The 53,845-nt window shown below is 68.3% G+C and carries 56 protein-coding genes, 1 tRNA gene and 1 pseudogene (2 of these 58 cut by a window edge); 31 read left to right on the top strand and 27 right to left on the bottom strand.

The window, feature by feature from the left end; all coding sequences use genetic code 11:
* From OMP43_RS18585 to OMP43_RS18575, 3 genes are all read right to left on the bottom strand, one after another.
* Positions 1-85, bottom strand: the 5' portion of a protein-coding gene (locus OMP43_RS18585; RefSeq protein WP_280281026.1) for a hypothetical protein. It extends 926 nt beyond the left edge of the window; the window shows 85 of its 1,011 coding nt (coding positions 1-85); it begins with the start codon at positions 83-85; its stop codon lies beyond the left edge, outside the window.
* Positions 82-1,188, bottom strand: a complete 1,107-nt coding sequence (locus OMP43_RS18580) for a hypothetical protein (protein WP_280281025.1) — start codon at positions 1,186-1,188, stop codon at positions 82-84. The genes OMP43_RS18585 and OMP43_RS18580 overlap by 4 nt, the downstream gene beginning before the upstream one ends.
* A gap of 308 nt (positions 1,189-1,496) precedes the next feature.
* The gene (locus tag OMP43_RS18575) at positions 1,497-2,420 is read right to left on the bottom strand and encodes a hypothetical protein (protein ID WP_280281024.1); all 924 of its coding nucleotides are present in this window, start codon (positions 2,418-2,420) and stop codon (positions 1,497-1,499) included.
* Between the two features lie 215 nt (positions 2,421-2,635).
* Here OMP43_RS18575 and OMP43_RS18570 point away from each other — a divergent pair, with 215 nt between their 5' ends.
* The 4 genes from OMP43_RS18570 to OMP43_RS18555 all read left to right on the top strand — a co-directional run bounded on the left by OMP43_RS18570 (position 2,636) and on the right by OMP43_RS18555 (position 5,978).
* On the top strand, positions 2,636-3,664 hold the full coding sequence (locus tag OMP43_RS18570; protein WP_280281023.1) for a hypothetical protein: 1,029 nt from the start codon (positions 2,636-2,638) through the stop codon (positions 3,662-3,664).
* Positions 3,665-3,729: 65 nt separating this feature from the next.
* Positions 3,730-4,254, top strand: coding sequence for a superoxide dismutase family protein (locus tag OMP43_RS18565; protein WP_280281022.1), 525 nt, complete (start codon positions 3,730-3,732; stop codon positions 4,252-4,254).
* 25 nt (positions 4,255-4,279) lie between these two features.
* Complete coding sequence (locus OMP43_RS18560; RefSeq protein ID WP_280281021.1) at positions 4,280-4,744, top strand: low molecular weight protein-tyrosine-phosphatase; 465 nt, start codon at positions 4,280-4,282, stop codon at positions 4,742-4,744.
* 628 nt (positions 4,745-5,372) lie between these two features.
* Positions 5,373-5,978: a hypothetical protein gene (locus OMP43_RS18555; protein WP_280281020.1), complete on the top strand. Its 606-nt coding sequence runs from the start codon at positions 5,373-5,375 to the stop codon at positions 5,976-5,978.
* 63 nt (positions 5,979-6,041) lie between these two features.
* Here the strand turns inward: OMP43_RS18555 and OMP43_RS18550 are convergent, their stop codons facing one another.
* A complete protein-coding gene (locus OMP43_RS18550) occupies positions 6,042-6,932 on the bottom strand; it encodes an alpha/beta hydrolase (RefSeq protein WP_280281019.1) in 891 nt (296 codons plus the stop codon).
* Positions 6,933-7,075: 143 nt separating this feature from the next.
* On the opposite strand from OMP43_RS18550, the gene OMP43_RS18545 reads away from it, so the two are divergent.
* Positions 7,076-7,225 carry a hypothetical protein gene (locus OMP43_RS18545; RefSeq protein WP_280281018.1) on the top strand — a complete coding sequence of 50 codons (150 nt, stop codon included), beginning with the start codon at positions 7,076-7,078 and terminating at the stop codon, positions 7,223-7,225.
* Positions 7,226-7,357: 132 nt separating this feature from the next.
* Positions 7,358-9,664 carry an ATP-binding protein gene (locus OMP43_RS18540; RefSeq protein ID WP_280281017.1) on the top strand — a complete coding sequence of 769 codons (2,307 nt, stop codon included), beginning with the start codon at positions 7,358-7,360 and terminating at the stop codon, positions 9,662-9,664.
* Positions 9,665-9,699: 35 nt separating this feature from the next.
* On the opposite strand, the gene thpR is transcribed toward OMP43_RS18540, so the two are convergent.
* A complete protein-coding gene (gene thpR, locus OMP43_RS18535) occupies positions 9,700-10,236 on the bottom strand; it encodes an RNA 2',3'-cyclic phosphodiesterase (protein ID WP_280281040.1) in 537 nt (178 codons plus the stop codon).
* Positions 10,237-10,332: 96 nt separating this feature from the next.
* On the opposite strand from thpR, the gene OMP43_RS18530 reads away from it, so the two are divergent.
* From OMP43_RS18530 to OMP43_RS18520, 3 genes are all read left to right on the top strand, one after another.
* The gene (locus tag OMP43_RS18530; protein ID WP_280281015.1) at positions 10,333-11,085 is read left to right on the top strand and encodes a Bax inhibitor-1/YccA family protein; all 753 of its coding nucleotides are present in this window, start codon (positions 10,333-10,335) and stop codon (positions 11,083-11,085) included.
* 162 nt (positions 11,086-11,247) lie between these two features.
* Positions 11,248-11,595: a hypothetical protein gene (locus OMP43_RS18525; protein WP_280281014.1), complete on the top strand. Its 348-nt coding sequence runs from the start codon at positions 11,248-11,250 to the stop codon at positions 11,593-11,595.
* An 8-nt stretch (positions 11,596-11,603) separates the two neighbouring features.
* Positions 11,604-12,563: a cation diffusion facilitator family transporter gene (locus tag OMP43_RS18520; RefSeq protein ID WP_280281013.1), complete on the top strand. Its 960-nt coding sequence runs from the start codon at positions 11,604-11,606 to the stop codon at positions 12,561-12,563.
* A 167-nt stretch (positions 12,564-12,730) separates the two neighbouring features.
* On the opposite strand, the gene OMP43_RS18515 is transcribed toward OMP43_RS18520, so the two are convergent.
* From OMP43_RS18515 to OMP43_RS18495, 5 genes are all read right to left on the bottom strand, one after another.
* Positions 12,731-13,891 (bottom strand): lipase family protein, encoded by a 1,161-nt coding sequence (locus OMP43_RS18515; protein ID WP_280281012.1) that lies wholly within the window; start codon positions 13,889-13,891, stop codon positions 12,731-12,733.
* Positions 13,892-13,961: 70 nt separating this feature from the next.
* Positions 13,962-14,837 (bottom strand): LysR family transcriptional regulator, encoded by an 876-nt coding sequence (locus OMP43_RS18510; protein WP_280281011.1) that lies wholly within the window; start codon positions 14,835-14,837, stop codon positions 13,962-13,964.
* A 50-nt stretch (positions 14,838-14,887) separates the two neighbouring features.
* Positions 14,888-15,331, bottom strand: a complete 444-nt coding sequence (locus tag OMP43_RS18505; protein ID WP_280281010.1) for a GFA family protein — start codon at positions 15,329-15,331, stop codon at positions 14,888-14,890.
* A 25-nt stretch (positions 15,332-15,356) separates the two neighbouring features.
* Positions 15,357-15,821, bottom strand: a complete 465-nt coding sequence (locus OMP43_RS18500; RefSeq protein WP_280281009.1) for an SRPBCC domain-containing protein — start codon at positions 15,819-15,821, stop codon at positions 15,357-15,359.
* Positions 15,818-16,147 carry a metalloregulator ArsR/SmtB family transcription factor gene (locus tag OMP43_RS18495; RefSeq protein ID WP_280281008.1) on the bottom strand — a complete coding sequence of 110 codons (330 nt, stop codon included), beginning with the start codon at positions 16,145-16,147 and terminating at the stop codon, positions 15,818-15,820. Before OMP43_RS18495 ends, OMP43_RS18500 begins: the two co-directional genes overlap by 4 nt.
* Before the next feature lie 202 nt (positions 16,148-16,349).
* On the opposite strand from OMP43_RS18495, the gene OMP43_RS18490 reads away from it, so the two are divergent.
* From OMP43_RS18490 to dmeF, 5 genes are all read left to right on the top strand, one after another.
* Complete coding sequence (locus OMP43_RS18490; protein ID WP_280281007.1) at positions 16,350-16,643, top strand: antitoxin Xre/MbcA/ParS toxin-binding domain-containing protein; 294 nt, start codon at positions 16,350-16,352, stop codon at positions 16,641-16,643.
* On the top strand, positions 16,640-17,209 hold the full coding sequence (locus OMP43_RS18485; protein ID WP_280281006.1) for a hypothetical protein: 570 nt from the start codon (positions 16,640-16,642) through the stop codon (positions 17,207-17,209). Before OMP43_RS18490 ends, OMP43_RS18485 begins: the two co-directional genes overlap by 4 nt.
* Complete coding sequence (locus OMP43_RS18480; RefSeq protein ID WP_280281005.1) at positions 17,206-17,625, top strand: thioesterase family protein; 420 nt, start codon at positions 17,206-17,208, stop codon at positions 17,623-17,625. The genes OMP43_RS18485 and OMP43_RS18480 overlap by 4 nt, the downstream gene beginning before the upstream one ends.
* Positions 17,626-17,793: 168 nt before the next feature.
* Positions 17,794-18,069 (top strand): metal/formaldehyde-sensitive transcriptional repressor, encoded by a 276-nt coding sequence (locus OMP43_RS18475; RefSeq protein ID WP_280281004.1) that lies wholly within the window; start codon positions 17,794-17,796, stop codon positions 18,067-18,069.
* An 8-nt stretch (positions 18,070-18,077) separates the two neighbouring features.
* Positions 18,078-19,022, top strand: a complete 945-nt coding sequence (gene dmeF, locus OMP43_RS18470) for a CDF family Co(II)/Ni(II) efflux transporter DmeF (RefSeq protein WP_280281003.1) — start codon at positions 18,078-18,080, stop codon at positions 19,020-19,022.
* Positions 19,023-19,061: 39 nt separating this feature from the next.
* Here dmeF and arr read toward each other — a convergent pair whose 3' ends face one another.
* From arr to OMP43_RS18455, 3 genes are all read right to left on the bottom strand, one after another.
* A complete protein-coding gene (gene arr / locus OMP43_RS18465; protein WP_280281002.1) occupies positions 19,062-19,448 on the bottom strand; it encodes an NAD(+)--rifampin ADP-ribosyltransferase in 387 nt (128 codons plus the stop codon).
* Between the two features lie 80 nt (positions 19,449-19,528).
* Complete coding sequence (locus OMP43_RS18460; protein ID WP_280281001.1) at positions 19,529-20,050, bottom strand: hypothetical protein; 522 nt, start codon at positions 20,048-20,050, stop codon at positions 19,529-19,531.
* A gap of 14 nt (positions 20,051-20,064) precedes the next feature.
* Entirely contained in the window at positions 20,065-21,342 is a 1,278-nt protein-coding gene (locus OMP43_RS18455; protein WP_280281000.1) for an amidohydrolase, read from the bottom strand.
* Positions 21,343-21,399: 57 nt separating this feature from the next.
* Here OMP43_RS18455 and OMP43_RS18450 point away from each other — a divergent pair, with 57 nt between their 5' ends.
* Entirely contained in the window at positions 21,400-21,996 is a 597-nt protein-coding gene (locus tag OMP43_RS18450; protein ID WP_280280999.1) for a hypothetical protein, read from the top strand.
* Positions 21,997-22,196: 200 nt separating this feature from the next.
* Complete coding sequence (locus OMP43_RS18445; protein WP_280280998.1) at positions 22,197-22,553, top strand: endonuclease domain-containing protein; 357 nt, start codon at positions 22,197-22,199, stop codon at positions 22,551-22,553.
* Positions 22,554-22,583: 30 nt separating this feature from the next.
* Here the strand turns inward: OMP43_RS18445 and OMP43_RS18440 are convergent, their stop codons facing one another.
* The 3 genes from OMP43_RS18440 to OMP43_RS18430 are packed head-to-tail and all read right to left on the bottom strand — an operon-like array spanning position 22,584 to position 25,159.
* On the bottom strand, positions 22,584-23,207 hold the full coding sequence (locus tag OMP43_RS18440) for a DUF4893 domain-containing protein (RefSeq protein WP_280280997.1): 624 nt from the start codon (positions 23,205-23,207) through the stop codon (positions 22,584-22,586).
* 17 nt (positions 23,208-23,224) lie between these two features.
* A complete protein-coding gene (locus OMP43_RS18435; RefSeq protein ID WP_280280996.1) occupies positions 23,225-24,010 on the bottom strand; it encodes a 3-hydroxybutyrate dehydrogenase in 786 nt (261 codons plus the stop codon).
* A 9-nt stretch (positions 24,011-24,019) separates the two neighbouring features.
* Positions 24,020-25,159 carry a patatin-like phospholipase family protein gene (locus OMP43_RS18430; RefSeq protein WP_280280995.1) on the bottom strand — a complete coding sequence of 380 codons (1,140 nt, stop codon included), beginning with the start codon at positions 25,157-25,159 and terminating at the stop codon, positions 24,020-24,022.
* 116 nt (positions 25,160-25,275) lie between these two features.
* Here OMP43_RS18430 and OMP43_RS18425 point away from each other — a divergent pair, with 116 nt between their 5' ends.
* From OMP43_RS18425 to OMP43_RS18390, 8 genes and pseudogenes are all read left to right on the top strand, one after another.
* A complete protein-coding gene (locus OMP43_RS18425) occupies positions 25,276-26,178 on the top strand; it encodes a neutral zinc metallopeptidase (RefSeq protein ID WP_280280994.1) in 903 nt (300 codons plus the stop codon).
* A gap of 116 nt (positions 26,179-26,294) precedes the next feature.
* Positions 26,295-27,050, top strand: coding sequence for an alpha/beta hydrolase (locus tag OMP43_RS18420; RefSeq protein ID WP_280280993.1), 756 nt, complete (start codon positions 26,295-26,297; stop codon positions 27,048-27,050).
* Positions 27,035-27,817: a tetratricopeptide repeat protein gene (locus tag OMP43_RS18415; protein WP_280280992.1), complete on the top strand. Its 783-nt coding sequence runs from the start codon at positions 27,035-27,037 to the stop codon at positions 27,815-27,817. The genes OMP43_RS18420 and OMP43_RS18415 overlap by 16 nt, the downstream gene beginning before the upstream one ends.
* Before the next feature lie 16 nt (positions 27,818-27,833).
* Positions 27,834-28,326: pseudogene (locus OMP43_RS18410) on the top strand (VOC family protein).
* Complete coding sequence (locus OMP43_RS18405) at positions 28,320-29,354, top strand: nitronate monooxygenase (protein WP_280280991.1); 1,035 nt, start codon at positions 28,320-28,322, stop codon at positions 29,352-29,354. Before OMP43_RS18410 ends, OMP43_RS18405 begins: the two are co-directional and overlap by 7 nt.
* 9 nt (positions 29,355-29,363) lie before the next feature.
* Entirely contained in the window at positions 29,364-30,086 is a 723-nt protein-coding gene (gloB, locus tag OMP43_RS18400) for a hydroxyacylglutathione hydrolase (RefSeq protein WP_280280990.1), read from the top strand.
* Between the two features lie 48 nt (positions 30,087-30,134).
* Positions 30,135-30,533 carry a hypothetical protein gene (locus OMP43_RS18395; protein WP_280280989.1) on the top strand — a complete coding sequence of 133 codons (399 nt, stop codon included), beginning with the start codon at positions 30,135-30,137 and terminating at the stop codon, positions 30,531-30,533.
* 11 nt (positions 30,534-30,544) lie between these two features.
* Positions 30,545-30,946, top strand: coding sequence for a DUF6491 family protein (locus OMP43_RS18390; RefSeq protein ID WP_280280988.1), 402 nt, complete (start codon positions 30,545-30,547; stop codon positions 30,944-30,946).
* A gap of 30 nt (positions 30,947-30,976) precedes the next feature.
* Here the strand turns inward: OMP43_RS18390 and OMP43_RS18385 are convergent, their stop codons facing one another.
* The 5 genes from OMP43_RS18385 to hslV all read right to left on the bottom strand — a co-directional run bounded on the left by OMP43_RS18385 (position 30,977) and on the right by hslV (position 36,749).
* The gene (locus OMP43_RS18385; RefSeq protein WP_280280987.1) at positions 30,977-33,109 is read right to left on the bottom strand and encodes a S9 family peptidase; all 2,133 of its coding nucleotides are present in this window, start codon (positions 33,107-33,109) and stop codon (positions 30,977-30,979) included.
* A gap of 101 nt (positions 33,110-33,210) precedes the next feature.
* Positions 33,211-34,503 carry an ATP-dependent protease ATPase subunit HslU gene (gene hslU, locus OMP43_RS18380; protein WP_280280986.1) on the bottom strand — a complete coding sequence of 431 codons (1,293 nt, stop codon included), beginning with the start codon at positions 34,501-34,503 and terminating at the stop codon, positions 33,211-33,213.
* Between the two features lie 61 nt (positions 34,504-34,564).
* Positions 34,565-35,683 (bottom strand): FAD-dependent oxidoreductase, encoded by a 1,119-nt coding sequence (locus OMP43_RS18375; RefSeq protein ID WP_280280985.1) that lies wholly within the window; start codon positions 35,681-35,683, stop codon positions 34,565-34,567.
* A 126-nt stretch (positions 35,684-35,809) separates the two neighbouring features.
* The gene (locus tag OMP43_RS18370) at positions 35,810-36,208 is read right to left on the bottom strand and encodes a hypothetical protein (RefSeq protein ID WP_280280984.1); all 399 of its coding nucleotides are present in this window, start codon (positions 36,206-36,208) and stop codon (positions 35,810-35,812) included.
* Positions 36,198-36,749: an ATP-dependent protease subunit HslV gene (gene hslV / locus OMP43_RS18365; protein ID WP_280280983.1), complete on the bottom strand. Its 552-nt coding sequence runs from the start codon at positions 36,747-36,749 to the stop codon at positions 36,198-36,200. The genes OMP43_RS18370 and hslV overlap by 11 nt, the downstream gene beginning before the upstream one ends.
* A gap of 256 nt (positions 36,750-37,005) precedes the next feature.
* Between hslV and OMP43_RS18360 the strand changes: the two genes are divergently transcribed.
* Both OMP43_RS18360 and OMP43_RS18355 read left to right on the top strand, forming a co-directional pair.
* Positions 37,006-39,930 (top strand): TonB-dependent receptor, encoded by a 2,925-nt coding sequence (locus OMP43_RS18360; RefSeq protein ID WP_280280982.1) that lies wholly within the window; start codon positions 37,006-37,008, stop codon positions 39,928-39,930.
* Between the two features lie 78 nt (positions 39,931-40,008).
* The gene (locus OMP43_RS18355; protein WP_280280981.1) at positions 40,009-41,814 is read left to right on the top strand and encodes a family 43 glycosylhydrolase; all 1,806 of its coding nucleotides are present in this window, start codon (positions 40,009-40,011) and stop codon (positions 41,812-41,814) included.
* Between the two features lie 38 nt (positions 41,815-41,852).
* Here OMP43_RS18355 and OMP43_RS18350 read toward each other — a convergent pair whose 3' ends face one another.
* From OMP43_RS18350 to OMP43_RS18335, 4 genes are all read right to left on the bottom strand, one after another.
* Complete coding sequence (locus OMP43_RS18350; protein ID WP_280280980.1) at positions 41,853-42,320, bottom strand: hypothetical protein; 468 nt, start codon at positions 42,318-42,320, stop codon at positions 41,853-41,855.
* A gap of 7 nt (positions 42,321-42,327) precedes the next feature.
* Positions 42,328-42,756, bottom strand: a complete 429-nt coding sequence (locus tag OMP43_RS18345) for a type II toxin-antitoxin system antitoxin SocA domain-containing protein (RefSeq protein WP_280280978.1) — start codon at positions 42,754-42,756, stop codon at positions 42,328-42,330.
* Positions 42,757-42,888: 132 nt separating this feature from the next.
* The gene (locus OMP43_RS18340; RefSeq protein ID WP_280280977.1) at positions 42,889-44,322 is read right to left on the bottom strand and encodes a glucoamylase family protein; all 1,434 of its coding nucleotides are present in this window, start codon (positions 44,320-44,322) and stop codon (positions 42,889-42,891) included.
* Between the two features lie 158 nt (positions 44,323-44,480).
* Positions 44,481-45,497 carry a LacI family DNA-binding transcriptional regulator gene (locus OMP43_RS18335; RefSeq protein WP_280280976.1) on the bottom strand — a complete coding sequence of 339 codons (1,017 nt, stop codon included), beginning with the start codon at positions 45,495-45,497 and terminating at the stop codon, positions 44,481-44,483.
* Between the two features lie 191 nt (positions 45,498-45,688).
* Here OMP43_RS18335 and OMP43_RS18330 point away from each other — a divergent pair, with 191 nt between their 5' ends.
* Positions 45,689-47,974 (top strand): glycoside hydrolase family 3 N-terminal domain-containing protein, encoded by a 2,286-nt coding sequence (locus OMP43_RS18330; RefSeq protein ID WP_280280975.1) that lies wholly within the window; start codon positions 45,689-45,691, stop codon positions 47,972-47,974.
* A gap of 36 nt (positions 47,975-48,010) precedes the next feature.
* Here OMP43_RS18330 and OMP43_RS18325 read toward each other — a convergent pair whose 3' ends face one another.
* On the bottom strand, positions 48,011-49,360 hold the full coding sequence (locus OMP43_RS18325) for a glycoside-pentoside-hexuronide (GPH):cation symporter (RefSeq protein ID WP_280280974.1): 1,350 nt from the start codon (positions 49,358-49,360) through the stop codon (positions 48,011-48,013).
* 379 nt (positions 49,361-49,739) lie between these two features.
* Between OMP43_RS18325 and OMP43_RS18320 the strand changes: the two genes are divergently transcribed.
* Complete coding sequence (locus OMP43_RS18320; protein ID WP_280280973.1) at positions 49,740-50,912, top strand: acyltransferase; 1,173 nt, start codon at positions 49,740-49,742, stop codon at positions 50,910-50,912.
* An 87-nt stretch (positions 50,913-50,999) separates the two neighbouring features.
* Here the strand turns inward: OMP43_RS18320 and OMP43_RS18315 are convergent.
* Positions 51,000-51,076 (bottom strand) — tRNA-Pro (locus OMP43_RS18315).
* A 143-nt stretch (positions 51,077-51,219) separates the two neighbouring features.
* Between OMP43_RS18315 and yajC the strand changes: the two genes are divergently transcribed.
* The 3 genes in view from yajC to secF are tightly spaced (at most 14 nt apart) and all read left to right on the top strand, a layout consistent with a single transcriptional unit that may run on beyond the window.
* Positions 51,220-51,561, top strand: a complete 342-nt coding sequence (gene yajC, locus OMP43_RS18310) for a preprotein translocase subunit YajC (protein WP_086130725.1) — start codon at positions 51,220-51,222, stop codon at positions 51,559-51,561.
* Positions 51,561-53,153 (top strand): protein translocase subunit SecD, encoded by a 1,593-nt coding sequence (gene secD, locus OMP43_RS18305; protein ID WP_280280972.1) that lies wholly within the window; start codon positions 51,561-51,563, stop codon positions 53,151-53,153. Before yajC ends, secD begins: the two co-directional genes overlap by 1 nt.
* A gap of 14 nt (positions 53,154-53,167) precedes the next feature.
* Positions 53,168-53,845 carry the 5' portion of a protein translocase subunit SecF gene (secF, locus tag OMP43_RS18300; protein ID WP_280280971.1) on the top strand. It continues 276 nt past the right edge of the window, so the window shows 678 of its 954 coding nt (coding positions 1-678); it begins with the start codon at positions 53,168-53,170; its stop codon lies off the right edge, out of view.

Below are 53,845 nucleotides of genomic sequence, written 5' to 3'. Positions count from 1 at the left end.
GCAGCCCCTGCGGCGGCGCCACCGGGGTGAGGCCGCCGTCCTGGGCGAGGAGCAGCAGCGCGGCGGGAAGGGCGAGGATCTTCATTGCGCGCGCGGTGCTCCCGGGCTGTTCAGCCGGTCGACGAGGGGGCGCCAGTCCGGCAGGAAGCTGGCGGCGATCAGCCGGCCATAGATCGTGTCGGGCGAAAGCGAGCCCTGATGCGCGAGGCGCGCCTCGATCGGGCTGCTGGCACCGGGCTCGACGGTGAGGATCTGGATGTCGGTCTTCGGCCGGGCGGGATCGAAGAAGCGGGGGTTCTCCACTTGCTTGCCGCCGCCGCCGCGGAATTCCGAGACATGGGTCGGCCGGTCCCCGGCGACGACCAGCGCCGCGAAATCGGGCAGGAACGCCACTTGCGTGCCGTGGTAGCGGCCCCAGGCCGGCCCGCCGCGCAACGGAATGTTGGAGGTGATGGCGATGCCTGCATTGTGCCCCTGTTCCGGCACGTGCCAGCGGCCGTCGCTGCCCTGCTTCGCCCCGGGGGTGGCGAGGTGCAGGGCGGGTGCCCCGATCACCAGGCGGAAGCTGTAGACCTCGACGCCGGCAATGTCCTTGCGACGCGTCATCCACACCGAGCCGCGCAGCGCCATGCCCTGGGCGCGCTGGAGCGCGGGCATCTTGAGCACCGCCTGGTACAGGGCATCGGCCTGGGCAAACAGCGTGTCGACCGCCGCCTTGGGCAGGCCGGGATCCGCGAACACCGCCGCGCGGGAGAGCCGCTGTGCCACCGCTCCCGCCGCGGTGCGGGATTCGCCCGCCGCGCCGCGCACCTTCGCCTGCGGCCAGGCGCGCCAGAAATCGATGAGATAGTGATAGGCGAATCGGAGATTGGTGCCGGGCAGATAGGGGCTCTTGGGGCCGGCCCCGGCGGGCAGGTTGCTGCCCTTGATGATCGGTAGCAGCCGCGATTCGACGGCGGGCGAATCATAGTCGCCCTTTTCGTAGAAGGGCGTGCCGTCCTCCACTCGAAGCAGGCGCGTGGTCTCGACCGGCCGGTCCTCCGGCGCCCGCAGCTCCCAGCGGCCATAGGGATCATAGGTGGCACCGGACTGTGGCCGGTCGGGGATCGTCGCGGGAATCTGGGCGCGGACCTGAGGCACCCATCCCGTTGCCGTCGCCAGTATTGCCGCTGCCACGACAAGACGCATGCATCCCTCCATCGGGTGATGCGGAAAGACCGGAGCGGCGAGACGGGCAATCGGGGTGCGACGGACCTTGCGCAGGGCGCGACCGGGCCGGCCGGTTAGGGCGCGGGCCGAAGCCCGCGCCCACCGATGGAGACCGCCGGTGGGCGCCGGCAGCCCGCCAGGCTCCCGCGTTGCCACGAGCGCCGTGCGACGTGAGGGGGGCCGGTGCCGCGGCCGCCCAAGTCCCTTGATCCGCCCCGGCTATTGGCCGGCCGGCCGCCGGCCTCAAGCGGCACGTTGCTCATTTTGGCGGAACCGCGGGCCGAGGCTCAGTCGAACGCCACCGGCGCGGGGCGGCCGGCGAGATAGGCGCGGGCGGGATCGTGGAGCGGGAAACCGTTTACACCCAGGCGCGCGAGCAGGAGCCGGACAGTGGAGAAGCTCCGGACGCTGGTCGCGATCGATTCGGGGCGGTTGAGCCAGGCTTCGGAGACGAGGAGCTTCTTCTTGCCCACCCGCTCGACGCGGCCATCCTCGAGCAAATGGGTGAGGCGGCGGCGCACCGTCGCCTCGGGCAGGCCGAGCGCGCGGGCCACCGCGCTGGTGCGCACCGGCATGCGCAGCGACGGCGGCGGTTCCTTGCGGCCATCGGCATAGTGCCAGGAAAGCTCGCGATCGGCGTTGAGGAGGCGCGAATTGGCGGCGTAGATGGTCGAGAACAGCACCAGTTCCAGCCAGTCGCGATGCGTCCGCCGGTTGGTGTCGACCACCGCGAGCATCAGGTCGATCGCGGCCTGGACCCCGGCGGCGTGGTGATAGGGGCGGACGGTGCCCACTTCGGGCATCGGCACGCCGGCGCGCGCCATGTCGGCGACGAAGCGGACGGCGGCGTCATGGACGAGCGTGAGGAATTCGGTGAGCGCCGGCGAGCGCAGCTCGGCGGGGCTGGCGAGGACGCCGTCCGCCCGGCGCTCGCACCAGCCGGCATCGACCAGCGCGTGCACGTGCCGGCGCACCGTCTCATAGGGGCGGGACAGCGACATGGCGAGCGAATGGGCGGAGACGGTGGGGGCGAGCCCCTCCCGCGTGCCGAAGGGATAGGTGTCGCGCGTGATCACCGCGAAGATCGTCACCCGGTCGAGATCGCCGTCGAACAGGCGGATCGCGCGCGCCAGCACCGTCGTCTGCAGCTCGGCGAGCAAGCGGGTCATGAGCCGGATCGGCGGGGGATCGGGAGGCAGGCGGATCGACATGCTCTGCGCCGATACTCGCCGCTGCGGGCGCCGGCAGCTAGCCCGGCAAGGCCGTATTTCGCCAATTTGAGTAGCAGGAAACCGCAGATTCCCGAGGAAAATCAGCCGAAACCGTCCAATCGGGTAACCATGTTCGGCCCGGCACGGCTCGAGCCGGCCCTTGCCCGCGCGGGCGCGGCGCGAGACAAGCGCGGCAAAGAAGGAGGGGGAGCCGCATGAAATCCTGGATCGCCGCGACGCTGCTCGCGCTCGGCATGGCCGCCCGGCCGGCCGCTGCGCAGACCGCGCCGGTGCCGCCCGAACGGCCGGCCTGCCGCGAAGTGGGTGACCTGCCTTTCCTCGTCATCGATGCCGGCAGCACGGCGCGGCTGGGCGCGATCGGGCTCGACCGGGCGGCGATCTTCGCTCAGATGCGCGAGACCTCGATCCCCGAGACGATGGGCTGCTGGGCGATGCCGGTGGGCAATTTCGACAGCCAGCTCGTCTCGGTCGGCATGGCGCAGTGGAATTTCGGGACGGGCAGCCTGCAGCCCCTGCTCCAGGCGTGGAAGCGGGCGCAGGGCGGCGGGTTCCGCCGCGCGCGCAGGGCGCTGATGCCGCTCCATGGCAAGACGATCTTCTCGCATGCCTGCCTGGCGGTGCCGGTGAAGCCCCGGTGCCGCGACAAGATCCTGGCGGCGCACGGGCCGGACGGGAAGCTCGATCCCGTCCTGTGGGGCGAGTTCAACGCGCTGTTCGAGAGCGACGCGATGCTGCAGGTGCAGCTCGACACCTATCTCGCGCTGCTCGAAGCGGTGCGGCAGGACCTGTTGCGCGTGTTTCCCGAGGGGCCGATCACGCTGCGCAAGGTGCGCTGGGCAGTGGACACCAAGGTGCAGCAGGGCGGCTTCCCGCTCGACGAGGACCTGGCGCGGCTGCGGCGCAAGCTGGCGGCGATGCCCGAGGGCGAGCGCTGGGAGCGGCTCGGCGCGATCTTCGCCTGGTACGGGGCGCTGTCGCGCTCGATCGACCAGGACGGCGTGCAGCGCGACTGGGCCTGGAATCTCGATCGCTGGGGCTGCCTGCTCGACCGGCGGCGGATCGATCCGGAGCAATATGAGATGCTCCATTTGACCTTCCTGCGCAGCCGCACCGCGATCGGCAATTCGGGGCGCTGGCAGGCGTTGACCTTCGAACGGCGGGCCAAGATCATCCTCGGGGTGGGCAGCGTCTCGGGCAAGGCGGACGGAGAATGTTTGCGCTGACCCCTTGGAACCGGCGGCGCGGCCATCCATTACGTGACGGGAACATTTATCCGGAGTGCAGGGCGATGCGTGGTTTGCTGGTGACGGCGGGATTGTTGGCGGTGGCGGGCTGTGCGAGCCCGCAGAAGGACGCGCGCTACATGGCCGGCCATGCCCGCGCCCAGGCGGACCTCAAGATGGCCGACGGCACCGATGTCGGCAAGGCGATCGCCGAGGAAGTCGACGGCTCGATCCGCGTGATGGTGGAAGTGCACGGCCTGACCAAGGGCGTGCACGGCACGCACGTCCACACCGTGGGCAAGTGCGAGGGCCCCGACTTCGCCAGCGCCGGCGGCCATTGGAACCCGACCGCGCACCAGCATGGCAAGGACAATCCGATGGGTCCGCATGCCGGCGACATGCCCAATCTCTCGGTGGGCGAGGACGGCCGCGACCGCACGATCTTCGTGCTGCCCGGCGGCACCTATGCGGGGCTGATGGACGAGGACGGCGCGGCGCTCGTCGTCCATGCCAATGCCGACGACTACAAGACCGATCCCTCGGGCAATTCGGGCGGGCGCATCGCCTGCGGCGTCTTCCACGCGATGTAGGGCGGGGCGCGGTGGGGAGGGTTCCGTGACGTCGGTGCTGTTCGTGTGCCTGGGCAATATCTGCCGTTCCCCGCTTGCCGAAGGCGCGCTGCGGGCGGCTGCGGAACGCGCTGGGCTGGACATCGCAGTGGATTCGGCGGGGACCGGCGACTGGCATGTCGGCGCGCCGCCCGATCGCCGCGCCCAGGCGGCGGCCCGGCGCCACGGAGTCGACATCTCCGGCCTGAGGGCGCGGCAGGTGCGGCCGGAGGACTTTTACCGCTTCGACCATGTGCTGGCGCTCGACGACCGGAATCTGCGCGACCTCGCGGCGATCGCCCCGGCGGATGCGACCGCCGAGTTGAGGCTGCTGATGGATATCGTGCCCGGGCGCGAGGGCAGCTCGGTCGCCGATCCCTATTTCGGGACGGACCGCGACTTCGACACGACCTGGGCGGAGGTGAGCGCCGCCGCCGATGCGCTGGTGGCGCGGCTGGGGCGGGCGGGGTAGGGCACCTCGCCGGCGGACATTTGCTCGCCGGACCTCATGCGCTATCGTCAAGGGATCATGCGGCGTGCAGCGGACCCGGGAACCGGCATCTGGAACTATCGAGATCCCGTTTGGGCATGCTGCCCAACCTGCAGCGGACCAGCGCGTGCCACCACGGAAGGCGAGGGATATCGGCTAAGCTGCATCCAATGTGGGTTGAATCGCGCGATCCGCGATCCGCTTGGTCATGCGCGAGCTGGAGGTGGCGAGGATGGCCGGTTTGGGCTGCGGCTCTATTTGAGCGTGCAGATAGGCAGGCGTCATCTCTGGGCCTATAACGCCGCGCACATTGATGCGCTGATGGACTATCTATCGGCATCGTTGCGGGAGCGGCCCATAGGCACTTCGCTTCGAAACCAGACAATGATGTCTCGCATTCCACTATGGATGAAGAGTGCTTCGGCTCGGCCACGTATCCTGAGAGCGCTTCGCAAATTGCGCGACGAAGCTGCCCGCAAGGGACTCTCCTGAAGACGGCGACGCCATGCGTTCGAAATGCGTTTGCGGCGGCTGTCACCCGGCTCTTCGAGCGCCCGAAAACGGGCTGACGGCAACCGCCCCGATGATGGCAATTCCACGCGATCGTCGCATGATCTATGCGCCTTCATGTATCGTCTGTTTGGGCGCGACCCAGCAGCCGGCATTGGGAGGGTCGACAATCGGAATGGCTAAGCCGTCACTGCTGCCGGGAGAGCGGATCGCTTGGGAAGGAAAACCATATTCCGGTCCGATATTTCGTCCGGTTGAGGTGTTCCTGATTCCGTTCAGCCTCGTCTGGGGTGGATTTGCGGCATTCTGGAACGCGAGCGTTTGGACGGCGAACGCGGATTTGTCCTTCAAGATCTTTGGCCTCCCGTTCCTTGCCATTGGCCTCTATTTCACCTTTGGCAGATTCTTGCTCGACGCCAGTCTTCGGAAGAAGATGACCTACTTCGTTACGAACAAGCGCATCCTCATCGACAAGCGCGGTCGCGGATCGAGTACCAAATCGCTGGACATCAACCGTCTTCCCGCTCTCGAATTCGACGAACGATCGGACGGATCCGGCACAATACGCTTCGGTGCGTCCGGCGGATGGTTCATGAGTAACAATTTGGGTATTTGGCAGCCGACGTTCGATCCAACGCCACAGTTCATGAGGATCCCGAACGTCCGCTCCGTATATGAACTCATCCAGAAGCAGTCGGGCGCCTAGCCACCCATTGCCGGGTCGAAGACGAAAGCTGCGTGATTGTCTGGCCGCGGGCCGGCCGGCCGATCAGCGGGCTGGCCGGCCCCGAACCGCCGCGACGCCCTGCAGGATGTTATCGACCACGAATTGCGGCGCTTCGTGCGGCAGGCCGTGGCCCGCGCGTTCGGCAATGTTCTGATGCGCGTTGGTCGACAGGGACAGATACTCGCGCTGCATCCGCTGGGTGGCGTCCTCCAATTTGACGGCGATCGGTTCCGACAAGCCCGGGACCATGCGGAAGCGCGGGCTGTGGGTCGCGACGATCACCGGCTTGCTCCCCAGCGATGTGAGCAGATGCGCCTGCGCGGCGCTGGCGCGCATGTCGAGCCGCTCGTCGTTCCTGGCCGGATCCGCCTGCACGCTCAGAAGGAAGGCACGCGCATCGGTCACGGCCTTTTCCTCGCCCGGTGCCGGTGCGGGCAGCTGCGCCAGCCATTTCGAGAACTGGTCGGGATGCGTCGTCGACACCAGCACCAGCCCCGCCGTGTCGGCCGGATATTGCGCCGCGAACACCTGGGAATGGAGCCCGCCGATCGAGTGGCCGACGAGCAGATAAGGTCCCTTCTCGCCCGCCGCCGACAATGCGGCATGCAGATCGCGGGCGGCGTCCCGGCTGGTGCGCGGCCCTGCGGGTGCCGGGTCGCTCCCGCCAAGCCCGGCGCGATCGTACAGGCAGGTACGCGCGACCGCCGCCACCTGGTCCGCGATGCCTCGCCAGCCCGGATCCTCGACCGGCGCGGTTCCCATGCCGGCGTCGATCACCACCGTCGGCCCGCCGCTGCCCGTGCAGGACAGGCGGATCGACCGCCCGCCGACATCGAAGCGGCCATCGACCGGCTTCTCCTGGCCCGCCGCGATCGTGGCGGAAGCGAGGATGGCCGCGCAGGACAAGAGCTTGGCAATGAGCATGGTGTGCATATGCGCCTCCCGTTCGAAGGCGAGGATCTAAGCATGGATCGCGCACCGCTCACAATGCCGGCCGTCCGGACGCGTTGACCCGAGCCGGGGCATGACCCTAGGGATGGCATCCCCCGATGCGGACGGATGGCGAGAGGCGCGTGATGCAAAGGACTGCCATAGGATTTCCCCTCGGCATCGCGATCGGCGTGATAGTCGGGGCGCTGATCGGCAACATGGCGATCGGCATTTTGCTCGGCCTCGCCCTGGGCTTCGGGATCGTGAAACTGCCGGGGAAGCGCAGCGGGTCCTAGATCGAGGACCCGATCGGGGTTCCGGCTTCCCGCGTCCTCGCGGCGATCGGCGCGATATCGGCGGCGGCGTCTTTTCCCGGCGGACGCAGCATGTATAAACCACGGCCGGGGCGGGGCGCATGGGGAGCATGGATGGCTGAAGCCGATGCCGCCTGGCCCAGCCACGGCGGAGAAACAGGGGAGAGGCTGCGGGCACCGGACTTGGCGGTGCCGGAGCTCGGCCCGATCGCGGGCTGGCCGCGCGAACTGAAGGTCGCGATCGACCTGATGCTCGCTTCGCCGCAACGGACCTTCATCACCTGGGGCCCGGATTATCTGTTCTTCTACAACGACCGCATCCTCGACGCCTATCGCGACGAGGATCGCCGGATCTTCGGCCGCTCCTATCGCAAGAGCTGGCCGGCGGTGTGGGAAGAGGTGGGCACCCATTTCGAGCGGGCGTTCGCCGGCGAGCCGGTGCTCCGCCCCGGCCTGCACGTGCAGACCATACGCGGCGGCGGCGAGAAGATCGACATCCATGTCGACCTGGCGCTGACGCCGATCCGCGATGCGGCGGGCAAGGTGGTGGGCATCTTCGGCACCAGCGCCGATCGGACCGAGCATTTCCACATGGCGGCGCGTGAGCGCGACGTGCGCGAGGCGCTGGAGGAGAAATCACGCACGCTGGAAGTGGTCAACCAGGCGGGCACCGCGATCACCGGCGAGCGCGACAGCGCGCGCGTGGCGCAGACCGCGGTGGATGCGGGCGTGGCGCTGATCGGCGCGCAGTTCGGCGCCTTCTTCTACAACAGCACCGACGAGACCGAGGGCGAGCGCTACATGCTCTACGCGCTGTCCGGAGCGCCGCGCTCGGTGTTCGACAAATTCCCGATGCCGCGGATCACCCGGTTGTTCGAGCCGACCTTTGCCGGGACGGGCATCATCCGCGTCGACGACGTCACCGCGGATCCCCGCTATGGCCGGAACGCGCCGTTCAAGGGCATGCCCGAGGGGCATCTGCCGGTGCGCTCCTATCTGGCCGTGCCGGTGCGCACCCCGGCGGGGGACGTGATCGGCGGCCTGCTCTACGGCCATCCCGAGCCCGGCCGGTTCAGCGCCGCCGCCGAGGCGAGCCTGGTGAGCCTGGCCGGCCAGGCGGCACTGGCGATGGACAATGCCCGGCTGTTCGAGGCTGTGGCGCGCGAGCTGGCGCGTCGCGCCGTTGCCGAGGAGGAGCTGCGCGTGCTGAACGAGCGGCTGGAGACGCGCGTCGCCGAGGCGGTGACCGAGCGCGAGACGGTGTTCGCCGCGCTCCAGCAGGCACAGAAGATGGAGACGATCGGCAAGCTCACCGGCGGCGTGGCGCATGACTTCAACAATCTGCTCCAGGTGATCTCGGGCAATCTCCAGCTTCTCGCGCGCGACGTGCAGGGCAATGACAAGGCCGAGCGGCGGGTGGCGAACGCGCTGGCGGGGGTGCAGCGCGGATCGAAGCTGGCCAGCCAGCTGCTCGCCTTTGGCCGGCGCCAGCCGCTCGAGCCGCGCGTGCTCAACATCGGCCGGTTCCTGGGCGGCATGGAGGACATGCTGCGCCGCGCGCTGGGCGAGGCGATCGCGATCGAGGTGATCACCTCCGGAGGGCTGTGGAACTGCCAGGCCGATCCGACCCAGCTGGAGAATGCGATCCTCAACCTCGCGATCAACGCGCGCGACGCGATGGCGGGCACGGGCAAGCTGACGATCGAGGCGGCGAACGCCTCGCTCGACGATGCCTATACCAGCGGGCTGGATGACGTGCCGCCGGGCCAATATGTGATGCTGGCGGTGACCGACACGGGCACCGGCATCGATCCGAAGCTGATCGAGCAGGTGTTCGAGCCCTTCTTCTCCACCAAGCCCGAGGGGCAGGGATCGGGGCTGGGGCTCTCGATGGTCTATGGCTTCGTCAAGCAGTCCGGCGGCCATGTGAAGATCTATTCCGAGCTCGGCCACGGCACCACGCTGAAGCTCTATCTGCCACGCGTGCGCGGGCGCGAGGAATTGGTGGCCGCCTCGCCCGAGACCGTGACGATGCGCGGCGGCAACGAGACGATCCTGGTGGCCGAGGACGATCCGGACGTGCAGGCGACGGTGGTCGAGCTGCTGACCGACCTGGGCTATATCGTGCTGCGCGCCAACGACGCGCAGAGCGCGCTGAGCGTGATCGAGAGCGGCGTGGCGATCGACCTGCTGTTCACCGACGTGGTGATGCCGGGCGCGCTGAAGAGCCCGGAGCTGGCGCGGCTGGCGCGGGCGCGGCTACCCGAGCTCATGGTGCTCTTCACCTCGGGCTATACCGAGAACGCCATCGTGCACGACGGGCGGCTGGACGTGGGCGTGGAGCTGCTCTCCAAACCCTATACCCGCGAGCAGCTGGCGCGAAAGGTGCGCGCGGTGCTGGAGGGGAAGAAGCGGGGTTAGGACCCATATTCTCCCCTTCCTGGAAGGGAGGGAAGTCAGGCCTGGAGCGGATAGCGTTCCACTGCCTCGTAGCGCGCGCCTTCATGGCCGAGATGGCTTTCGAACAGGTAGAAATGGTCGAGCGCGAAGGATGGGCTGGCGAGGCCGGCATGCGCCTCGACGAAGCGCTCGGCGGCTTCGGCGGGAGCGTTCATCCGCGCCAGGGTAATGTGGGGGAGATAGGCCCGGCGCTCCGGCGGCTGGCCGGCGCGGACCAGCGCCTGGTCGATCTTGCGGTGGAGCCCGGCGAGCCCTTCGCGCGGGCGGATGCCGGCCCAGAGCGCGTTGATCCGGCCGCGGCTGTCGAACGTGCCGACACCCTCCAGCGCGACCGCGAGCGGCGGCCAGCGCACCGAGGAAAGCGCAAGCGCAGCGTCCTCGGCGGCGCGCTCGTCGACTTCGCCGATGAAGCGCAGGGTGATGTGGAGCTGGCCGTCGTCCTGCCAGCGTGCGCCGGGAATGCCGCCCATCAGCGCGCGCAACTGGGCGCGGATCGGGGCGGGTGGACGCAGGCCGACGAACAGGCGAAGCATGGCCATGGCACTAGCGCGCCCGGTTTTGCTTGAAAACACCCGGCGCGGGGGCGATATTCACGGATACCGGCAGGTGCCGGGCAAAGGAGTTTTGAAATGGCTGACTGGTCGGATCCCCGGACGGGCGCGCCCTATGTGACCGCCGGCGCGGGCGCGGATGCGCGCGACGCGGGGCTCAGGTCGTACATGCTGTCCGTCTACAACTACATGGCTTCGGGCGTGCTGCTGACCGGCATCGTCGCGCTGCTCTTCGCCAAGAGCGGGGCGATCGCGGTGCTGTTCACCGAGCAGGCGAACGGCGCTGTCTCCCCCTCGCTGCTCGGCTGGATCGTGATGCTCGCGCCGCTCGGCATCGTGCTGGTGATGAGCTTCGGCCAGATGCGCCTCTCCACCCCGGCGATGCAGGCGCTGTACTGGGTCTATGCCACGGTGATGGGCCTCTCGCTCTCGACGATCTTCCTGCGCTACACCGATACCTCGATCGCGCAGGTGTTCTTCGCGACGGCGGCCGGCTTTGCGGGGCTCAGCCTGTGGGGCTACACCACGAAGCGTGACCTGTCGGGCATGGGCACCTTCCTGATCATGGGCCTGGTCGGCCTGATCGTCGCTTCGATCATCAACCTGTTCCTGCAGTCGGGGCCGCTGAGCCTGGCGCTCAGCGTGATCGGCGTGCTGCTGTTCGCGGGCCTCACCGCCTATGACACGCAGAAGATCAAGAGCATGTATTTCTACGTCCAGGGCAGCGACATGCGCGGCAAGGCCGTGGTGCTGGGCGCGCTGACGCTCTACCTCGACTTCATCAACATGTTCCTGTTCCTGCTGCGCCTGTTCGGCAGCCAGCGGAACTGATCCGGGGCGCCGCGCCGAGTGCGGCATCGCGAGATCCCGGGAAATGCGGCCCGGCGGGGAAACTCGCCGGGCCGTTTTCTTTTGCGCCTGGGCGAAGGCGGGTGCGGGAACGCGAATCGCCGGGCGTTCGTTACAGCCCGGCAACGCTCAGGAGAGTGAGTCATGGACGCGAACCCGATCGACCCGGCGCTGGACCCCCTGTCGGCGGTACCGGGCCCGGATGAGGAAACCAAGCGCACGGCCGCCCGATCGGCCGATGCCGGCACCGACGAATCGATTGCCGAGCGGCTGGCGCGCAACCCGGAAAGCAAGGAAGCGCGGCTCGACCGGGCGCTCGACGAGTCGATGGATGCGTCGGATCCGCCCGCTTCGACCCAGCCGGTGCATAGCCATCGCGGCGGCGATCTTCCCGAAAGCTCGGGCTATGATCCCAGGAAGGAAGCCCGGCTGGCCCAGGGTGACGGCAAGGGCGTGATCGGCCGGATCCTGTCGAAGATCGGCCTCGGCTGAGGCCGGCAATGGCGGCCGCGCCCGCCATGCCCGCGACAGGCTGGCGCGCCAACCTCGTCATCTATGCGGCGCTCGCCGCCAATCTCGGAATCGCGGCCGCCAAGTTCGTGGCGGCCGCGATCACCGCATCCTCCTCGATGCTCACCGAGGGCGTGCACAGCCTGGTCGACACGGGCAACCAGGCGCTGCTGCTCTATGGCCAGTATCGGGCGAAGCGCCTGCCCGACCGGGATCATCCTTTCGGCTATGGTCGCGAGCTCTATTTCTGGGCATTCATCGTCGCCATCCTGATCTTCGGGCTGGGCGCCGGCGTCTCGATCTACGAAGGCTGGAGGCACATCGCCGCGCCCGAGCCGCTGCGCGATCCCCTGGTCAATTATGTCGTGCTCGCCATCGCCTGCGTGCTGGAAGGGGCGAGCTGGTGGGTCGCGATGCGCGCGTTTGCGGCGCGCAAGGGCGATCTCGGCTGGTGGCGGGCGATCCGGGAATCGAAGGACCCTTCCGGCTTCATCGTGCTGTTCGAGGATTCGGCGGCGCTGGCCGGACTGGCCGTGGCGGCAGCCGGCGTGTGGGCGAGCCATCACTGGGGCGATCCGCGGATCGACGGCTGGGCCTCGATCGCGATCGGCGTGATCCTGGCCGTGGTGGCGATGCTGCTGGCGCGCGAATCCAAGGGGCTGCTGATCGGCGAGCGTGCCAATCTCGACATGGTGGCGCGGATCCGCGCGCTGCTCGAAGCGGAGCCGTGCATCACTCATGTCAACCATGTCCGCACCATCCACACCGCGCCCGACCGCATCTTCGTGGCGATCAGCGCCGATTTCGCCGACGCGCTGCCGATGGGCGAGGCGGAGACGCTGATCGAGCGGCTCGAGCAGCGGCTAAAGGCGCAGGAGCCGAAGCTAAGCTCGATCTATATCCGGCCCGAGAAGCGCGAGGACGCGGTGGATGCGCTGGCGATGGGATGAGCCCGGGCTTGCTTCGTCACCCCGCTCTCGCGGGGATGGCGAGAGAGGGAATATTTGAGCCCTCGGCTTGGGCCGTATCGGCATTTGGAACGAAGCAGCCGAGCTCGTCGCGTTGCTCGCCACCCCGGCCTTGTGCCTGGGAGACGGATATGGGCGAAGCAGACACTCTAGATCCGCCCGCAATCGTTCGGCGGCCTTGCTCCGGCGAAGCGCGCGTCGATCCAGTCGAGCGTGGTCCTGGCGGCGCCGGCGTCGCGTGCGGCGGCGCCATGGTCGCCGCCGGGCAGCGAGATGTAGCGCAGCGGCGCGCCGGCGCGGCAGCGCTGGCGGGCAAAGGCGAGCGTCACGGCCGGCGCGACCACGGTGTCGGCGCTACCTTGCGCGATCAGCAGGGGGCCGGGCACCGCGCCGGGCGCGACGCTGTTGGCGCGGGCGATGCCGGCCCAGGGCGGGGTGCTGCCCATGTCCTTGCTGCGCAGCGCGCCCCGGATCGCCGCGATGCCGAGGATCGTGCCGAGCCGCGGCTTCTTGCCGAGCTCGACGCAATTGTTGCGCGCCAGGCGGGTGGCGACCCCGGCATTGGTCTTGTTGAACAGGCTGGAGAGCGGATGGCCGAAATGCCGCGACCAGCTATAGGCCGCATAGGCCGCCAACATCGCGCGGACATTGGCATCGCTGCCCGAGCGGAGATTGGCGGCGAGATCGGTGGGCGGCGCGGCGGCGGCGGTGCCGAGCAGGCGCAGCTCGGGCGCATAGCGCGCGGCCTCCGCCCCGGTCCACAGCGCCGCGTGCCCGCCCTGCGATTCGCCCCAGACCGCGAAATCGGCGCCGGCCCGGGCCTCGCGCAGCGACCGGGCGGCGCGCACCGCATCGAGCACCGCGCGCGCGGTGTCGATGCCGATCAGATAGGGATGGGCCATGGGCGAGCCGAGCCCCGGATAATCGGGCGCGACCACCAGATAGCCGCGCGCGATCATCTCGGCGAGCGCGGGTGTCGCCTGCCAGAAATCGGGGCTCAGCGACGGCGCGCATCGCTCGACCACGCCCCAGGTGCCGTGGGTCCAGGCGATCACCCGGCGCGGCGCGGGCGAGGGCACGCGATCGCGCGGGGCGACGATCATGCCGGTGACGCGGATCGCGCGGCCCTGCGCGTCGCTGGTCCAATAAGCGATGCGCCAGCTGCGCATCGCGTCCGTCCCGCCGGAGACCGGCTCGGCGGAGATCAGCGTGCCGGGAGACTCCGCTTGCCTTTGGGCAGGCCTCTGGGCGAGCGCCGTGGCGGGCAGGGCGATGAGGAGCAGGATGGCGGACAAGAGGGTGCGTAGCATGACGAGCCTCCTTCGACGCGCCGCTTATCCCAGATTGCGGGCTTGGCCTCAACCGGTGCCGGCCGGGCGGTCAGGCGCGCATGCCCGCTTCCGTCACGATCCATTCCCGGAACGCGAGCATCGCCGGGCCGGGCGTGCGCGACTGGAGCCAGGTGAGCCAGTAGCGGCCGGTCGAGACTTCGAGCGCGAAGGGGCGGACGAGCCGGCCTTCGCCCAGATGGCGGGAAAGCATCGCCGGCGGGGCGAGCGCGACGCCCATCCCCTGGATAGCCGCCTCGGCCATCGCCAGCGAGCTGTCGAACACCGGGCCGCGCAGCGGCGGCGGCGCGATGCCGGCCTGGGCGAGCCAGCGCGGCCATTCATCGGCGCGGTAGGAACGCAGCAACGGCAGGCCGAGCAGGTCCGTAGGCGTGGCGAGGCGCGCGGCGAGCGCGGGCGTGCAGAGCGGCGTGAGCGGCGTCTCGACCAGCGGCACCGCCTCGGTGCCGTGCCAGGCGCCGGCGCCGAAGCGGATGGCATAGTCGAGCCCTTCGCCGGCCAGGTCGACGCGGTTGTTGTTGGTGAACAGGCGCAGGTCGATGCGCGGATGCGCGGCATGGAAGGCGGGAAGGCGGGGAAGCAGCCAGCCGGTGGCGAAGGTGCCCACTGCGGCGACCGAGAGCAGCTGCGCGGCGGTGCCGCTGGCGATGCTCTCGACCAGTTCGGCGATGCGATCGAAGCTGTCCCCCAGCGCCGGGAGCAGCGCCAGCCCCTCGTCGGTGAGCGCGAGCCCGCGCGGCAGGCGGCGGAAGAGCTGGGTGCCGAGGCGCTGCTCCAGCCCCTTCACCTGATGGCTGATCGCGGCTTGCGTGACGCACAGCTCGACCGCGGCGCGAGTGAAGCTCAGATGCCGGGCCGATGCCTCGAAGGCGCGCAGGGCATTGAGGGGCAGGTGAGGACGGACCATCGGGCACGGAGCATAAGTTCAGCTAATGCAGGGCGCCAGATGGCGCGGCGCTATTCCCAGCCTTGCTCGGTCCGGGCCGCGGCCGGGAGCTTCTCGAAGCGTTGCAGCGCGGGATCGAGATAGTCCCAGGGCTGCGCCGCCGCCGTCCACAGCGCGACGCGGGGCGCGAAGCGTTCGGGCGCGTCGAGCGTGGCGGGGCTGACGATGAACAGCTCGGGAATGTCGGGGAAGGTCATATAGACCGGCGCCCCGCAGGTGCCGCAAAAGGCCCGGCTCTTGCGTGTGCCCTGTTCGCCGGTCGTCTCCCAGCGGCTGGGCGTGCCGGTGGTGCGGACATCGGCGCCGAAGAAAGTGAGGTGCGAGCTGTGGCCGGTGCCGCTGGCGAGCTGGCACTGGCGGCACTGGCAATGGTTCATGTCGACCGGCTCGCCGACGACTGCATAGCCGATCGCGCCGCACGCGCAGCGGCCGGTATAGGGCGGGCTTCCGGACATGGTCGGCTCCTTTCTCGATCGCGGCTCAGCCGACCTCGGCCTCGGCCGCGACCGTGCCGACCTGCTTCACCACCTTTTCCCAGCCATGGCGCATGTTGGTGAACGCGGTCTCGTTGCGTGGCAGCTCGAAGCCGGAATGGGTGAGGCGCAGCAGCGTGCCGCCCGCCACCGCCGCGAGATCGAAGGTGACCACCGTGTCGAGCCGCGAACCATAGCCCTGGTTCGCGGCATGGCCGCCGGCCCAGCTATAGGCGAACCGGGAATTGGGGACGATGGTGAGCACCTCGCACTGGATCGTGCCGTCCCATTCGCCCGCGGGGCTGGTCTGATAGGTGAAGCGATTGCCCACCACCGGCTCGAAGCCCCTCGGCTCCATCAGCCAGCGCCCCATCAGTGCGCCGCTGGTCAGCGCTTTCCAGATCACTTCCGGCGCGTGGGGAAGCAGTTCCTCGACGAGGATCTGCCGGGTGACGGTATCGGCTTCGGTCATGGGTCGATTTCCTTGAGCAGGCTGCGGAGGTCGGAGAAGCGATCGCGCCAGAACAGGTCATAGTGCCGCATCCAGTCGAACAGCGGATCGAGGCCGTCGGGCCGCGCGCTGTAGAAGACCTGGCGCCCCTGCGGCCGCTCGGCGACCAGCCCGGCCTGTTTCAGCGATTTCAGATGCTGCGAGATCGCCCCCTGGGTGACGCCGCTGCCGCGCGTGAGCTCGGCCACGCTGATCTGGTCGCTGCGCACGATCCGCTCGAACACCGATCGCCGGGTGGGATCGGCGAGCGCGCGCATCACGGTATCGAGGGGGGGCGCCTGGAGCATGTCGAATCAATTAGTAATCGCTAATGCATTAGTCAATGCTAATTTATTGGCGCCGTGGCGGACCCGTGCGGTCGATGCGTCATCGCGGGTGGCTTTCATGGCGGCGACCCGCTAGGCTGCGGCCATCGCTGGCAGTTGCGTTCGTAGGCGCCAGCGGCTGAGAGACCTCCGTGCTCCCGCTTACGCAAGGGGGAGCAGCGCATTGGGCCTCGACACGCCGCCGAAGGATCCGGCCGGAGAAGATGCCGCCAAGCCGGTGCGCACCACCGGCTTCCGGCGCAAGTTCACCGAAGCGCGGCTCTCGCCCGATGGGATGGAGCGGCAGGGCCGCGTCGTCCGGATCGCGTTCGAGGCACTGGGGCGCGAGGGCGCCACTGCCTTTCTCAATGGACCAGACGATGCGTTGGGCGGCCGCCCCCTCGACCTTGCCATAGCAAGCGCCGACGGATTGGCGGCCGTCGAGCAGGCGATCGCCGCCCGCCGCGAGACGCGGTGAGGCGCGGCGCGGCGCGCGGTGCCGTCACCGTCGTCAGCCCCGAACTGATCCGTGCGCATGCGACGCTGCAACGGGGCTCGCATTTTCTGGGGCTCGGCCTGGGCGGGCCCGGCGCGGCGCCGCGCGCGATCGAGGGGCGCTATCGGGCGAAAGTGATCGGCAATGGACTGCGTGAGCTCGATCGCTTCCTCAATCTGCTGGTGGGCGAAACGGCGCGCTGCCGCGGCATCACCCTGCCCGGAGGCGAGCGCAATACCGCGAACAAGCTCGCCCGGCTGCGCCATGCGCTTCGCGTGCCCGATCCGGACCATGCCCGGCTCGTGGCGCTGGGGCGTTCGCGCAACTGCCTGTTCCACTGCGCGGGCACGGTACGGCGCGGCGACGGCGACGGCGAAGCGGTGATGACCACGGGCTGGCACGGCGAGGGCGGGGGGCTGCGGCGCGTCCCCGTCGGCGCGGAGCTTGTCCTGTCCCCCGCCGAGCTTTCCGAAATCTGCCTTTTCTATCGCGACATCGCCGATCGCCTGCTCGCCGAGGCGCGCGGCCCAACGAATGGAACTCCATGAACCCGAGCAACCCGCATCATTATGCCATCCGCATCGAAGCGGCCGACATCGACGCGCTGGGGCATGTGAACAACGCGATCTACCTGCGCTGGGTGCAGGCTGCGGTGGTCGACCATTGGGAGCGGCTGGCCCCGCCCGAGGCGGTGGCGGCGCATCGCTGGGTCGCCGTGCGGCACGACATCACCTATCGCAAGCCCGCCTTCCTCGCCGACGCGCTGATCGCCACGGTGGTGCTGGAGTGCGTGCGGCGTGAGAGCGCCTTCTACGGCACGGTGATCCGTCGCGGCACCGAGACGCTGGCCGAAGTGAAGTCGCGCTGGTGCTGCCTCGACGCCGCCACGCTTCAGCCCGCGCGGCTGGCGGCGAGCACGGTGGCCTGTTTCCTGCCGCCGGCCGAGATGGCCATCGCTCCCTAGGGCCAGGCCTTGGCCGGCAAACCCGTCATCCTCGCGCAGGCGGGGATGGCAGGTGGGGATAACGGTGGAGGGAATATGAGGCCCCAGCCCCGGTTTGGTGGCCCGCCTTTGCCTCCCCCGCGCCGGGTGTTTTGACTTCAGGTTGTTATACCTATAGGGGGTATAGGTATGGCTCACCTCTCTCATGGTAACGACGCGCTGCTGGCGCGGGTTCGCCGGATCGGCGGGCAGGTTGGCGCAGTCGAGCGGGCGATGCAGGGCGGCGCGGACTGTGCCGAGATCCTGCAGCTCGTCGCGGCGGTGCGCGGGGCAGTCAACGGACTGCTCGACGAGATCATCGCCGACCATCTCCAGGCGCATGTCGCGCATCCCGATCTCAGCGACGCCGAGCGCGCGCGGGGCGCCGAGGACCTGCTGGCGGTGATCCGCCGTTACTCCAAATAGGATTCCCCATGGCGACCCTGCCCGAAATCGATGCGCTGGCGCACGATCACGTCTTCCTCGGCGCCGCGCACGACGCGAATGCGCGGCGGACCCTGTGGGTGGTCTGGCTCACCGCGGTGATGATGGTGGGCGAGATCGCCGCCGGCTATTGGACCGGATCGATGGCGCTGCTCGCCGATGGTTTCCACATGGCGACGCATGCCGGCGCGCTGGCCGTCGCGGCGGCTGCCTATGCCTATGCGCGGCGGCACGCGCACAGCGCCGCCTACAGCTTCGGGACGGGCAAGGTGGGCGACCTGGCCGGCTTTGCCTCGGCGATGGTGCTCGGGCTGATCGCGCTGGGGATCGGCGTGGAATCGGTGCTGCGGCTGTTCGAGCCGATCAAGGTGGCGTTCGGTGAGGCGACGATCGTCGCGGTGCTGGGGCTGGCGGTGAACCTGGCCAGCGCGGCGCTGCTCTCCGGCGGGCACCATCACGGCCATGCGCATCATCATGACCATCACCACGATCATGGCCATCACCACGACCATGGCCATCACCATCACCGCGGCCACGATAACAATCTGCGCTCGGCCTATATGCACGTCCTGGCCGATGCGCTGACTTCGGTGCTGGCGATCGCGGCGCTGCTGGCCGGTCGCTATCTCGGCTGGGCCTGGATGGACCCGGCGATGGGGATCGTCGGCGCGGTGGTGATCGCGCGCTGGTCATGGACGCTGATGCGCGATACCGCCGCGGTGCTGCTCGACCGGACCGACGATCCCGTCGCCGCGGAGGTGCGCGCGCTGGTGGAGGCCGGGGGCGATGCCCGGATCACCGACCTGCACGTGTGGCGCGTGGGGCCCGAGGCGCGCGCGGCGATCGTGAGCGTGGTGGGCGCCGATGCGGAAACGGTCCGCGCCTGGCTGGCGCCGGTGCACGAACTGGCGCACCTCACCGTGGAATGCCGCTGACGCCGCGCCCGGCGCAAGGCCGGGCGCGGCGCGTGGCGTTCAGTCGATGGCCTCGATGCCCTGGGCCTGGAGGCGCTCGATCGCCGCTTTCATGTGCTTCAACTGCTCGGGCGAATGGCCCTGCCACTCGGCGACTTCACCGACCACGCGGAGCGGCGCGCGCGAGCGGTAGGACAGGGTGGGGTTGCCGGGGAATTTCTGGTCGGTGAGGTTGGGATCGTCGACGATCCCGCCGGTCGGCTCGACGATGTAGATCCGTTCGCGCCCCGGGCCCCGGGCCAGCTCGGCGCCCCAGGTCGCCGCCTCGAGCGTGCCGGTCAGATAGACCCAGGACGCATTCTTCCGCGCGCCATAGTTGGAGGCATGGCCGGCGGCGATCAGGTCGCCGGGGCGCAGGTCCGCGCGGGTGCCGTGATAATAGGTCATGTGGTGCTGCTCCCTCGTCTGCGAATCGAGGGCAGCCTCATGGCGCAGGGACCCCGGCTTGCCGCAAGTCCGGTTCCGGGTTAGACAATGATAGTGGGAAGAGGCCGTGGCGAATCGCTGGCATCCCCCAGCTCCCTCCATCGCGCAGGCGATCGATCACGGCGGTTGAACCACCACCAGGCGATGCCCGCCGGCACGCCGTAGCAGAGGCCGGGATCGGCGCGCTCGATCGCCCAGGGCCGATAGGTGCCGAAGAACAGCAGGCGATCGATCGCATGATAGGCGAGCTTGCCGGCCAGGCCGCCGCATACCGCCGCGACCAGCCCCATCCAGGGGCGGTCGCGCCAGCGGTGGAGCAGGCGCGCGGCGGGAATGCCGAAGACCGCCAGGCCGAGCGCGACGAAGGGGAGCGCGATCAGCCCATAGACCGCGAGGAGCAGGGCTATCGCCCCGGCATCCGGCCAGCCGAAGCGGTCCGGTTCCAGCGACCAGGCGAGCCCGCCCTGCAGCGTGATGCCACCATAGGCGCCGGCCAGCACGGCGCTCAGGAATGCGGGCAGGCGGCGCGGGTGCGCCGGGCTGTGTGCGTTCGGATCGGTCATGCCGGCGCGGAGGCCTATTTCTTGAGGACATCCAGTGCCGCCGCGGTCATCGCCTCGGTGGCGGTGCCGATCACGGCTTCGGCGTCGGGCGCCCAATAGGGGCTGTGGAGCGAGGGGAGGGGCTTCCTGCCATTGTCGGACGCCGCCCATTTGTCCGCCGGGACGCCGCCCACCCAGAAGATCAGGCTCTGGATCGACTGGTCGGCCAGCCAGTAGCGGCTGAAATCCTCGCCGCCCATCACGGCCTTGGTTTCCACCACCCGGTCCTTGCCGAAGCGCGCCGTCCACAGCGCCTTCATCTGGTCCGACAGCGGCTGGGTGTTGAAGGTGGCGGGTGTGAAATTGTCGCGGACCTTGACCTCGGGCATGCGGTCCTCGGGGACCCCCGCGGCAATTGCCTCGCCCTTCGCGATCCGGGCGATGCCGTCGAGCAGCAGCTTGCGGACCTCCGGCTTGAAGCTGCGCACAGTGAGCAGCATCGTGACGTCGCTGCCGATGATGTTGTGCGTGGAGCCGCCCTTGATCATCCCGACGGTGACGACGGCGGCCTCCTGCGGATCGACTTCGCGGCTGACCAGCGTCTGGAGCGACGTGACGATGCGCGCGGCGAGCACGATCGGATCGCGGGTGGTCTGCGGATAGGCGCCATGGCCGCCGACGCCCTTTACCAGCACGTCGACCGAATCCACATTCGCCAGGGCATAGCCCGGCGTCACCCCGATCTGGCCGGCGGGCTGGCTGGCGCTGTCGTGGAAGGCGAGCGCGACCTGCGGCTTGGGGAAGCGGGTGAACAGTCCGTCCTCGATCATCGCCCGGGCGCCCATGCCGCGCTCCTCGGCGGGCTGGGCGATCATGACGACGGTGCCGTGCCATTTCGCCTTCATCGCGGCCAGGTTGCGCAGCGTGCCGATCCAGCTCGCCATATGCGTGTCATGGCCGCAGGCGTGCATCACGCCGGTCTCGATCCCCTCGTCATTGGTGGCGCGCACCGTGGAGGCGAAGGGCAGGCCGGTGGCCTCGGTGACCGGCAGGCCGTCCATGTCGGCGCGGATCAGCACGACCGGGCCGGGGCCGTTCTCGAGCACCGCGACCACCCCGGTGCCGCCCACTTTCTCGGTGACCTTGAAGCCGGCCTTGCGCGCTTCCTCGGCGAGCTTGGCGGCGGTCTTCACTTCGTGGAGGCTGAGTTCGGGGTTGGCGTGGAAGTCGCGATAGAATTCCATGAGCTGGGGCAGCGCGGCCCTGGTCGCGTCGTGCACCGGATCGGCGGCGGAGGGCGTGGAAAAGCTCATCGCTGTTGCGAGAAGGAGGTATCGAAGCATAAAGTTCCCCGCTGCATGGAGGCGCGAATGTTGCGTGGGGATGCCGGGCTGTCAAACCTCTCGCGCCGGGCGCTGCTCGCCGGCGCCGCGCTGCTGGCGCTGCCGGCCCGGGCCCGGGCGGCCGAGGATTTCGCGATCGACTGGCAGGGCGGCGAGCAAACGCCGGCGATCGCCGCATCGCTCGCCGCGCAGATCGCGCTGGTGAAGGCGCTGCGGGTGTCGGACGCGGCGCGGGATTTCTTTGCGGCGCAGGTGATCACGGTGGACCTCCAGCCGGGCACTAGGACGCGGGCGGGGCCGCGCGGCGTGTTCTTCGCGCGCGAGACGCAGCCGGCGGAGAATCCGGTGCTGCTCCATGAGCTGATCCATCGCTGGCAGCTGCTCCGGATGCCGGGCGGGCAGCAGAATCCGGATGTGCTGCGCTTCTATCGCGAGGCCCAGGCGAGCGGGCGCTGGCAGGCCCAGGCCTATATGCTGACCAACCCGTTCGAATTCTTCGCAATGATGGCGAGCGTGGTCCTCCACGGCACCGCCGCGCGCCCGCCCTTCCGGCGCGAGAATGTGAAGGCGAAAGCGCCGGAACCCTACGCGTTCATCGTGAAGGAGTTCGGGCTGGCGGTTTAGGGGAAGCGGGGGCGAATCTTTGGATAGTCGCTTGCGGCCAGGCCCCCTCCACCACGCGCTGCGCGCGCGGTCCCCCTCCCCCGCTTCGCGAGGGAGGAATTGAAGGGGGGCGGTATCGAGTTGTATCCAAATTCCTCCCTCGCTCGCAGAGCGGGGGAGGGGGACCGCCGGCGTAGCCGGTGGTGGAGGGGGAAGCACCGATGGAGCTGAAGGGAGGCCCTGGCGGCAAGCGCGGTGCGCGCAAGCGGCGCCGCGAGATGAGCTTTCCGGAGGTCCTGCTCTGGCAGGAACTGCGCAAGGAGCCCGGCGGCTGGTATTTTCGCCGGGAGCACCCTGCGGGGCCGTATTTCCTCGATTTCTACTGCGCCAAGGCGAAACTGTGCGTCGAGGTGGACGGCGAAGCCCATGCCCGGGGCGATCGACCGGAGCGGGATGCCCGGCGAGATGCTTGGCTGGCCGGGCACGGGGTCAGGGTGCTGCGGGTCCCCGCGGCAGAAGTGCTGTGCGATCTCGATGCCGTGTTGCGGCATATTCTCGACGTGATTGCCGGGACATAGCTCCTCCCCCGTTTCGCAAGGGAAGACCTTTCACCCCGCCGGCGTCAGCTCGATCACATCCAGCTTCGATTCGAACCCCGGATAGGGCAGGACCAGCCGCCAGCGCCGCTCGCCGATGCGCTCGATATAGCCGATCATGTCGCGCGTCTGGTCGACGCCGTAGCGCAAGGGCGCGGTCTCGTCGCCCAGGACCATCACGCCGATGAACATCGGGCGCGCATCGGTGTTGGTGTAGATCAGCCCGTCGGGGCGCTGCGTGCCGTCGAGGCGGGCGAAATGCGTCTCCCGGCCCTGCACGGTGATCTGGCACCGGCCGGCAGGATAGGCCGCGAAATAGGGCGTGAGCGGCTGCTGCGAGCCGAGCTTGAAGGTGCGGCAGCGATATTCGCCCGCGGGCGGCATCGCGGCGCCCAGCGCGCGATCGGGATCGAACAGGTCCGGCTCCGCCGCGATCGCCGCCGGCGCCGCCGCCTTGGCCGGCGCGAGCGCGTCGTCCCAGGCGCGGCGCCAGTTGCGGATGCGATCGGCATCGTCCTCGGTCATCACCTTGCGCCAGCTCCAGCCGGCGGGCGGGCGCGTGGCGGTGGCGTCGCGATAGACATTGCAGCCGGTGAGCCCGAGCGCGAGCAGCGCGGCGGCGGCGATCCCCTTCATTCTTCCAAGCCCCTTCCTCAGGCCGCGGTCCAGCCGCCGTCGATCGAATAATTGGCGCCGGTGATCTGCGCCGCCTCGTCCCGGCACAGGAAAAGCACCAGCGCAGCCACCTGTTCCGGCTGGACGAACTCCTTGGTCGGCTGCGCATCGAGCAGCACGTCGTTGATCACCTGCTCGCGCGTCATGCCGCGAGTCTTCATGGTGTCGGGGATCTGGTTCTCGACCAGCGGGGTCCAGACATAGCCCGGCGAGACGCAGTTCACCGTGACGCCGCTGGTCGCCACTTCGAGGGCGATCGTCTTGGTGAGGCCGGCGATGGCGTGCTTGGCCATCACATACGCGCTCTTGTTGGGGCTGGCGACCAGGCTGTGGGCCGAGGCGGTGGAGATGATCCGGCCCCATTTCTGCGCCTTCATGAACGGCACCGCGGCGCGCGTCATGTGCCAGGCCGACGACATGTTGATCGCGATGATCGCGTCATATTTGTCGATCGGGAAATCCTCGATCGGCGAGACGTGCTGGATGCCGGCATTGTTGATGACGATGTGCGGCCCGCCCAGCTCGTCATGGCAGCGCTGGACCATCGCCGCGATCTGATCGGGCTTGGTCATGTCGGCGGCGTCGTAGAGCGCCTTGGCGCCGCTCGTCGCCTCGAGCGCGGCGCGCTCCTTCTCGATCGCCGCGGCGTCGCCGAAACCGTTGATCATCACGCTCGCGCCCTCGGCCGCCAGCGCCTTGGCATAGGCGAGGCCGATGCCCGAGGTGGAGCCGGTGATGATCGCGGACTTGCCCTTGAGGAACATGGAATACTCCTAACGCTGCGTCAGATCGAAGGCGGCGGTGTTGCCGTCGAGGATGTTCTCGGCGACGAGCCGGGCATTGGCCATGGTCTCCGCCACCGCCATGCGGCCGGCCTGCCAATGCTCGTGCATCGAGCGCGCCGAGAATTCGAAGTCGCGCGCGCCGCCCTCCCAGGCATTGGCGCGATAGATCAGGTGGACGAGGCTGACCGGATATTCGGAGACCCGGGCGCGGACCGCCTGCACCTCGGGATCGTCCAGCAGCTCGGGCGGCAGCTTGTTCAGCAGGCGGCAGACCATCTGGCGCTCCTGGCGCAGCCGCATCCGCTCGTCCGAGACGGCGCGGGTGCGGCTGGAGAAGCGAATCTCCTTCTCGCGCGCCAGCACGTCGGTGATGGTGCGGGGCAGCTCGTCGGCGGCGGGGAACAGGTCGACCTGGAAGATCAGCGTCTCGGCATCCTGCCGGTCGAGGACATGGGTGAGCGGCGTGTTCGAGACGAGGCCGCCGTCCCAATACCAGCAGCCGTCGATCTCCACCGGCGGCAGGCCGGGCGGCAGCGCCCCCGACGCCATGATGTGGCGCGCGTCGAGCCGCTCGTCGCGCGTGTCGAAATAGCGGAAATTGCCGCTCTTGATGTCGACCGCGCCGACCGAGAGGCGCACCGGCCCCTTGTTGAGCAGTTCCCAGTCGACCAGCCGGTCGAGCGTCTCGCGCAGGGGGGCGGTGTCGTAGAAGCTCAGCGCCTCGGGCGTGCCGGGGACGGCGAAGCCGGGCGGCAGCAGGCGCGGGCGGAAGAAGCCGGGCACGCCGCCCAGCATGACCATGCCGGCCGCCCATTCGTGGCTCAGCTCGCGCGCGGCATCGTTCATCGGCAGCGAGAAATCGGGAAGGGCGGCGGTGGCGTCCTCCCAGAAGGTGCGGATCGCGGCGATGCGCTTCTCGGGCGGATTGCCGGCGAACAATGCCGCATTGACCGCGCCGATCGAGATGCCGGCGACCCAGTCGATCTCGATGCCGGCGCCCTGCAGCTCGTCGATCACGCCCGCCTGATAGGCGCCGAGCGCGCCGCCGCCCTGCAGCACCAGCGCTACCGTGTCCGGCAACGGGAGGCCGGGAGCCTGGCGGCGGGGACGTGACTCGGCGTCTGCCATGCGCCTGCCTTGGCCGAAACCATGCGCCGAGGGAAGTGCCTGTTTCGCGTTGGTTGGTGCGTGCAACGCAACGCCGCTTGGGGCATTGTCGCGGCGCGCCAACGAAGAGGGATGCCATGCGGCTCGACGATATCGACCCCACCGACAATGCCCAGGACCTGGGAAGCGGCGGCGGCGGGGGTGGCGGCGGCTTCGGGCTGCTGGGACTGCTGCCGCTGCTGCTCGGCCGCGGCATGGGCTGCGGCAGCATCGCGATCATCGGCCTGATCGCGATCGCCTGGTTCGCGATGGGCGGCGGCGGAGGCGGCGGATTGCTCGGCACGTCGGGCGGCGATGGCACCGCCGGCCAGTCGCCGACCGCCGGGCAGAGCGGGCGGCAGGTCTGCCAGGGCGAGCTCCGCCTCGAATCGTGCCGGGTGATGCGGCTCGCCGACGATACCTGGGCGGCGATCTTCCGCGAGGAAGGCAAGCAATACCGGCCGGCGACGATCAAATTCTACCGGGGCAGCGTCCAGTCGGGCTGCGGCGCGGCGAGCTCGGCGGTCGGGCCCTTCTACTGCCCGGCGGATCAGGGCGTGTATCTCGACACCAGCTTCTTCCAGGAGCTGGAGCAGCGCTTCGGCGCGAAGGGCGATTTCGCCCGCGACTATGTGATCGCGCACGAGATGGGGCACCATGTCCAGGACCTGCTGGGCGTCTCGGGCGAAGTCTCGCGGCGCCAGGCGCGGGCGAGCCGGGCCGAGGGCAATGCGCTGTCGGTGCGGCTCGAGCTGCAGGCGGACTGCTATGCCGGCGTCTGGGCGGCGCGCAACAAGGACCGGATCGAGCCGGGCGACGTCGAGGAAGGCATGACCGCCGCCAACGCGATCGGCGACGACACGCTCCAGCGCCAGGCCCAGGGCACCGTGGTGCCCGAGAGCTTCACCCATGGCACCTCGGCCCAGCGCGTGGCCTGGCTGCGCAAGGGGCTGGAAACGGGCGATCCGGCGAAGTGCGACACGTTTTCGGGGAATATCTAATCTTTGTCATCCCCGCGAAGGCGGGGATCCAGGGCAACGGAGCGATGCCCTTCGCGACTCTGGATCCCCGCCTTCGCGGGGATGACGGTTGGGGGGTGACGCGCTAAGCCACCGCCATGACCGAAGAGATTCAAGCCGCTCCGGAAGCGCCGCCCCGCCCGGCGCTCGCCTATCACCACACGCCCGGCACCGGGCCCATGGTGCTGTTCCTGTGCGGCTATGCCTCGGACATGCAGGGCACCAAGGCGCTCCATCTCGAGCAATGGGCCCGGGCGAGCGGCCGGGCCTATCTGCGCTTCGACTATGCCGGCTGCGGCGCGAGCGAAGGCGATTTCGAGGCCGAGACGCTCGCCAGCTGGCGCGACGACGCGATCCGGATGATCGACGAAGTGGCGCGCGGGCCGGTGGTGCTGGTCGGCTCGTCGATGGGCGGCTGGATCATGGCGATGATCGCCAAGGCGCGGCCGGAAATGGTCGCCGGCATGGTCGGCATCGCGGCGGCGCCGGACTTCACCGACTGGGGCTTCACCATGGAGCAGAAGCTGGCGCTGCTCCAGACCGGACGGATCGAGACGCCCAACGACTATGGCGACCGGCCGACCGTCACCACCCGCGCCTTCTGGGCATCGGGCGAGGCGAACCGCGTGCTCGTCCAGCCGATCGCCTGGGGCGGCCCGGTGCGGCTGCTGCACGGGCAGAAGGACAAGGAAGTGCCCTGGGAGCATGCGCCGCGGCTGGCGGCGGCTATCCGTTCAGACATGGTGCAGACTCTGCTGGTCAAGGACGCGGAACATCGATTCTCGCGCGAGCAGGACCTGGCCCTGATCGTGCGCGCGCTCGAGGAAGTGCTCGCCCTATGCTCCCTTTCCTGATCCTCGCCCTCCAGGCCGTGCCCGCCACTGCGCCGGCACAGGCTGCCTCCGCGCCCGCGCCCACCGCGCCGGAGAAGGAGCCGCCGCGCTTCACCCAGTGCATGGACCTGGCGACCGGCGATCCGGTGAAGGGCCAGGCGGACGCGATCCAGTGGCGCACCACCGGCGGCGGCGTGCTCGCGCGCCAGTGCCTGGGCGTCGCCTATGCGAACCAGGGGAAATGGGCGGCGGCGGCCGGCGCGTTCGAGGATGCGGCGCGCGAGGCGGAGACCGGCAAGGATCCGCGCGCGCCCAATTACTGGGCGTCGGCGGGCAATGCCTGGATCGCGGCGGGCGATCCGACCAAGGCACGCGCGGCGATCGACGCGGCGCTGGCGACCGGCACGCTGGCCGGGCTCGAGCTGGGCGAGGCGCATCTCGACCGGGCGCGGGCGATGGTCGCGGCCGGCGACATGGAGGCGGCGCGCAGCGACATCGACAAGGCGCTCACCTATGCCGACAAGGATCCGCTCGCCTGGCTGCTCTCCGCGACGCTGGCCCGGCGCGCGGGCGACCTGGGCCGGGCCGCCCGCGATATCACCGAGGCGCTGCGGCGCGCGCCCGACGATCCCTCGGTCCAGCTCGAGGCGGGCAATGTCGCCGCGGCGAGCGGCAACGAAGCCGATGCGCGGACCGCCTGGAACCGGGCGATCGAGCTGGCGCCGGGCACCGGCATCGCCAGCGCGGCCCGCAAGGCGCTGGAGCAGTTCTCGGCGACGGAGAAATGACATCGCTTCCCCTCCCTTGCAGGGAGGGGAGTGGAGCGCCTATCTCCCGCCGCATGCGCTACCTCCACACCATGATCCGCGTGACGGATCCCGACGCCACGATCGCCTTTTTCGAGCTGCTGGGCCTCAGGCAGGTGCGGCGGATGGACAGCGAGCAGGGGCGCTTCTCGCTGATCTTCCTCGCCGCCGACGAGGATTCGAAGGGCGAGGGCCAGCGCGCCGATGCCGAGGTGGAGCTCACCTGGAACTGGCCGGCCGAGGACGGCAGCCCGGCCGAAGTCTATACCGGCGGGCGCAATTTCGGGCATCTCGCCTATCGCGTCGACAATATCTACGAGACCTGCCAGCGGCTGATGGACGGCGGCGTGACGATCAATCGCCCGCCGCGCGACGGTCACATGGCGTTCGTCCGCACGCCCGACAACATCTCGATCGAGCTGCTCCAGGCGGGCGACCGGCTGGCCCCGGCCGAACCCTGGGCCTCGATGCCCAATATGGGGCAGTGGTAGGTTTTCTCGAGGCGCTCGGGGCGCGGGCCCCGATCGTGCAGGCGCCCATGGCGGGCGCCGGCGGCGCGGCGCTGGCGATCGCGGCGCTGCGGGGCGGCGCGGTGGGATCGCTGCCCTGCGCGATGCTGACGCCCGCGCAGCTGGCCGCGCAGGTCGCCGAAGTGCGGGCCGCCGCGAAGGGGCCGCTCAACCTCAATTTCTTCTGCCACCGGCTGCCCGAGCCGGCGCCCGACGACAGCGCCTGGCAGGCATTGCTCGCGCCCTATTATGCCGGGGAAGGTGTGCGGCCCGGTCCGCCGCCGCCGCTGCGCCGGCCCTTTGACGAAGCGCTGTGCGCGGCGGTGGAGCAGGCGCGGCCGGCGATCGTCAGCTTCCATTTCGGGCTGCCCGACGTGGCGTTGCTGGCGCGGGTGCGCGGTGCGGGCGCACGGGTATTCGGCAATGCGACGACTGCCGAGGAGATGCGCTGGCTGGCCGCGCGCGGCGTCGACGCGGTGATCGCGCAGGGAGCGGAAGCCGGCGGGCATTCGGGCTGGTTCCTCGGCTCCGGGCACCGGCCGACTCCGCTGGCCGAGCTGCTGGCCGAGAAGATCGCGGTGCCGGTGATCGCCGCGGGCGGCATCGTCGACGGCGCGGACATCGCCCGGGCGCTGGCGGCGGGGGCGAGCGCGGTGCAGCTGGGTACCGCCTTTCTCGCGGCGCGGGAGAGCAGCATCGCGGCGCCGTTCCGCGCGCTGCTGGGCACCCGGGTGCCGACCGAATTCACCAATTTGTTCTCGGGCCGCGAGGCGCAGGGCATCGTCAACCGGCTGATGCGCGAACTGGGCCCGATCCGGGAGGAGGTGCCCGCCTTCCCCTATGGCTCCAACGCGCTCGCGCCGCTGCGCGCGCATGCCGAGGCGGATGGCCGGGGCGATTATTCGCCGCTCTGGGCCGGGACCGGCGTCGCGCGGGTGCGGGCGATGGGAGCGGAGGAACTGATCGGCACGCTCATCGCGGAACTGGCGCAGGCGCGCGCGGGCGCCTAGTCTGCCGCCATGCTCCAGATCGTCCGCATTCCCGCCCTCAGCGACAATTATATCTGGCTGGTCCACGACCCCGCCTCGGGCGAAACGATCGTGATCGATCCCGCCCAGGCCGAGCCGGTGCTCGCCGAGTCGGACGAGCGCGGCTGGGCGATCACCGCGATCTGGAACACCCATTGGCACCCCGATCACACGGGCGGCAATGCCGGGATCAAGGCGCGCACCGGCGCCGAAGTGATCGCGCCGGCGGCGGAGGCGGCGAAGATCCCCACCGCGGACCGGCTGGTCGGCGAAGGCGACGCGGTGCGCCTCGGCGATCATGTCGCGCAGGTGCTGGAAGTGCCGGCGCACACCGCGGGGCACATCGCCTATCATTTCGCCGGGGACGCGGTGGTCTTCGTCGGCGACACGCTGTTCGCCATGGGCTGCGGCCGGCTGTTCGAGGGGACGGCGGAGCAGATGTTCGCCAACATGCAGCGGCTAGCGCAACTGCCGCCCGAGACCCGGGTCTATTGCGCGCACGAATATACCCAGTCGAACGGCCGCTACGCGCTGGTCGCCGAGCCGGACAATGCGGCGATCCGCGCGCGCATGGCCGAAGTGAACGCGGCGCGCGCGGCGGGCGAGGCGACGGTGCCGACGACGATCGGCCAGGAACTCGCCACCAATCCCTTCCTGCGCGCCGCCAGCGCCGCCCAGCTCGCCGAGCGGCGTGCGGCGAAGGATGCTTTTTGATCGGCGAAGCGTTATGATGGCGGGGTCGGGGGCGACAGGAGAATAGAGATGTTCCGCTTCGCCATTCCCGCTGTCCTCACCTTTGCCGCCGCCTGTGCCGCCAATGCCGCGATGCCGCAGCGCGCCGCCGACCGCGACGAGGCCAAGATCGCCAAGACGCTTGCCGGGCTGACTCCGGGCAAGCCGCAGGACTGCATCCCGCGCGAGCGGATGGGCGAGACCCAGGGCTTTCCGAACACCATCCTCTATATCGAGGGCCGCAAGAAAGTGTGGCGCAACGACGTGACCGGCAGCTGCACCGGGCTGGCGAACGACGATCTGATGGTGGTCGAGAGCACCTCCGGCCAGCTGTGCCGCGGCGACATCGTCCGCACGCGCTCGCGGCTGGGCGGCGGCATGCTGACCAGCAGCTGCGCGCTCGGCAGCTTCGTGCCCTATAGCAAATGAGGAGAGCCGGGATGCGCGCACCCATCATCGCCGCGATGCTCGCGCTGGCCGGCTGCGCCGCCAGCAGCGAGATGCAGGCCTCGCAACAGGCCGAGGCGCGGAACGACCTGGCGCGCGCGCTCGGCGACCGGGTGCCGGGGACGCCGCGCGACTGCATCAGCGTCTCCGATTCCGACGGCCCGCAGATCATCGACGACCGCACCATCCTCTACAAGCCGGTGGGGCGGACGCTGTGGCGCAACGACCTGGCGAGCAGCTGCCCGGGCCTGCGGCCCTACACCACGCTGATCGTCGAGGTGCACGGATCGCAGCTCTGCCGGAACGACCGGTTCCGCGCCCTCGATCCGGGCTCGAGCATTCCGGGCGCCTATTGCATGTTCGGCAAGTTCACGCCGTACGAGAAGTCAAAGTAACGCCCCTCGCCCGCGAAGCGGGGAAGGGCTTCACTTCGCCACGCCGAGCCGGTCCATCACGAAGCCGAGATATTCGGCCTGCTGGCGATAGCGTTCGAACCGGCCCGACTTGCCGCCATGGCCGGCCTCCATGTTGATGCGGAAGACGAGCGGGTTGGCGTCGGTCTTCCTCGCGCGCAGGCGGGCGACCCATTTGGCCGGCTCGTAATATTGCACCTGACTGTCCCACAGGCCGGTGGAGACGTACATCGCCGGATAGGCCCGCGCCGCGACATTGTCGTAGGGCGAGTAGCCCAGCATATAGTCGTAATAGCGCTTCTCGGCGGGGTTGCCCCATTCGTCGAACTCGCCGGTGGTGAGCGGGATCGATGTGTCGAGCATGGTGGTGACCACGTCGACAAAGGGCACCTGCGCGACGATCACGCGATAATCCTGCGGCGCCATGTTGGCGATGCCGCCCATCAGCAGACCGCCGGCGCTGCCGCCCATCGCGGCGACGCGACCCTTGGCGGCATAGCCCTGATCGACCAGGAAGCGGGTCACGTCGATGAAATCGGTGAAGCTGTTCTTCTTGTTGAGCACCTTGCCCTGGTCGAACCATTTGCGGCCCATTTCCTGCCCGCCGCGGATATGGGCGATGGCATAGACCATGCCGCGATCGAGCAGGCTGGGCAGCATCGGCGAGAAGGCGGGATCGGTCGAATAGCCGTAGCTGCCATAGGCATATTGGAAGAGCGCGGCGGTGCCGTCCTTCGCCAGGCCCTTCGCCCGGACCAGGCTGACCGGAACCCTGGTGCCGTCGCGCGCGGTGGCCCAGACGCGTTCGGTGACGTATTTCGCCGGATCATAGCCCGGCACCGGCTGGACCTTGAGCACGCGGCGCTCGCCGGTCTTGTAGTTCACTTCGTACGTGGTGGTCGGCGTCACCAGCGAATCATAAGTGTAGCGCAGCCATTCGCTGCCCGGCTCCTCGTTGGTGCCGAGCGCCATGGTATAGGCGGGCTCGTCGGCCGCGACCGGGAAGGGCTTGGCGCCGGGGACCAGGATGCGCAGCTTCTTGTTGCCCTCGGCGCGCTCCTCGACGGCGAGGAAGCCGTTGAAGGGCTTGAAGTCCTCGATGAAGGTGTCGCCGCTGGCGGGAACCAGGTCCTTCCATGCCGCACGGCCATGGGCGAGATGCGCGTCGCCCGCCGTCATCAGCCGGTAGTTGGGCGCCTGCCAGTTGGTGCGGACGATCCAGCGGTCGCCGAGATGATCGGCCTGATAGAGGAAGTCGCGCTCGCGCGGGGCGACCACCGCGAAGCCGGCGGGGTTCGCGGCGGGGGCGCAGCGCTGCTCGTCGCTGACCGTGCTGTGCAGATAGATGCAGACATACCGGTCGTCGGTCGTGCGGCCGACGCTCATATAATAGGTATCGTCCTTCTCCTCGTAGATCAGCCGGTCCGCCGCGGCGGGCGTGCCGAGGACGTGCGCCTTCACGCGCTTGGAGAGCAGGGTGACGGGATCCTTCTCGAGGTAGAAGATCGTCCGGTTGTCGCCGGCCCAGGCCACGCCGCCCTCGACATTGGGGATGCTGTCCGCAAAGGTCTCGCCGGTCGCGAGGTTCTTCACCTGCAGCACATATTGGCGGCGGCCGACGGTATCGATCGTATAGGCGAGCAGCCGGTTGTCCGGGCTCACCGCGCGGCCGGCGATCTGGAAGAAGCTGTGGTCCTTGGCCATGGCCGGCTGGTCGAGGATCACTTCCTCGGGCGCCTCCAGGCTGGCCTTGCGCCGCGCGACGATCGGATAGTCGGCGCCGGCGGCGAAGCGGGTGTAGTAATAATAGCCGCGCTTCAGATAGGGGACCGAGCTGTCGTCCTGCTTGATGTGCCCGACAATCTCGCCATAGACCTTGTCCGCCAGCGGCTTCTCGGCGGCGAGCACGGCGTCGGCATAGGCGTTCTCGGCCTTGAGATGGGCCAGCATCTCCGGATTCTTCCGCGTATCGTCGCGCAGCCAGTAATATTCGTCGTTGCGGGTGGCGCCGAAGGGCGCCTTGACCTGATGCGGCTTCTGCGCGGCGACGGGCGGGACCGGGGCGGGCAAGGGTGCGGTCTGGGCGAGCACGGGAAGCGCCGTGCCGGCGGCGAGCAGGGCGGCAGTGGCGAGCAGGCGCGTCATGGCGGTTCCCCTTGCGAAACGAATCGCGGGGAATGGTGGCAAGCCGGCGGGTATCGGGAAAGCCAAATCCTCCCCGAGGCGCGCCCCGGGGAGGAATTTCGTCACAGCACGTAGCGGCTGAGATCCGTGTTGCGCGCCACGGCGGCGAGCTGCCTGTCGACATAGGCGCCGTCGATCACCAGCGTCTCGCCCTTGCGGTCCTCGGCGCCGAAGCTGATGTCCTCGAGCAGCTTCTCCATCACGGTCTGAAGCCGGCGGGCGCCGATATTCTCGACCTCGCCATTCACTTCGGCGGCGATGCGCGCGACCGCGCGGATGCCGTCGTCGGTGAAGTCGATCCGCACGCCCTCGGTACCGAGCAGCGCCGCATATTGCTGGACCAGGCTCGCCTTGGTGTCCGAGAGGATCGCGACGAAATCCTCCTCGGTCAGCCCCTTCAGCTCGACGCGGATCGGCAGGCGGCCCTGCAGCTCGGGCAGCAGGTCGCTCGGCTTGGCGACATGGAAGGCGCCGCTCGCGATGAAGAGGATATGGTCGGTCTTCATCGGCCCGTATTTGGTGGCGACGGTGGTGCCCTCGATCAGCGGCAGCAGGTCGCGCTGGACGCCCTCGCGGCTGACCGAGCCGCCGCGCACGTCCGACACGGCGATCTTGTCGATCTCGTCGAGGAAGACGATGCCGTTGGCTTCCGCGTCCGCCAGCGCGACGCGGCTGACTTCGTCCTGGTCGAGGCGCTTGTCGGCCTCTTCCTCGACCAGCTTGGTCCAGGCGGCGCGGACGCTCATCTTGCGGCGCTTGAGCGGCGAGCCGGTGAGGCCCTTCATCATCTCGCCCAGGTTGATCATCTGGGGCGCGCCGCCCGGTATGTCGAAGGGCATGGCCGGGGCCTGTTCCACTTCGATCTCGATCTCGGCATTGTCGAGCGTGCCCTCGGCGAAGCGCTGCTTGAACGCCTCGCGCGTGGCGGTGGACGAATCCTTGCCGGTCAGCGCGTCGAGCAGGCGGCCCATCGCGGCTTCCTCGGCCTTGTCCTTCACCGCGGCGCGGCGGCGCTCCTTCTCGAGCCGGATCGCCTCTTCCACCAGGTCGCGGGCGATCTGCTCGACGTCGCGGCCGACATAGCCGACCTCGGTGAACTTGGTGGCTTCCACCTTCACGAAGGGGGCATCGGCGAGCTTGGCCAGGCGGCGGCTGATTTCGGTCTTGCCGCAGCCGGTCGGCCCGATCATCAGGATGTTCTTCGGCGTCACTTCGTCGCGCAGGTCGGCGGAGAGCTGCTGGCGGCGCCAGCGGTTGCGCAGCGCCACCGACACGGCGCGCTTGGCGTCCTTCTGGCCGATGATGTGCGCATCGAGGGCGGCGACGATCGCCTTGGGCGTGAGATTCTCGTTCATTGGGGGAAATGGGTTCTCTGGGTTCGTTTCGGACCCCGATGTGGGGGCCGGACGCGCCGCTTCAAGCCGTGCAGCGAAAGCCGGAGAAGAAGGTGCGCTGCTTCTCGAGGATCCTCGCGATCCGCTCGGGCTGGGGCGTGGTATCCCATTCGCCATGTTCGAAGGTGCCGCCGCAGACGATCCCGTCGGCGCGCGGGAACATATAGCCCATCTGCCCCGCAAAGGCATATTGCACCTCGGCCTGGGGAAGCAGCACGGCGAGCTGGCCGCGCACCGGCTCGATCCCGGCATCGCCGAACAGCTTGCCGGCGCCGAGGCCCGTGCAGTTGAACACCAGTGTCTCGGGCAAGGCGAGGATGTCGGCGGGGGTGGCGAAGTCGCGCACTACGAACCTGCCGCCGGCGATCTGCACGTCGCGCATCAGCTGGCGCAGGAGATGGCCGCTCTCGGCATACATGGTGCTGAAGCGGCGGACGCGCCGGACCGGGAAGGGATGTTCGCCGGGGCCGAGGATCACGGGATCGGTTTCATAGGTGCCGGAGAGATCGGGGCCGGCATCGTCCCCGGCCGGATCGTCGCGCATCTGGAAATAGGTGGGCACCCAGCGGATGCCATATTCCTCCCCGACCATGATCTGGAAGCGCCGCCAGCTATAGTCCATCGCCGCCTTGAACTGCGCGATCCATTCGGGGGTGACCTGATCGGGATCGTAGAGGCTGGCCGGGTGCCATTGCCCGCCGGCGATGTTCGACGTGGTGTGGGGCGGGAGCTGGGCGGCGTAGAGCGTGACCTGGCGGCCGGCCTCCTGGAGCAGGCGCGCGGTGGTGAGCCCGACGATGCCGCAGCCGAGCACGGCGACCGGGCCGGCATGGCCGGGCAGGCCGAGATCCACGGCGAGGCGCGATGTGCCCCAGCTGAGCGTGATCCCGGCGCCGCCATGGCCGTAATTATGGACTAGGCGCTTGTTCCCCAGCGGCTCGGCCCGGACGACGAAGCCCTGGGCGCGATAGGGGCGCAGGCCCGCGACGGTGCGGATGACGCGGCCGGGCGCGACATGGACGGCGGGCAGGCATTTCGGGCCGCGCGTGCTGCTGGCGAGCGTCGCCGGGCGGGGAGCCGCGGTGCAGGCGGGAAGCGCCAGGGCGGCGGAGGCGATGAGCGGGCGACGGGCGATCTGCATGGCGCCCAGGGTAGGCGGGGGGCGGGGAGGCTCAACCCCGTTTCGGATAGGGGGAGGCATGAGCTGGGCTCATGGGTCCGCTTGCTCCCCTCCCTTCCGGGAAAGGGAGGAGGGGAGGAGGGAAGCTCAGCCTGCCTTCTCCCCCAGCCAGGCCTCGGCCGCTTCCACGGTCATGAATATCCGCATCCGGGGATGGGTCTGGGTGCGTTCGGCCTGGAGCTTGTTCAGATGGCTGCCCACGACCGAGGCCGCGCGGCCGGAAGTAAGCCGCAGCCCGGCCTCGGCGATGCTCGGCAGCAGATCGGCGACGTCGTTCGCCTGGACCGGGAAGTCGCGCGAATCGATCAGCACGTCGTAATCGTCGCGGGTCGCGCGCAGCGCCTGTGCCTGCGCGCCCGCCGCCGCCGCGAAGTCGCGCACCGTCTCCACCGTCCAGAAATCGCGGATATGGATCAGGATGCGGTTGCGATCCGGATCATAGTCGAAACCGAACTTCGCGGGGCCGCCCGGCGAGTCAGCTATCACTGTCGAGCATTTCCACCGTCAGCCGATCATTGGTGTAGACGCACAGCTCGCCCGCGATCTTCATCGCGGCCCGCGCGATCTTCTCGGGGTCGCTCTCATAATCGACCAGCGCGCGCGCCGCGGCCAGGGCGAAATTGCCGCCCGAGCCGATCGCCGCCACGCCACCCTCGGGCTCGAGCACGTCGCCATTGCCGGTGACGACCAGCGTCACTTCCTTGTCGGCGACGATCAGCATCGCCTCGAGGTTGCGCAGATACTTGTCCGTCCGCCAGTCCTTGGCGAGCTCGACCGCGGCGCGGAGCAGCTGGCCGTTATGGCGCTCCAGCTTGGCCTCGAGCCGTTCGAACAGGGTGAAGGCATCGGCGGTGGCGCCCGCGAAGCCCGCGATCACCTTGCCGTCGCCCAAGGGACGCACCTTCCGGGCATTGGGCTTCATCACGGTATTGCCGGCCGAGACCTGGCCGTCCCCCGCGATCACCACCTTGCCCGATTTGCGCACGGAAAGAATCGTCGTGCCGTGCCACGCATTTGTTTCGCTCATGGCGCGGATATGGGGAGCACCCCGCGCGCGCCGCAAGAGGGGCCGCCAGGAACCCGGGGATCAGGGCCGTGCCCCTGGTGTTGCATCGACGACACATCGCAGTGCAGCAAAATTCGGCGCCGACAACGCTGACGCATCCATGGGATTGACAGTTTCATGAAACCGGTTTCATGGGAGTTTCCGGCGGCAACCATAATCAGAACAACGCGCGCCGGCATTTGTAACCGGTTACAACTGGGTTGGGGAGGAATGTACAGTGGGAATTTCCAATAAGAATCGTCGCGTCCTGACGCGGGGCATCTCGGCGACGGCGATGGCCGCGGCGACCTTGCTCACGAGCGGCGCCGTGCTGCTGCCGAGCACGGCCTCGGCACAGGTGAGCACCGCCAGCGTGCGCGGCCAGGTGATCGACGCCGACGGCAAGGGCGCGGCGGGCGCGCAGGTGACCGCGCGCAGCACCGCGACCAACCAGACCTGGCGCGCGGCCGCCGATGCGAGCGGCAGCTACACGCTCACCGGCCTGCGCCCGGGCGAATATGAAGTGACCGCCACTGCGGGTGCCGAGACCACGAGCCAACTGGTGGTGGTTGCCGTCGGCCAGTCGGCCAGCCTCGATCTGACCGTCGGCGGCGCGGCGGTGCCCGAGGGGCGGATCATCGTCACCGGCAACCGCCTCACCGAGACGCGGACCAGCGAAGTCGCGACCAATGTCAGTGTGACGCAGATCCAGCGCCTGCCGCAGACCGACCGCAACTTCCTGTCCTTCGTCGCGCTCGCCCCGGGCGTGACCTACAACGACAGCGAGACCAACAAGGGCTTCACTTCGGGTGCTTCGACCGCGAGCCAGGTCAATGTCTTCGTCGACGGCATCAGCCTGAAGAACCAGCTGCGCGAGGGCGGCATCGCCGGCCAGCAGAACAGCCGCGGCAACCCGTTCGGCCAGCTCGCCGTGCAGGAGTTCCGCGTCCTCACCCAGAACTACAAGGCCGAGTATGAACAGGCCGGCGCGGCGATCGTCACGGCGGTCACCAAGTCGGGCACCAACGATTTCCATGGCGAGATCTTCGGCCAGTACACGGACAAGGGGCTGAGCGAGAAGGCGTATCTCGACAAGCGCAACAACCGGCCGGAGCCCGCGTTCGAGCGCAAGCAATATGGCGTGTCGCTGGGCGGCCCGATCATCAAGGACCGGTTGTTCTTCTTCGGCGCCTATGAGGGCAACGACCAGAACCGCGCCTTCAACGTCAAGAGCACCGGCTCGCCCGACGCGATCCGGCAGTTCGAGCAATATTCGGGCCGCCGCCTGAGCGAGTTCGAAGGCGCGTTCGTCAGCCCGTTCCGCGGCGACTTCTTTTTCGGCAAGCTGACCCTGACCCCGGACGATCGCCAGACCTTCGACCTGTCGTTCAGCCGTCGCCAGGAAACCGACATCCAGAATTTCGGCACCAACACCTCCTATGAGAATGCCGAGAACAAGCGGAACAGGGTCGACACCTATCTGTTCAAATGGGCCTATAACGGCAACAACTTCACCAACGAGTTCAATGCCAGCTACCTGAACTATAATTTCAACCCGGTCTCGCTGCACCCCGATCTGCCGTCCTACGATTATACCAGCGTGATCCTGTTCGGCGGCAAGGACTCGACCCGCAACGAGACGCAGCAGAGCTACACGCTGCGCGACGACTTCACCTTCACCGGCTTCGACGGCCATGCGATCAAGTTCGGCGCGCGGGTCGAGGTGACGGACATCCAGTTCGACAACAACGCCTATATCCAGCCGCGCTACACCTTCCGGATCGATGCGGCCGGCAACACCGACTTCTCCTTCCCGGCCGAAGCGCGGCTGGGGCTGGGCAGCGGCAAGATCCAGGCGTCGAACACCCAGATCGGCCTCTATGTGCAGGACGACTGGAACATCACCGATCGGGTGCAGCTGAATCTCGGCGTGCGCTGGGACTATGAGACCAACGGCTTCAACAACCATTATCGCACGCCGGCCGCCGCTGCGGCGGCACTGCGCGCGCTGCCGAAGACCTATTATTTCGATCCCGAGAACTACATCACCGACGGCACCAATCGTAAGCCGTTCGCCGGTGCCTTCGCGCCGCGTCTCGGCTTCTCCTGGGACATCAAGGGCGATCGCTCGACGGTGATCTTCGGCGGTGCCGGCCGCTACTACGACCGCAACAATTTCAACAACACGGTCGACGAGCTGTCGCGCACGATCAATCCGGTCGGCGTGTTCCGCTTCTCGCGCGACGGCCAGCCGCGCTCGGGCCTGCCGACCGTAATGTGGAACCCGTCCTATCTGACCCGCGAGGGCCTGCTCGCGCTGCTCGCCAGCGCCCAGAGCGCCGGCCTGCCTGAGTTGTTCGCGGTGAAGAATAATGCGAAGCCGCCGGTGAACGACCAGTTCAGCCTGGGCGTGCGCCAGCGCATCGGCGTGTTCGAGGCCTCGGTGACCGGCTCGTACCAGCGCGGCCGCCACGGCTATACCAACCTGTTCGCGACGCGACAGAACAACGGCCTGGGCAATTGCTGCAACACCGCGCCGGTGATTCCGTTCGGCTATGCCAATGTCCTGATCGGCTATGACGGGCTCGATACCCGCTACAAGGCGCTCTATTTCACGCTCGACAAGAACTACACCAAGTCCTCGGGCTGGGGCCTGAACATCGCCTATACGCTGTCCAAGGCGGAGCAGAATGGCGGCGACCTGTTCAGCCTCGATGGCGTGACGCCGGACCGCTATGGCTGGCGCCCCAAGGCCGGCGACGAGCGGCACCGGATCGTGGTCTCGGGCATGGTCGACCTGCCGCTGGGCTTCCGCTTCTCGACGCTCACCACGCTGAGCAGCGGCGCGGGCTATCAGGTGACCGATGCCACCAACGGCTTCGACACCGGCGCGCTGCGCCTTACCACGGCCTATCCGGTGAAGAACTGCATCAAGGGCCTGTTCGCCTTCTGCGAAGTGAACGTCTCGCTCGCCAAGGACGTGAAGATCGCCGGCGGCAATCTCGAGGCGGCGGTCGATGTCCTAAACCTGTTCAACAACAAGAACTTCAAGGACTTCGACACCTTCATGAGCGCCACCGATCCGCTCGTTCCGGGCCTGATCGGCTCCAACACGCTCACGCTGCCGCGGCGCATCCAGTTCCGCCTGGGCTATCGCTTCTGAGGCGCTGACCGCGCAGTCACTTTCGGGGGGAGGCGAGCCATGGGGCTTTCCTCCCCCTTTTTCATTCGGGGAAGATCCATGCGTATCCTGTTTCCGTTCGGCGCCGGGCTGCTCGCGACCGCCGCCGCCGCCCAGGCGCAGGACGCGCGCCGCACCTATGCCAACCCGATCGACATCGATTATCGCTACAATTTCGAGCAGGTGAACGAGGGCATTTCCTATCGCACCGGCGCCGATCCGGCGATCGTCACCTTCAAGGGCAGATATTATCTCTTCCAGACGCTGGCGGACGGATATTGGTCGTCGCGCGACCTGGTGCATTGGACCTTCGTCACGCCAAGCCGCTGGCCGATGCGCTCGATCGTGGCGCCCGCGGTGTGGACCGATGGCGAGCGGATCATCATCCAGCCTTCGATGATGGAGCCGAACGCGATCCTCTCCACCAGCGATCCCGACAGCGGCAAGCTCGATTTCTTCGTGCGGCGGATGCCGGCGATCCCGGGGCAGCAGGGGCCGGGCGTGGAGCCGAAGGAAGGCGAAGTGCCGCCCGGCCCCTGGGACCCGGCGCTGTTCAAGGACGAGGACGGCAAATGGTACATGTATTGGGGCTCGTCCAACGTCTTCCCGCTCTATGGGATGGAGATCGCGTTCGGCGACGGCAAGCTGGCCTATAAGGGCAGGGCCCGGCCGATGCTCGCGCTGCAGCCCGAGCGGCATGGCTGGGAGCGGTTCGGGCAGGACCATAGCGGTACCTTGCCCGACGGCACGCCGATCGCGCCCTTCATGGAAGGCGCCTGGATGACGAAGGCCGGTGGCCGCTACTATCTTCAGTATGGCGCGCCGGGGACCGAGTACAACGCCTATGCCAACGGCACCTATGTCTCGGACAAGCCGCTGGGGCCGTTCGAATATGCGCCGTGGAACCCGGTCGCCTACAAGCCCGGCGGCTTCGTCCAGGGGGCGGGGCACGGCTCGACCTTCCAGGACGTCAACGGCAATTGGTGGAACACCGGCACGCCCTGGATCGGCTACAACTGGACCTTCGAGCGGCGCATCGGCATGTGGCCGGCGAAATTCTGGGCGGACGGACAGATGTCGGTCTCGACCCGGTTCGGCGACTTTCCCCATTATGCGCCGGGCGCGAAGGTGGAGGATCCGGAGCGCCTGTTCACCGGGTGGATGCTGCTCTCGTACCGCAAGGCGGCGGTCGCTTCCTCGACTGCCGGCGAATTCGCGGCGGCCCGGGCGACCGACGAGAATCCGCGGACCTTCTGGGTGGCGGGCGCCAACAAGCCGGGCGAGACGCTGACCGTGGACCTCGGCGCGGCGAAGACGCTGCGCGCGGTGCAGGTGAACTTCGCCGACTACAAGTCCGGCCGGTTCGGCGACGCGCCGGACATCTATACCGAGTTCGCGCTGCAATCCTCGCTCGACGGCAGGAACTGGCGCCCGCTGGCCAGGACCGAGGCGCCGCGCCGCGACCGGCCCAACGCCTATTTCCAGCTGCCGGCCCCGGTGGAGGCGCGGTACGTGCGCTATGTGCACGGGCATGTCGGCGGCGCGAACCTGGCGATCAGCGACCTGCGCGTGTTCGGCAGCGCGGGCGGCAAGGCGCCGGCGATGCCGGGCCGGGTGACGGCGAAGCGCGACGGCGATGCGCGCAACGCGCATGTGACGTGGAAGCCGGTCAAGGGCGCGGTCGGCTATAACGTCCTGTGGGGCGTGCGGCCGGACCGGCTGACGCTCGCCTATCAGCGCTGGGCGGACCAGGGCACGGCGCTGGACATCCGCGCGCTCAATATCGGCGTGGACTATTGGGTCGCGGTCGAGGCGTTCGACGAGAGCGGGGTTTCGAAACGGACGCGGGCGGTGCCGATCCGCTGAAGGGGCGTTCTCCAGCGGGCGGAATGTGGTTTCCTCACCTATTTCTTTCGCCGCTTCTCTTTCTTTCGGTCGACGGGATCTCTCTTGACTGGATAGACTTGGTGGTTTTCATCCCACCACAACGGTCGAATGATGTGGCCGGTTTTCACACACCAAACGCGGTTGGGGCCGCTCAGTCTGAGGGAGAGAAGGTAATCGAGATCGTCTCGTTCGATCTCGATTAGCCGCGATCGCGCCTGGGCGGACAATTGGCTTGTCTCGATTGGATGCGAGCCGTTCGCGGTGATTTCATTCCAGTTCTTATCTTCGAATTCGATCAGTTTGTGTACGACTTCGTGAAATTTATCGAAAGGATGGATGTCCCAGGCAAAGGGGCCGGCTTTGTCGACCTGTCCAAATCGCCATGCGAGGGGGTGCCCATCTTCAAAGCAATGCTCGCGCACCACCGGTTTTTTCTTGCCAGGTGGATTAGCGCCGAATTTCGGCTGCTTGTCTGGCTTTGCCATAAACGAGCTAGAGTTCGCTATAATAGTTGGCCATCGCCGCGTGTGTTATAACTTGATTACTGCGAGCACCTTCCGGAAGGCCTCTGCGAGCTTCTTTCCAGGGTGCCTCACGGTGGGTAAGTTCGCTAAGCCAATGTGCCGTCTTCTTGCTGTAATGTTTCAAAACGGAATCTATAGTTTCTCGTTGAATCTTTTTTAGCTTCTTTGCATCTCCGCGCGATTCCGTGCCAACCGTAAACTCACCCTGATGCGCAAAATACAGATCAGGGCATACTGGCCCATTCGCCCATGCTTCGATGCGCTCCGAGAATAGTGGTGCATCGTCCCACACAAGCGACCATGCTTGAGCGTAATACGCCAGTTTCTGGAGTTTCATGGCCGAAATTGGCCCTGTTTTCTTCAAGATGTACGCTGAGACGTCGAATACGCTCGCCATGCGATCCTCCTCGCGTTCGCGCCTTGTTCTTCGCCTATCTAGCAAAACCCGGGAGGTATTTCAACAAGGCTCGATTGGGTGAGTGCTGCCGATTGCGAATGTAAATCCATTTTAATTCAATTGTATAGGTCGTCACCCCAGCCACCCGCCGGTGAATCCGGCCAGCTTCAGCCCCTTCCGGATCGGCGCGCACGCCTGCATGCGCTTCCATACGAAGTCGCTGCGATAGTTCGCCGCCTGGAGCAGGATCGGGCCCTGGTCGATGCCGATATAGTCGGTGCCGTACCAGCCCTTCACCGGATCGACCCGCCCGTTGGAGAGCGGCTTGTCGGTCCAGCGGAAGCTCGGGTTGAAGGCGTCGTAGAAGCCGTATTTGCCGTAGAGCAGGTCGCCATGATCGCGGCGGAGCGCTTGCGCGGTGGGGATCACGATCTCCGGTGCGAAGGGCAGCGAGCCGAGCGACGCGCTCGGCGTGATCGTGCCGTCGTCGCGGCCGTCCGGCTCATCGATCGGGCCGCGCGCGGAATAGCCGAAGAACTCGCGGCTCTCGCCCTTGAAGTCGAGGCGGAAATTGCCCGGACCATCGCATGCGGCGAGCCCCCAGCTCTGCGCGCCATAGCCGTCCCAGCGCATCGGATTGGCTACGCAATAGGCATGGTTGGCGAGCGTCTCGCGGCGGTTGTTCTCGAAATAGTCGATGCCGGCCTCGCGCATCGCCGCATCGCGGATGCCGCGGAAGTCGATCCAGATATGGCTGTAATGCAGGGGGAACAGCGGCGCGAAGGCGAGATGGCGCCGGTTGCCCTCACCACGCCAGAGGTTCGGATAGGGCGCGGTCCACGCCTCCCAGCTATCCGCCGGCAGCGGATGCTCGGGGGCTGCGACGCCGAGGATGTAGACGAACATCCCCTCGTTATAGCCGTCCCAGTTGCGCTCGATCAGGCCGCGCCCGGGGTGCCAGCCCATCGACACCGCCTTGCGTCCGTCCGAGCGGAAGAAGTTCCAGTCGGCGCGGGCATAGAGCTTGTGCGCGAGGTCGCGGATCTCGCGCTCCTTCGCGTCCGCCCGGTCATAATATTGGCCGGCGAACAGCACGCCCATCAGCAGCAGTGTGGTATCGACGCTGGAAAGCTCGACGTCGCGGAAGCGCGCGCCCGTGATCATGTCGATGAAATGATAGAAGAAGCCCTTGTGGCCGATCCGCCCCTCCGGCTCGGGCCCCTGGGGCGCCTCCCAGAAGAAGCGCAGCGTGGTGAGGGTAAGGTCGCGCGCCTCGGCCCGGGTGATCCAGCCGCGCTCGACGCCGATCGGATAGGCGGTGAGCGCGAAGCCGACCGCGGCGACCGAGCAGAAGCTGGGCGACGGATAGCGATCGGGGACGAGGCCGTTGTCGCGCCGCGCGGTTTCCCAGAACCAGCGAAAGGTGCGGTATTCGATGTCCGCGTAGAAGGGCGGCAGCGTGCGCGCGGCCGCGCCCTTGCGCGCCTGCGCCATGGCGGTGCCGGGCAGTGCCGAGGCCGTAAGCAGCAGCGAAGAATGCGAAAGTAGCGCACGCCGGTCGATCATTTCGAAAGCCTCATATCCGAGAGAAAGCGCGGGGCTCCGCCCCCCGTCCCGAAAAATCGGGGGCGACGCGCGCGGCATCGCCCCCAGGGGGGTGTAACCGGGGGAAGGGAGCCTTGGAACCGGTTACAGTCCAGGCCGAAAGAGAAACGGAGCCGCGGTCACGCATGCGCGGCTCCGTTCCAGGGTGCGGTGCGCGGCGCCGTGGTGGCGCGCATCACCAGCTCGGGGGCGAGCGTCTCGCTGGCACGGCGCATGTCCTTGCCTTCGAGCAGGTCGATCAGCCGGGCGACGGCGCGAGCGCCCATCTCGGCGATATTCACGCGCACGGTGCTGAGCGAGAGATAGCGGGCGAGCGGCACGTCATCGAAGCCGGCCACCGCGACGTCCTCGGGCACGCGGGTGCCGGCGTCGCGCAGCGCATGGAGGCAACCGATCGCCATCATGTCGTTGGCGGCGAAGACGGCATCGGTATGCGTGGAGCTCGCCAGGATCGCGCGCGCGGCGGCTTCGCCGGCCTCCTCGTGGAAGTCGCCCGGCAGGATACGCGGGGGCAGGCGGTGGCGGGCACAGACGGCAAGATAGCCTTCGGCGCGCTGGGCGGCGTCGAGATTGCCCTCCGGCCCGGCGATATGGACGATGTGGCGATAGCCGTTGGCGACGAGATGCTCGACCATCGCCTCGGCGCCCGCGCGATTGTCGAAGCGCAGCGCCGGGCGGCCGGGCAGATCGGCATGGCTGTTCAGCAGGATCGAGGGGAGCGCGGGCGGGATGGCCTGCTCGAGCGTCTCGGGCGCGATGTGCGGGGCCATCACGAGCAGGCCGTCGACGCGGCCGCGCATGGTGCGCAGCGCGACCGCCGCCTGGTCGCTGTCGTCATGCATGTTGGAGAGGAGCAGCAGATAGCCGCGCCGGCTGGCTTCCCTGTCCATGCCGCGCACGCATTCGGAGAAGAACTCGCCGTGCAGATCCGGCAGGACGACGCCGATCGCGTGCGCGCGGGCGAGGCTGAGGCTGCGGGCGCCGGCATGGGGAACATAGCCGAGCTCGTTGGCCGCCTTGATGACTTTCTCGCGAGTCTCGGCGCTGACATTGTCGAGGCCGTTCAGCGCGCGCGATACCGAGGCGACCGAAACTTCGGCGCGGCGCGCTACATCGCGGATGGTGGCCTCGCCCATTTCAGTCCCTTCTCCCCGATCGACGCGTGTTTTACCGCGTTTCAGACCGCTTCGGCGATTGCAATACAACCCGTCCGCGAGTTATGTAACCGGTTACGGCGGGCAGCGACAAGCAAAAAAGTTTCGCGGCCGGCCGAGTGCAGGCAATTTCCGTCGGCGTTCTGCGGCGGGCGTTCAGGAGAGGAAACGAGATGTTCGACACCAGGATTTCGCGGCGCGCGGCTCTGATGGGAGCCGGAGCGGTCGCGGCCTGGGCCGCGAGCCCGGCGCGCGCGATGCTGCAGGCGGCGGGCAGCCTGCCGGTGCCCGCCTTCATCGATTCGCTGATCGCGAAGATGACGGTCGAGGAGAAGGCCGGGCAGCTCACCATCCTGCCCGCGGCCTGGGGCGGCGGCGTCGCCACCGCGCTCAACCCGCCCACCAACGGGCCGAGCTTCGAGCAGCAGCTGGAGGAGGTCGCGAAGATGCGGCTCACCGGCGTGTTCAACGGCAACGGCGCCGAGATGGCGCGCCGGATGCAGACCGTGGCGATGACCCGGTCGCGCCTCAAGATCCCGCTGCTCTTCGCCGCCGACGTGATCCATGGCCACCGCACGATCTTCCCGGTGCCGGTGGGCGAGGCGGCGGCGTTCGATCCCGATCTCGCCGAGCGCACCGCGCGCATGGCCTCGTACGAAGGCGCCGCGGCGGGCATCGACTGGACCTTCGCCCCGATGGTCGACATCGCGCGCGACCAGCGCTGGGGCCGCACCATGGAAGGCGCGGGCGAGGACACTTTGCTCGGTGAAGTGATCGCGGCGGCGCGCGTGCGCGGCTTCCAGGGCAAGGACCTCAAGGCCAACGACGCGATGCTGGCCTGCGCCAAGCATTTCGCCGCCTATGGCGCGGCCGAGGCCGGGCTCGACTATTCGACCGTCGATGTTTCCGAACGGACGCTGCGCGAAGTCTATCTGCCGCCGTTCAAGACCGCCTTCGACGAAGGCGCGCTTTCGGCCATGGCCTCGTTCAACGAGATTTCGGGCGTGCCCTCGACCGGCAGCGAATGGCTGATGCGCAGGATCCTGCGCGACGAATGGCGCTTCGAGGGCTTTGTCGTCTCCGACTATACCGGCGACATGGAGATGATCGACCATGGCTTCGCCGCGGATGCGCGCGAGGCGGCCAAGCTCGCCTTCCTGGCCGGCGTCGACATGAGCATGACCAGCGGCTTCTACCGCGATCACCTGCCCGATCTGGTTGCCAAGGGGGAAGTGCCGATCGCGCTGGTCGACGAATCGGTGCGCAAGGTGCTGGCGATGAAGGCGCGGCTCGGCCTGTTCGAGGACCCCTTCCGCCGGATCGACGCCAAGCGCGAAAAGGCGCGTTCGCGCACCAAGGAGGCGATCGCGCTGTCGCGCGAGAGCGGCCGCAAGTCGATCGTGATGCTCAAGAATGACGGCGACCTGCTGCCGCTGCCCAAGAGCGGCAAGAAGATCGCCATCATCGGGCCGTTCGCCGAGGGCAAGCACGACATCAACGGGCCCTGGGTGGTCTATGGCGACAATGCGCTGGCGATCGACCTGGCCACCGGCGTGCGTGGCGCGGTGGCGGACAAGGGCTCGGTGAGCGTCACGCTCGGCTCGGGCGTCGAGGCGCCGCTGGCCGGCGGCATCGAAGCGGCGGTGGCCGCAGCCAAGGCGGCGGACGTGGTGATCCTGGCGATCGGCGAGAGCGAGAACATGTCCGGCGAAGCGCAGTCGCGCGCCGAGATCGTGATTCCCGCGCCGCAGATGGAACTCGCGGAAGCGGTGGCCCGGACGGGCAAGCCGGTCGTGGTGGTGCTCAAGAACGGCCGCGCGCTGGCGCTGGACGGCGCGGTGCTGGCGGCGCCGGCGATCCTCGTCACCTGGTTCCTCGGCTCGGAGGGCGGCAACGCCACCGCCGACGTGCTGTTCGGCGACTATAGCCCGGCCGGGCGCCTGCCGTGCAGCTTCCCGCGCTCGCCGGGGCAGCAGCCCTATTACTACAACCACAAGCCGACCGGCCGGCCCAATCCCGAGGGGCCGCTCCAGCCCTACAAGGCGCATTATCGCGGCATCCCGAACTCGGCGCTGTTCCCGTTCGGGCACGGCCTGACCTATGGCAAGATCGGCTATGCGGACCTGTCGGTGCCGGCGACCCTGCCCTGGGACGGCGAGATCGCGGTCTCGGCGAGGATCACCAATTCGGGCAGCCGCGCGATCGAGGAAGTGGTGCAGCTCTACATCCGCGACCGGGTGGCCAGCGTGACCCGTCCGGTGCGCGAGCTGAAGGCGTTCCGCAAGCTGGCGCTGGCCCCGGGAGCGAGCGAGACGGTGATGTTCAAGCTCCGCCGGGAACAGCTGCTGTTCATCGGCCGCGACAACAAGCCGACCGTCGAGCCGGGGCTGTTCGACCTGTGGATCGCGCCGTCGGCCGAGGCCGAGGGCGTGAAGGCGCAGTTCACGCTGGTGGCTTGATCTTTCAATTCCTCCCCCAGCGAGCTGGGGGAGGAATTAATTTGCCCGCCCCGCCAGGTCCTTCACGATCCGGGCGTGCGCGCCCTTGCCCAGCGGGTTGAGCAGCATCAGCACGCACGACAGTGCCAGGAATCCCAGCGGCACGAGCGCGATGGTTAGGCGCATCGCGGTGAGCGTCGCCTCGCTCTGCCGGACATTGGCGACATAGCCGGCCGCGTCGAACCCGCTCGCTAGCAGCAGCGTGGCGATGCCGATCGCGATGCGCTGGAGCAGCGAGGCCATGCCGAACACTGCGCCCTCGACGCGCAGGCCGGTGGCCTTCTCGCCATATTCCACCGTGTTGGGCAGCATCGCCCAATAGGCGAAGTGCAGCCCGACGATCAGCGCCTGCATCGCCACCAGGAAGAGCTGCATCGGCCCGGCCCGGTCGATGTGTGCGCCGGCGAACAGCATCAGCCCGGCCATGCAGAAGCCGGCGGCCAGGAACCACAGCCCCCGCGTGCCAAGCAGGCGCTGGAGCAGCATCCAGAGCGGCACCGCCACCGCGCCGACCACGCCCATCCAGGCGAGCGCGCTCTGCCCGGCCACGTCGTCGCCGATGAAATATTTGAAATAATAGAGCACCGACTTGTTGAGGATCGTCACCGCGACGATCATCGCCATCATCGCGAGGTTGAGCGTGACGAAGGCGCGATTGGCGGCGAGGCTGGCGAGGCTGGCGGCGATCGAGGGGGGCTGGGCGCGCGCGGGCACGACCTGCTCGCGATAGCTGGCGCCGACCAGCATGAGGATCGCCGTGCCGAGGATCGCGAACAGGATCGCCGCGCCGAGATAGGCCTGGGCCGGGACCGCGCTGCCGCTCAGCCAGGCGCCCAGCGGCAGCGTGCCGCGCGCGACCAGCACCGCCGCCATCGTGCCGAACAACATGCGCATGCCGGCGAGGAAGGCGCGGTCGCGGCTGTCGCTGCTCACCCGCGCGCTCATCGCCAGATAGGGCACGTTCACCGCCGCATAGGCGGTGCGGAACAGCAGGTGGCCGGCGAAGATCGTCGCGATGCCCCACCAGCCGCCGGCGAGGGGCGGCATGTAGGTGAGGATGAAGGCGAGCCCCAGCGGAATGCTGCCCAGCATCAGGAAGCGGCCATAGCCGCGCCCGGGCTCGCGCCGGTCGGCGATCGCGCCGGCGAGGAAATTGGCGAGCCCGTCCCATATCGAGGCGATGGTGTAGATCATCGCGGCCCGCGCCACCGGCAGGTCCAGTGCCTCGGTATAGTAGAAGAGCAGGAAGAGCATGATGCTCTGCCAGTAGAGATTGAAGGCGAAGTCCCCGAAGGCGAAGAGCAGCAGCCGGAGGCGTGCCGGCGCGGCGCGGAGGCGGGCGATCATCGGGCCTGTCTAGCGCGGGCGAGGCGCGCGCGTCACGGCCTTATCGCGCCCGGCACGGATCGGCCCGCATCCGGCACGGACCCGCGCCGCCTGCATCGCCGTCGGGCTGGGCCGGCCCCATATTCTCCCCTGTCATCCCCGCTACTCCCTGCCGTCATCCCCACCTGCGCGGGGATGACGGACATAGCTTCAAGGGCCCGCCTGGGCCTTTCCCTGGTTGGGCGTCATGTTCCGTCCCCCCGCCATCGCCGTGCGGGCGGAGATGGCGGGGCTGGCGATCGGTCATGGTTCCGGGCAGCTGGCCGATCGGGCGGGCTTGCGTGCCGGTCCGGGCTCCGGATACGGCTGTCGCGCCGAGAAGCGGCATTGGAGGTGCGCGATGGACATTCGGCAAGTCGACATCCGACGAGTCGCGTGTCTCGATGGCCTGCGCGGGCTGGCGGCGCTCTGGGTGCTGTTCGGGCACCTGGTGATCCTCACCGGCTTCCGCCTGCCGGTGCTGAGCAAGCCGGATCTCGGCGTCGACCTGTTCATCCTGCTCTCCGGCTTCCTGATGGTGTTCCAGTATCGGCTGCGCGCCGACGTGGAGGACTGGCGCGCGCCCGGCACCTGGGCGGCGTTCTGGACGCGCCGCTTCTTCCGCCTCGCGCCGCTCTTCTACGTGGCGCTCGCGGTGGCGCTGCTCGCCGGGCCGGCCCTTTATGCCGACCGGGTGGCGATCGACGGCTTTCTGGGCGAGCCGCTCCAGCCGCGCGAGCGCTTCGCCGATGCGAGCCTGGCCAATATCGCCGCGCATCTGAGCTTCGTGTTCGGCCTGCTGCCCGACTATGCCTTCCGCACGCCGCTGCCGGACTGGAGCCTGGGGCTGGAGATGCAGTTCTACGCGGCCTTTCCCTTCCTGGTGCTGCTCGCGCGGCGGATCGGCTGGGTGCCGGCGGCGCTGGTCGCGGCGGGCGCGGCGCTGGGGCTGGCGGTGCTCGCGCATCGGCTTGGGCTCGATTTCCCGATGCCCGCCTTCCTGCCGCTCAAGCTGCACCTGTTCCTGAGCGGTATGCTGCTCGCGGCCGATCCCGGGCCGGGCCGGGGGCGGATCGGCGTGCATCTCGCCGTGGCGATGCTGCTCGCGCTGATGCCGGTGGGGGGCGATCACGACCTGTTGCACATCCTGGTGCGCGAGCTGCTCGTGCTCGGCTTCTTCGCGCTGGTCCATCTGCGTTCGCTGGGCGCGGTCGACGGGATCGCGCGGCTGCTCGGCGGCAGGGCGTTCCACTGGCTGGGCGAGCTTTCCTATGGCGCCTATCTGATCCACCTGCTGATCCTGTATCCGGTCGCGGCGGCGGTGATCGCGCGCTTCGGCACCGGGCTGGGTGCGGCCGGACGGTTCGCGCTGACCGGGGCGATCGTGGTGCCGGCCACCTATGCCCTCGCCTTCCTTGCCTACCGGCTGGTCGAGCTGCCCGGGCAGCGGCTGGGCAAGGCCGTGATCGCGCGCATCACCGGCAGCCGGACGCGCGCCCGCCAGACCCTGCCCGAGGAGATCGCGGCACCCTAGCCGCCGGCCGGCATGCCGGGCCCGGATCAGAGGCTGGTTCAAGGGGGGAGGCCCCGAACGGGGCGGATCGGAGATCGATCGATGAAATGGTCGGGGCGACAGGATTCGAACCTGCGACCCCCACACCCCCAGTGTGATGCGCTACCAGGCTGCGCTACGCCCCGACCAAGGGTGCGCCCTCTAGGCCGGACCGGCGCGGGATGCAACCCATCCGCGACAATAGTTGCACCGGGGTGTGCCGCATGTTAGCGCGCCGCGCTTGAACGGTGCGGATTCCTCCGCCCATGACAATAATAATCAGGACCCCATGCTCATCACGCCAGCACATGCACAGGCCGCAGGCGCGGCAGCCCAGGCCAACCCGATGGGCGGCGTCCTCGGACTTGCGCCGCTCGTCCTCATCTTCGTCGCCTTCTACTTCCTGATGATTCGTCCGCAGCAGAAGCGGATGAAGGATCTTCAGAACGCGGTGAACGCCGTGAAGAAGGGCGACCAGGTCGTCACCGGCGGCGGCCTTCTCGGCAAGGTGACCAAGGTCGACGAGACCGAAGTCGAGATCGAGCTCGCCCCCAATGTGAAGGTCCGCGCGATCAAGGCCACGCTCACCAGCGTGATGCCGGCCGGCGGCGCGAAGCCCGCGAACGACTGATGCTCGACTTTCCCCGCTGGAAGATCACGACGATCCTGGTCGGCATCGCGATCATGATCGCGCTGTCGATCCCGAGCTTCTTCCCGAAGAGCGCGCGCGAGCATTGGCCGAGCTGGGTGCCCAAGCCGGCGATCAACCTCGGCCTCGACCTTGCCGGCGGCAGTTTCCTGCTGTTCGAGGCGAACACCGATGACGTGCGCCAGGCCAAGCTGACGCAGATGCAGGATCAGGTCCGCGCCGAGATGCGCAAGGACCCCAAGATCGACATCGGCGACATCTCGGTCCAGGGCGGCAAGGTCAGCTTCATGGTCCGGGACGCGTCGAAGGTCGACGCCGCCCGCGAGAAGCTGCTGGCGATCACCGGCACCGGCGTGGGCACCACCGGCCAGCGCCAGTGGGATGTTGCCGTGGTCAACTCGTCGCAGTTCGTGCTGACGCCGACCGAGGCGGGGATCAACGAAGCGATCGACACCGCGATGGGCGATGCCCGCGAAGTGATCGAGACGCGCATCAACGCGCTCGGCACGGTCGAGCCGACCGTGGTGCGCGAAGGCACCAACCGCATCGTCGTGCAGGTGCCCGGCCTGCAGAACCCGACCGCGCTCAAGGCGCTGATCGGCCAGACCGCGGTGCTCGAATTCCGCCTGGTCGACGTCAATGCCGATCAGAACGCCGTGCAGCGTGGCGAGGCGCCCGCCGGCGACGTGATCATGCCGTATCAGAACGGCGTGAAGGTTGCCGTGCAGCGCCAGGTGATGATCAGCGGCGACATGCTCGTCGATGCCAAGCAGACCTATGATCCGCAGACCGGCGCGCCCGGCGTCACGCTGCAGCTCAACGGCGCCGGCTCCAAGCGCTTCGCCAAGGTGACGCAGGAGAATAGCGGCAAGCCGTTCGCGATCATCATCGACGGCGTCGTCATCTCGGCGCCGAACATCAACGAGCCGATCCTGGGCGGCAGCGCCGTGATCAATGGCGGCTTCACCGTGGAGAGTGCGAACCAGCTTGCGATCGCGCTGCGCTCGGGCAAGCTGCCGGTGAAGCTGAAGGTGGTGCAGGAATCGACGGTGAGCCCCGAGCTCGGCGCCGATTCGATCCGCGCCGGCATCACGGCCTCGATCATCGCGGTCGTCGCCGTGATCGCGTTCATGATCCTGACCTATGGCCGCTTCGGCATCTACGCCACGTTGGCGGTGATCATCAACGTGCTGGTCATCCTGGCGGTGATGGGGCTGCTAAACGCCACGCTGACGCTGCCGGGCATCGCCGGCTTCGTGCTGACGATCGGCACCGCGGTCGACGCGAACGTGCTGATCAACGAACGCATCCGCGAGGAGCGGCGGCGCGGGCGCGGGGTGAGCCAGGCGGTCGAGCTCGGCTACAAGGAAGCCAGCCGGACGATCTTCGAGGCGAACGTGACGCACGCGATCGCCGGCCTGATCATGGTGATCCTGGGCTCCGGCCCGGTGCGCGGCTTCGCGGTCGTGCTGCTGATCGGCATCGCGACTTCGGTGTTCACCGCCGTCGTGTTCACCCGCATGCTTGTCACGATCTGGTTGCGCCGTAACCGGCCGACCGAAATCCACATTTAACGGAAGCGACGCGCATGCGGCTCCTCAAGATCATTCCCGACAATACGAACATCGGGTTCGTACGCGTCCGCTTCATCGCCTTCGCGGTCACGGCGTTGCTCACCATCGCCGCCGTGGCGCTGGTGGGCATCCATGGGCTCAACATGGGCGTCGACTTTGTCGGCGGCGTCTCCATCGAGGAGAAGTTCGCCAGCCCGCCGCATCTCGACCAAGTGCGCGAGACGGTGAACGAGCTCGGGTTCGGTGAAGCGGCGCTCCAGCAGCTGGGCGGCCAGAACACCGTGACGATCCGCCTGCCGGTTCCGCATTCGACCACGCCCGATGCGGTGGACAAGATGGTCGAGACGGTGAAGACGGCGCTGGCGGCGAAGTTCCCCGGCGCGACCTTCAGCACCTACTCCACCGTGTCGGGCAAGGTCTCGGGCGAGCTGGTGAACAAGGGCATCCTGGCCGTGGTGCTGGCGATCATCGGCATCGCGATCTTCTCGTGGTTCCGCTACGAATGGCAGTTCGGCATCTCGACCGCGGTGGCGATCATCCACGACGTGCTGATGGCGCTTGGCTTCTTCGCGGTCACCGGCATGGTGTTCGACCTGAACATCGTCGCCGCGGTGCTGACGATCATCGGCTATTCGATCAACGACAAGATGGTGATCGACGACCGCATCCGCGAGAACATGCGCAAATACCGC

Origin of the sequence: Sphingomonas sp. CBMAI 2297, from assembly GCF_029870595.1 — a bacterium.
Lineage (GTDB): Bacteria > Pseudomonadota > Alphaproteobacteria > Sphingomonadales > Sphingomonadaceae > Sphingomonas.
This window is presented reverse-complemented; position numbering and strand designations above follow the sequence as displayed.

What these genes read in the sequence shown, in the direction of transcription:
- OMP43_RS18580 (WP_280281025.1), bottom strand. Translation starts at nt 1,188, where the DNA reads ATGCGTCTTGTCGTGGCAGCGGCAATACTGGCGACGGCAACGGGATGG.
- OMP43_RS18575 (WP_280281024.1), bottom strand. Translation starts at nt 2,420, where the DNA reads ATGTCGATCCGCCTGCCTCCCGATCCCCCGCCGATCCGGCTCATGACC.
- OMP43_RS18570 (WP_280281023.1), top strand. Translation starts at nt 2,636, where the DNA reads ATGAAATCCTGGATCGCCGCGACGCTGCTCGCGCTCGGCATGGCCGCC.
- OMP43_RS18565 (WP_280281022.1), top strand. Translation starts at nt 3,730, where the DNA reads ATGCGTGGTTTGCTGGTGACGGCGGGATTGTTGGCGGTGGCGGGCTGT.
- OMP43_RS18555 (WP_280281020.1), top strand. Translation starts at nt 5,373, where the DNA reads ATGATCTATGCGCCTTCATGTATCGTCTGTTTGGGCGCGACCCAGCAG.
- OMP43_RS18550 (WP_280281019.1), bottom strand. Translation starts at nt 6,932, where the DNA reads ATGCACACCATGCTCATTGCCAAGCTCTTGTCCTGCGCGGCCATCCTC.
- OMP43_RS18545 (WP_280281018.1), top strand. Translation starts at nt 7,076, where the DNA reads ATGCAAAGGACTGCCATAGGATTTCCCCTCGGCATCGCGATCGGCGTG.
- OMP43_RS18540 (WP_280281017.1), top strand. Translation starts at nt 7,358, where the DNA reads ATGGCTGAAGCCGATGCCGCCTGGCCCAGCCACGGCGGAGAAACAGGG.
- thpR (WP_280281040.1), bottom strand. Translation starts at nt 10,236, where the DNA reads ATGCTTCGCCTGTTCGTCGGCCTGCGTCCACCCGCCCCGATCCGCGCC.
- OMP43_RS18530 (WP_280281015.1), top strand. Translation starts at nt 10,333, where the DNA reads ATGGCTGACTGGTCGGATCCCCGGACGGGCGCGCCCTATGTGACCGCC.
- OMP43_RS18525 (WP_280281014.1), top strand. Translation starts at nt 11,248, where the DNA reads ATGGACGCGAACCCGATCGACCCGGCGCTGGACCCCCTGTCGGCGGTA.
- OMP43_RS18520 (WP_280281013.1), top strand. Translation starts at nt 11,604, where the DNA reads ATGGCGGCCGCGCCCGCCATGCCCGCGACAGGCTGGCGCGCCAACCTC.
- OMP43_RS18515 (WP_280281012.1), bottom strand. Translation starts at nt 13,891, where the DNA reads ATGCTACGCACCCTCTTGTCCGCCATCCTGCTCCTCATCGCCCTGCCC.
- OMP43_RS18510 (WP_280281011.1), bottom strand. Translation starts at nt 14,837, where the DNA reads ATGGTCCGTCCTCACCTGCCCCTCAATGCCCTGCGCGCCTTCGAGGCA.
- OMP43_RS18505 (WP_280281010.1), bottom strand. Translation starts at nt 15,331, where the DNA reads ATGTCCGGAAGCCCGCCCTATACCGGCCGCTGCGCGTGCGGCGCGATC.
- OMP43_RS18500 (WP_280281009.1), bottom strand. Translation starts at nt 15,821, where the DNA reads ATGACCGAAGCCGATACCGTCACCCGGCAGATCCTCGTCGAGGAACTG.
- OMP43_RS18495 (WP_280281008.1), bottom strand. Translation starts at nt 16,147, where the DNA reads ATGCTCCAGGCGCCCCCCCTCGATACCGTGATGCGCGCGCTCGCCGAT.
- OMP43_RS18480 (WP_280281005.1), top strand. Translation starts at nt 17,206, where the DNA reads ATGAACCCGAGCAACCCGCATCATTATGCCATCCGCATCGAAGCGGCC.
- OMP43_RS18475 (WP_280281004.1), top strand. Translation starts at nt 17,794, where the DNA reads ATGGCTCACCTCTCTCATGGTAACGACGCGCTGCTGGCGCGGGTTCGC.
- dmeF (WP_280281003.1), top strand. Translation starts at nt 18,078, where the DNA reads ATGGCGACCCTGCCCGAAATCGATGCGCTGGCGCACGATCACGTCTTC.
- arr (WP_280281002.1), bottom strand. Translation starts at nt 19,448, where the DNA reads ATGACCTATTATCACGGCACCCGCGCGGACCTGCGCCCCGGCGACCTG.
- OMP43_RS18460 (WP_280281001.1), bottom strand. Translation starts at nt 20,050, where the DNA reads ATGACCGATCCGAACGCACACAGCCCGGCGCACCCGCGCCGCCTGCCC.
- OMP43_RS18455 (WP_280281000.1), bottom strand. Translation starts at nt 21,342, where the DNA reads ATGAGCTTTTCCACGCCCTCCGCCGCCGATCCGGTGCACGACGCGACC.
- OMP43_RS18450 (WP_280280999.1), top strand. Translation starts at nt 21,400, where the DNA reads ATGTTGCGTGGGGATGCCGGGCTGTCAAACCTCTCGCGCCGGGCGCTG.
- OMP43_RS18445 (WP_280280998.1), top strand. Translation starts at nt 22,197, where the DNA reads ATGGAGCTGAAGGGAGGCCCTGGCGGCAAGCGCGGTGCGCGCAAGCGG.
- OMP43_RS18440 (WP_280280997.1), bottom strand. Translation starts at nt 23,207, where the DNA reads ATGAAGGGGATCGCCGCCGCCGCGCTGCTCGCGCTCGGGCTCACCGGC.
- OMP43_RS18435 (WP_280280996.1), bottom strand. Translation starts at nt 24,010, where the DNA reads ATGTTCCTCAAGGGCAAGTCCGCGATCATCACCGGCTCCACCTCGGGC.
- OMP43_RS18430 (WP_280280995.1), bottom strand. Translation starts at nt 25,159, where the DNA reads ATGGCAGACGCCGAGTCACGTCCCCGCCGCCAGGCTCCCGGCCTCCCG.
- OMP43_RS18425 (WP_280280994.1), top strand. Translation starts at nt 25,276, where the DNA reads ATGCGGCTCGACGATATCGACCCCACCGACAATGCCCAGGACCTGGGA.
- OMP43_RS18420 (WP_280280993.1), top strand. Translation starts at nt 26,295, where the DNA reads ATGACCGAAGAGATTCAAGCCGCTCCGGAAGCGCCGCCCCGCCCGGCG.
- OMP43_RS18415 (WP_280280992.1), top strand. Translation starts at nt 27,035, where the DNA reads ATGCTCCCTTTCCTGATCCTCGCCCTCCAGGCCGTGCCCGCCACTGCG.
- gloB (WP_280280990.1), top strand. Translation starts at nt 29,364, where the DNA reads ATGCTCCAGATCGTCCGCATTCCCGCCCTCAGCGACAATTATATCTGG.
- OMP43_RS18395 (WP_280280989.1), top strand. Translation starts at nt 30,135, where the DNA reads ATGTTCCGCTTCGCCATTCCCGCTGTCCTCACCTTTGCCGCCGCCTGT.
- OMP43_RS18390 (WP_280280988.1), top strand. Translation starts at nt 30,545, where the DNA reads ATGCGCGCACCCATCATCGCCGCGATGCTCGCGCTGGCCGGCTGCGCC.
- OMP43_RS18385 (WP_280280987.1), bottom strand. Translation starts at nt 33,109, where the DNA reads ATGACGCGCCTGCTCGCCACTGCCGCCCTGCTCGCCGCCGGCACGGCG.
- hslU (WP_280280986.1), bottom strand. Translation starts at nt 34,503, where the DNA reads ATGAACGAGAATCTCACGCCCAAGGCGATCGTCGCCGCCCTCGATGCG.
- OMP43_RS18375 (WP_280280985.1), bottom strand. Translation starts at nt 35,683, where the DNA reads ATGCAGATCGCCCGTCGCCCGCTCATCGCCTCCGCCGCCCTGGCGCTT.
- hslV (WP_280280983.1), bottom strand. Translation starts at nt 36,749, where the DNA reads ATGAGCGAAACAAATGCGTGGCACGGCACGACGATTCTTTCCGTGCGC.
- OMP43_RS18355 (WP_280280981.1), top strand. Translation starts at nt 40,009, where the DNA reads ATGCGTATCCTGTTTCCGTTCGGCGCCGGGCTGCTCGCGACCGCCGCC.
- OMP43_RS18350 (WP_280280980.1), bottom strand. Translation starts at nt 42,320, where the DNA reads ATGGCAAAGCCAGACAAGCAGCCGAAATTCGGCGCTAATCCACCTGGC.
- OMP43_RS18345 (WP_280280978.1), bottom strand. Translation starts at nt 42,756, where the DNA reads ATGGCGAGCGTATTCGACGTCTCAGCGTACATCTTGAAGAAAACAGGG.
- OMP43_RS18340 (WP_280280977.1), bottom strand. Translation starts at nt 44,322, where the DNA reads ATGATCGACCGGCGTGCGCTACTTTCGCATTCTTCGCTGCTGCTTACG.
- OMP43_RS18335 (WP_280280976.1), bottom strand. Translation starts at nt 45,497, where the DNA reads ATGGGCGAGGCCACCATCCGCGATGTAGCGCGCCGCGCCGAAGTTTCG.
- OMP43_RS18330 (WP_280280975.1), top strand. Translation starts at nt 45,689, where the DNA reads ATGTTCGACACCAGGATTTCGCGGCGCGCGGCTCTGATGGGAGCCGGA.
- OMP43_RS18325 (WP_280280974.1), bottom strand. Translation starts at nt 49,360, where the DNA reads ATGATCGCCCGCCTCCGCGCCGCGCCGGCACGCCTCCGGCTGCTGCTC.
- OMP43_RS18320 (WP_280280973.1), top strand. Translation starts at nt 49,740, where the DNA reads ATGGACATTCGGCAAGTCGACATCCGACGAGTCGCGTGTCTCGATGGC.
- yajC (WP_086130725.1), top strand. Translation starts at nt 51,220, where the DNA reads ATGCTCATCACGCCAGCACATGCACAGGCCGCAGGCGCGGCAGCCCAG.
- secD (WP_280280972.1), top strand. Translation starts at nt 51,561, where the DNA reads ATGCTCGACTTTCCCCGCTGGAAGATCACGACGATCCTGGTCGGCATC.